We start from the raw sequence: 54,018 nt of genomic DNA, 5'->3' as shown, positions 1-54,018 counted from the left end.
CGCGACGATCTTCACCGTGGCGCCGGCGGATTCGGCGGCCTTGCGCAATGCCGCCAGCGCGGCGGCATCGCTGCCATCGTCGATCAGGATCCCGACGCAGCGGCCTTCCAGGGTCTCGCGCATGCGGCCGATGATGCGTACCTCGGGTGCGGGCGGCATCTGCGCGGGCGGCACCGCCGCCGGCGGCGCGGGCGGCACGCCGTCCATGCCCAGGCCATCGGCCACGCGTTGCGCGAGCGCGGTGTCGATGTGGACCAGGTGGCCGACCATGCGCTCGCGCACCTTGGCCGTCTCCACCTTGGACAGCTCGAACACCAGCGCCGAGGCCAGGTGCGCCTGCTCGGGCGCTTCCAGGCTGGTGAAGAACATGCGCGCCTGGCTGTAGTGGTCGGCGAAGCTTTCCGGGCGCACCCGGCCCTTGGCGCCGTCGTCGGGCTGGGTGGCATGGCTGCGGAAGCCGGCGCGCAAGTCGGCGCGCGGGCTGTCCTCCTGCAGCGAACTGGGCTCGTAGTTGACCCGGCCCTTGGGCACCTGCATCTGCATGTGGCCGTCGCGCTGGTGGTTGGCGAACGGGCAACGCGGCTGGTTGATCGGGATCTGGTGGAAGTTCGGGCCGCCCAGGCGCGACAGCTGGGTGTCCAGATAGGAGAACAGCCGGCCCTGCAGCAAGGGATCGTTGCTGAAATCGATGCCCGGCACGATGTTGGCCGGGCAGTAGGCCACCTGCTCGGTCTCGGCGAAGAAGTTGTCCGGCCAGCGGTCCAGCACCATGCGGCCGATGATCTGTACCGGGACCAGCGCCTCGGGTACGATCTTGGTCGGGTCGAGGTGGTCGAACGGAAACGCGTCGGCCTCCTCCTCGGTGAACAGCTGCACGCCCAGTTCCCATTCGGGGAAATCGCCGGCCTGGATGCTTTCGAACAGGTCGCGCCGGTGGAAGTCGTTGTCGGCCGCCTGCAGCTTCATGGCTTCGTCCCATACCGTCGACTGCAGGCCCAGCCTGGGCCGCCAGTGGAACTTGACGAAGGTGCTCTGGCCTTTCTCGTCGAGGAACCGGAAGCTGTGGATGCCGAAGCCCTCGATCGTGCGCAGCGACCGCGGGATCGTGCGGTCGCTCATCGCCCACATGATCATGTGCATCGATTCGGGGGTCAGCGAGATGAAGTCCCAGAAGGTGTCGTGGGCGCTGGCGGCCTGCGGGAAGGCACGGTCGGGCTCCATCTTCACCGCGTGCACCACGTCCGGGAACTTCATCGCGTCCTGGATGAAGAACACCGGGATGTTGTTGCCGACCAGGTCGAAGTTGCCTTCCTCGGTATAGAACTTCACCGCGAAGCCGCGCACGTCGCGCGGGGTGTCGACCGAGCCGGCGCCGCCGGCCACGGTGGAGAAGCGGGTGAACACGGGCGTGCGCTTGCCCACTTCGGTGAACAGCTTCGCGCGGGTGTACCTGGCCAGCGATTTGTCGAGCTCGAAGTAGCCGTGCGCGGCGCTGCCGCGGGCGTGCACGATCCGCTCCGGGATGCGCTCGTGGTCGAAGTGGGTGATCTTCTCGCGGAGGATGAAGTCCTCCAGCAGGGTGGGCCCGCGCGGCGTGGCGGTCAGCGAGTTCTGGTTGTCGGCGATCACCACGCCCTGGTTGGTGGTGAGCTGCGGGCGTGGTCCCCCGGCCTGCTGGTGCAGCTCGTCGCCGTTGCCGCGGGGCGCGTCGGCGGCATCGACGCCGGAACCAGGGCGCGGCCGGGTACCCGGCGGCTTAGCGGCTGCCTTGGTGGCGACGGGAGCGCGGGCGGGCTTCTTCGGGCTGGCCATGGTCGGTCCTGGTTCTCGGCGTAGGACAGGCCATGGTGGACCCCGGTTCGTTTGTTGCGCGCGCAGGCGGTGCGAAGGTGGAGTGAAGCCCGCGTCAGGCGGCTCGGCGAACGCCTGAATCGCAGCCCCTGGGTGCGCTCCATGCTCAGGTGAGTGGTACTCAATACGTCTCAGCCGTCACGGAATTGTGTGACGCCCAGGAGAGGTCGAGTCGCTTGCCTGCCGTGGGGCTTGGGCCTGCGGTTCGCATGGTGTTCGCTCGCATCCTCATCAGGATTTTCCTATGGAAGATGGGGTGCGGTGCCGATTGCGCCGCTTGCTCTATGCGAGCACCGTGCGTTGCATATGCGTCGTCGAGAGTGCGCGGCGTTGATAGGTATGAGTTTGCCGGAGAGCTGGCAAAGTCGGGTGCGCACCGACCAAGTTGCGCCATCAAATGGAGAAGGACATGAGGGAGCTTGATGTGAACGAAACGATCGAAGTCGCTGGCGGAAGCCTGTACGGTGACGTGGCCTATGTCGTGGGAAAATTCCTCGGCGCGGTCGCAGCGACCAACCAGGAGATTGACAGCTTGGAGAACCCGATGCTCGGCGCCATGCAGTACGGTGCATGATCAAGGAGATCGAGATGAGAACCCTTTCGGAAGAGGAAGCCGTCCAAGTCGCCGGTGGCGGGATTCTTGGTCAGATCGACGAGATCTACCAGTATGCCAAGGAGGCGGCCACCGAGTTCTGGCGCGGATTCAAGGAAGGCGCAGGGCTTGAGGAAGCATGACGCTTCTGGGCGCCCGGGGCCCCGGGCGCCTGTTGCCACGATCGAGCAGTCCCGCCAAGCTACGGGGCGGCACTTGGGTCACCATCGTCGAGGAATGCAGGAGGCGCCTTGAACAGCACTGGCAGAGGTCTCGATTGCGCCGCTGTCGAGGGGTTCTTGCAACGGAACTTTTTCGAAGCCGCCCTGCCCAGGCTCCTGGCTGCATGCATCCCTCTGAGCATCCTCGTCTTTCTGCTCCAGAATGCCGCTGAATCGATACTTGCGTGGCTTGCCATGGAGTTGTCGCTTCCCAGCCGGCTTGGGCAGGTACAGGCCAGTCAGGCGGTAACGCCTTGGCTATCACCGCTACTGCTCGCCCCCCTTATCGAAAATCTGATATGCCTGGCATGGATACGTTTACTCGCGGGTCCGCTGGGTAATGGTCGTTGGATTGTGCCGTCCGTCGTGGCGGGGATTGCGACGGCATTCCACACCATCATTTATCGTGAAGTGGTTTATCTCTCGATATTCATCAACTTCTTCGTTTTCTGCGCTCTCATGCACAACACGAAGAACAAGGTGCACGGATACCTCGCATCCGTTATGGTGCATGCCCTGACAAACCTGCTCGTACTTCTCCAGTTGCGTGGCATCGCTTAGATGCATTGGCGAGCGGTTCGCGGAAGCCTCATGCATCGATGTCGGGTGCGACCCGATGCAGCCTACACCATCGACGGGCTATCTCATACGCGCAGGCGAACGGCGCGCAGCGCTTCGTAGTCTTCTCGGCACTGATGCGCAACCTGGCCGGCCGTGCCATCCAGTGTCAACCATGTGGCGTCGTTGGGCGGCTGGAAGCCGGTCGACTGCCACACCTGCGCATACCAGTGCGGTGCCCAGATCCCGTCGCTGTCGCGCGGTCCCGCCGGCCAGGCCAGCATGCGCGGCGTGAACCCGATCCCCAGCCAGTCGCACAACGCGCGCAGGTGCGACTCGGGCGCGCGCAGGAAATCGCCGGCGTCGATCACCGGCGGCGGCTGCCCGCGCGCGGACAGCTCCTCGTAGAGCGCCACCTGCTGCGGCAGGCCGATGTCCTGCGCGGTGACCTCGGCGCGCGATTTCACGTAGGACGCCACCACCTGGCGCGGGTCGCGGATCAGCAGGACGTTGCGCAGGCCGGCGATCCAGTCGCGCCCCATGTGCGGCAGCAGGTGGTGGGTCATGTGCTTCTGGTACCAGACCGGCGCGCCGCCGGGCGCCGGGCCGAGCAGGGCGTCCACCACCTTGCGCCAGTCGGTTTCGCCGTCGGCGATGACTTCGTCCCGCGCCGGGTGGTCCAGCCCGGTGTGGGCCAGGTAGTGCGCATACAGCGGTTCGTCACTGACCGCGCAGTCGCCGCGGTTTTCCCAGGCGCGCATCATCGCAGTGGAGATGTTTCGCGGGCCGGACCACATGGCCACCCGCAGCGGGGCCGCGGTCGTGTTCATGCACGCGGCCCGCGTGCGGCCACGTCCGCAGCGACCCGCTCCTGGTACAGCGCCTGCAGGCGCCTGACCATGGGGCCGCGCGCGTCCGGCTCGGCGCCGACATCGGACTCGGCTTCCCAGCCGATGCGGCGATGGTCGACCGTGCGCACCGGCACTACGCCGGCGAAGGTGCCGGTGACGAACGCCTCGTCGGCCCCGAACACGTCGGTCAGGCTGAAGGACTTCTCGAACACCGGGATGCCGTTGTCCCGGCACAGGGCGATCACGTTGGCGCGGGTGATGCCGCCCAGGCAGTACTGGCCGGTCGAGGTCCACACCTCGCCCTTGCGGACGATGAAGAAGTGGGTGGAATTGCAGGTGGAGACGAAGCCGTGCGGATCCAGCATCAGCGCCTCGTCGGCGCCGGCGCCGTAGGCCTGGATGCAGGCGGTGATGCAGTTGAGCTTGCTGTGCGAGTTGAGCTTGGGATCCTGCACGTCGGGGAAGCCGCGGCGCACGTGCACCGTATACAAAGACAGTCCGCGCCGGCTGCCGGCCACGGAGGCGACCTTGTACTCGGGGATGATGACGATGGTGGCCGGGCCGACGGTGACGCGCGGGTCCTGGTAGGGCGTGCTCTTCACCCCACGGGTGACCATCAGCCGCACGTGCACGCCGTCCCCGCGCATGCCGTTGGCATCCAGCGTGTCGTAGATGGCGCGGGTCAGGGCGGTTCGGTCCAGGCCGATGTCGAGCATGATCGCCTTGGCGCCTTCGTACAGGCGGTCCAGGTGCGCGTCGAGGAAGACCGGGTGCCCGCCGACCACGCGCAATCCCTCCCACACGCCGTCGCCGAGCACGAAGCCGCTGTCGAACACGGACACCATCGCTTCGCTGCGATGCTTCATCGTGCCGTTGATCGAGATCAGGATGTCGGCGTTGCGCGGGTCGTCGGCCGAATGCTGGGTACCCTGGGTCATGCGTGGTTCCTGCGATCGAGGAGGGCTCGGACCGATGGTAAACCAGTGCCTTCATCCCGCTGGCAGGCGTAAGCGTGCTGCTGGCGTTTGAGCCAAAGCTGCAGCTGCAGCTACAGCGCTGGCTTCGGCCGGGGGCCGCCGTCCTGCCGGGGCATGGCTTACCCCTCGGGCGGACGTCCTGTCCGTACGAGGGGTCGTGGCACATCCGTGTGCCACTTGCGCCATGCCCCGGCAGGACGGCGTCCTCGCGGACATTGCGGGTTGCGGCTTCGAAGGGCTGCGGGAAGTTGGGGGGTGTCGCGATCCTTCTGGCGGGCGTCAGCGCAGCATTCGGGCAAAGGCGCAGCGGCGCTGGAGCGAACGTGCTGGTTCCGGCAGGACGGCGTGCCGGGCAGTGTGAAGTCGCTTCGTTCGATGAGGTTGGAGGCTATCGCCCATTCTGCCGAGCGAATTCATCTGGTCTCCGGAACGGCCGTAGGAGCTATTGCGTGCACAAACGGAGCCACGACCCCGACCCGCCCGAAGACGTGGCAGTGCGCATGTGTTGCGGCAGCGGACAGGGATGTCCGCGTCGGCGCGTCGGCACACGGATGTGCCGCCGCGCCGACCGCAACACATGCGCACTGCCGCGGCTCAGCCCGGAGCTGGCGCCGCCACGCTGTTGCCTTCGACTTTGCGCTTCCGATCGCCGAGCCATCGCGCCGACAGAGTCGCCCGCGAAGGACATGCGACGCGGTTCGTGCGTGTGCCGCCGAGAAAAAGAGAAGCCCCGCATCGCGGGGCTTCTCTCGTGCCAGGAAACCGCCAGGCTCAGACCTCGGCGGCTTCGTCCTTGTACGCGTCCACCGGGATGCACGCGCAGAACACGTTCTTGTCGCCGTGGACGTTGTCCACGCGGGCCACCGGCGGCCAGTACTTCTGCTGCTTCAGCGTGGCCAGCGGAAAGGCCGCCAGCTCGCGCGGGTAGGCGTGGGTCCACTCGCTGCCCGACACTTGCGCGGCAGTGTGCGGGGCATGCTTGAGCGGATTGTCCTCGCGGTCCAGGCGGCCGTCCTCGATCGCCCGGATTTCCTCGCGGATCTGGATCATCGCGTCGATGAAGCGGTCGAGCTCGTGCAGCGACTCGCTCTCGGTCGGTTCGACCATCAGCGTGCCCGGCACCGGGAAGCTCAGCGTCGGCGCGTGGAAGCCGAAGTCGATCAGGCGCTTGGCCACGTCCTCGGCGGTGACGCCGGTGGCCTTCTCCAGCGGACGCACATCGAGGATGCACTCGTGCGCGACCAGGCCGTTGCGGCCGGTGTAGAGGGTCTTGTAGTGCGGCGCGAGCTTCCGGGAGATGTAGTTGGCGTTGAGCAGCGCGACCTGGGTCGCCTTGCGCAGTCCGGCCGCGCCCATCATGGTCACGTACATCCAGCTGATCGGCAGGATCGAGGCCGAGCCGAAGCTGGCGGCGCTGACCATGCCGACCTCGCCGTGGCCGCCGAGCGTCTTGGGCAGGAATGGCGCCAGGTGCGCCTTCACCGCGCACGGGCCCACGCCCGGGCCGCCGCCGCCGTGCGGGATGCAGAAGGTCTTGTGCAGGTTCAGGTGGGAGACGTCCGACCCCCACTTGCCCGGCTTGGCCAGGCCGACCAGGGCATTCATGTTGGCGCCGTCGGTGTACACCTGCCCGCCGTGTTCGTGGACGATCCGGCAGATCTCGACCACGTCCTCCTCGAACACGCCGTGGGTGGAGGGGTAGGTCATCATGATCGCGGCCAGGTTCGCCGAGTGCTTCTCGGCGGCGCGGCGGATGTCCTCCACGTCGACGTTGCCGTTGGCATCGCATTTGGTGACCACGACCTTCATGCCGCACATCTGCGCCGACGCCGGGTTGGTTCCGTGCGCGGATTCGGGGATCAGGCAGATGTCGCGGTGCGCCTCGCCGCGCGAGGCATGGTAGGCACGGATCGCCAGCAGCCCGGCGTACTCGCCCTGCGCGCCGGAATTGGGCTGCAGGCTGACCGCGTCGTAGCCGGTGCACTCGGCCAGCATCGCTTCGAGTTCCTCGATCAGCTGGCGATAGCCCTGGACCTGCTCGGCCGGGGACAGCGGGTGGATCGCGCCGAATTCGGGCCAGGTCACCGGGATCATCTCGGCGGTGGCGTTGAGCTTCATCGTGCACGAGCCCAGCGGGATCATCGTGCGGTCCATCGCCAGGTCCTTGTCCGCCAGGGCGCGCATGTAGCGCAGCAGTTCGTGCTCGCTGTGGTGGGTGTTGAAGACCGGGTGGGTCAGGAACGGGCTGGTGCGGGCCAGGTCCGCCGGCAACGCGTCTGCGGTGGCGGCGTCGAGCGCCTCGACGTCGACCTTCGCGCCGAACAGCGCGCCCAGGGCGACGATGTCGGCGCGGGTGGTGGTCTCGTCCAGGCTGATGCCCAGCGCTTCGCTGTCGATCTCGCGCAGGTTGATCCCGGCCTGGCGCGCCCTGGCCAGGATCGCGCCGGCGTCCACGTCCTTGACGTGCAGGGTGTCGAAGAAGCGCCCGCCCACGTTCACGCCGGCCGCGCGCAGCGCCGCGGCCAGGATCGCGGCCAGCCGATGGGTGCGGCGGGCGATGCGGACCAGGCCCTCGGGGCCGTGGTAGACCGCGTACATCGAGGCCATCACCGCCAGTAGCACCTGCGCGGTGCAGATGTTGGAGGTGGCCTTCTCGCGGCGGATGTGCTGCTCGCGGGTCTGCAGGGTCAGGCGGTAGGCCGGGTTGCCGGCCGCGTCCACCGACACGCCGATCAGGCGGCCGGGCATGGAGCGCTTGTAGGCGTCGCGGCAGGCCATGAACGCCGCGTGCGGGCCGCCGAAGCCGAACGGCACGCCGAAGCGCTGGCTGTTGCCGACCACGATGTCCGCGCCCCATTCGCCGGGTGCGGCGATCAGGGTCAGCGCGAGCAGGTCGGTGGCCACGGCGACCAGGCCGCCGCGCGCATGCACGGCCTCGGCCAGCGCCTTGTGGTCGCCGACGTGGCCGAAGGTGTCCGGGTACTGCAGCAGCACGCCGAAGGACTCGGCCTCCATCGCCTCCTCGGGCGTGCCCACGCGCAAGACAATCCCCAGCGGCTCGGCGCGCGTGCGCAGCACTTCCAGGGTCTGCGGGTGCACGGCGTCGTGGACGAAGAAGGTGTCGGACTTCGACCTGGCCGAGCGCTTGGCCAGGGTCATGGCCTCGGCCGCGGCGGTGGCTTCGTCCAGCAGCGAGGCGTTGGCGATCTCCATGCCGGTCAGGTCGGCGCACATGGTCTGGAAGTTGATCAGCGCTTCCATCCGGCCCTGCGAGATCTCCGCCTGGTACGGGGTGTAGGCGGTGTACCAGGCCGGGTTCTCGAGGATGTTGCGCAGGATCACCTTCGGCGTGTGGGTGCCGTGGTAGCCCTGGCCGATGAAGTTGCGGAACACCTGGTTCTTCAGCGCGAGCGCGCGGATCTTGGCCAGCGCCTCCTCCTCGGTGAGGCTGTCGGGCAGCGCGAGCGGGGCGGGCGACTTGATGCTGGCCGGCACGATCGCATCGGTCAGCGCCTCCAGCGAGGCGTGGCCGACGGTGGCGAGCATGGTTTCGATCTCGGCATCGTTGGGGCCGATGTGGCGGCCGACGAAGGCGTCGTGCTGCTCGAGCTGGCGAAGGCTGTGCCCGCGCAGGGAGGAGGTGTGCTGGGACATGGAGTCGGTCCGGACAGGGGCAGGAAGGCGCCGCGCGGTCGCGCGACGGGGTGCCCCTCTGTCCTTTTGCCTGAGAGTTTGGAAGCTGCGCGGACGAGGTCGCGGCTTCGTGCCCCTTCGGCGCCGGCGCGGCCCTGGCGGGCGGCCGGTCTCTCCAGAGTGTGTGTTCGGCGCGGTGGTATGGGAGCCTGAGCGATTACGGGCGTTTGCGCCTTCGGCAGCGGGTCGCCCCGCTTCTCCCACCGCACGCGGTGTGGGCGGGATTATACGCCGGCCGGTGCCACGCCGGCCGCGGGCGATGGCTTACCATGGCCCGCATTCAGCGCCGTCTCCGGCACCCTCGCGATCGGCGGGGGGCTGGCCGGCCGGCGGGCCAGCCCGGCCCAGGAGCCCCCATGCGCATACCCGCCGTTCCACCCCATCAGGCAGCCGCCTCCCGACCCGGGCACGGCGGGGTTCCGGCCGGGGTGGCGCGGGCGCAGGGTCAGGCGAACCGGGCCGCCCGGGCGCCGGGAGCGCGCCGGTGAACGGTCCCCGCGCCCCGTCGACCCGCCGCCTGGCCCTGCTGCTGGGCGGGCTGGCCATGTTCGGCCCGTTCTCGATCGACACCATCTTCCCGGCCTTCCCGCAGATGGCCGCGCAGTTCGGCGCCGACAAGCTGGCGATGCAGCAGACCATCAGCGTCTACCTGGCCGCCTATGCGCTGATGAGCATCGTCCACGGGCCGCTGTCCGATGCGATCGGCCGGCGCCGGGTGATCCTGGGCGGGCTGTCGGTGTTCATCGTCGCCTCGGTCGGCTGCGCGCTGGCGCCCGACCTGCGGACCCTGCTCGCGTTCCGCGCGCTGCAGGGCCTGTCGGCCGGCGTGGGCCTGATCGTGGGCCGGGCGGTGATCCGCGACGTGCTGCACGGCAGCGATGCGCAGCGGCTGATGAGCCACGTGTCGATGATCTTCGGCATCGCCCCGGCGATCGCGCCGATCATCGGTGGCTGGATGCTCGGCGCCGGGCGCTGGCCGCTGATCTTCTGGTTCCTGGCCGCGTTCTCGGTGCTGCTGCTGGCCAGCACCGCGCTGTGGCTGCCGGAGACCCATCCGCCGGCCTCGCGCATGCCGCTGCGGGCGGGCCGCCTGGCGCGCGATTACCTGGCCATCGCCCTGAACCCGCGCTTCCAGCGCCTGGCCGCGGCCGGCGCGTTCGGCTTCGCCGGCCTGTTCCTGTACATCGCCTCGGCACCGGCGTTCGTGATGGACCTGCTGGGCCTGGGCGAGCAGCAGTTCGCCTGGCTGTTCATCCCGACCATCGGCGGCATGACCCTGGGCGCGTTCCTGTCCGGACGCGTGGCCGGGCGCTGGCAGCCGCCGTACCAGGTCGGGGTCGGCTATGCCTGCATGGGCGTGGCGGCGCTGGCGAACGTGCTCTACAGCGCGCTGGCGCCGGCGCTGTCGGTGCCCTGGGCGGTGCTGCCGATGAGCCTGGCCGCGTTCGGCGTGGCCCTGGTGTTCCCGGTGCTGACCCTGGCGATCCTGGACATGTACCCGCGCCAGCGCGGCTCGGCCTCGTCGCTGCAGGCGTTCACCCAGCTGGTGCTCAATGCGGCCGTGGCCGGCGCGCTGTCGCCGCTGCTGAGCCAGCACGGCCTGCACCTGGCGCTGGGCATGGCCGCCTTCGTCGTCCTGGGCTGGGCGTTCTGGCGCTGGGAGGCGCGCGTGTCGCGCCGCTTCCCGCCACCGCCCTCATCGCCGACACTGGAGCCGGGCGACCAGCTCTGATCTTTTTTTCCTCCGGAGTACCGCATGTCGATCCAGTCCAAGGCCCGTCGCGACGCCCGCAGGCGCAAGGCCGAGCGCGAGCGCAACCGCCGCGGCGATGCGCCGGCGATCGAGCCGCACGCCGAGTTGCGCGACCGCGACGACAACCTCCTGGCCGGGATCGTCCGCCAGTCCGGCGTATGGGTGCTGGGCATGGACGGCCGTATCGTCGGCAGCAGCGACAGCGCCGCGCAGGTGCTCATGCTGATCCGCCGCGCCCAGCGCCTGCACGACGAGAAGGGCGTTCCGGTCAAGCTGGTCTATTCCGATGCCCTGCGCGACGAGGCCGAGCTGGAAGCGGCCGTCCACGGCAAGTCGCTGGCCGACTACGAGAAGCAGCTCGAGGACGAGATGGCCGCGGTGCAGCCGGACGCCGCCTCCGCCACCGTGCAGTGACCGCGCTCGCGTAGGCGCCCCCTGGTCGGCGGACGCCGCTGGATCTACGGGATCGCTGCCCAGGTCGACCGCGTCGGGTCGCCGATGAATCGGCTCCTGCATGAGGAGCGGCTGGCCAGCTCGTGTAGGAGCCCATCCTCATGGGCGACCCGACGCCGCTGGAGAGCCACGACGCCACCGCCCTGCCGACGATGCGGGATTGCCGGTGGATGGGCGCTGCGGTGGAACAGGCGGCCCGCGGCCAAAAGAAGAACGGGCGCCGCGAGGGCGCCCGTGTTGCATCGGTGGAGTGCTGCTCAGCCCTGTCCGGCCGGCGCCTCCGGCGCTTGCGGGGCCGCCGGAGCCTGCGGCGCGGCCGGTGCGGCCGCCGTCGCCTGCCAGCCGCACTGCTTGCCCTGGTTCTGCTGCTTGAGCCACTCCTGCAGCGGGGCGAAGTACTCCAGCACCGCGCCGCCGTCGATCTGCTCGCTGCCGGTCAGCTCCTTCAGCGTGGCCTGCCACGGCTGGCTGGCGCCGCGCGCCAGCATCGCCTGGAACTTCCGGCCCGCCTCCGGGTTGCCGTAGAAGCTGCATTCGTACAGCGGGCCGGTGTGGCCGGACGCTTCGCACAGCGACTTGTAGAACTGGAACTGCAGCACGTGCGAGAGGAAGTAGCGCGTGTACGGGGTATTGCCCGGCACGTGGTACTTGGCGCCCGGGTCGAAGAACTCCTCGCCGCGCGCGCTGGCCGGCGCCACGCCCTGGTACTTCGCCTTCAGGTCCCACCAGGCCTGGTTGTAGCGCTCCGGCGTGATCGAGCCGTCGAACACGCCCCAGCGCCAGCGGTCGATCATCAGGCCGAACGGCAGGAACGAGACCTTGGCCAGGGCCATGCGCATCTGCGCGTTGATCAGCGCCTGCTGGCTCTGCTCCTGCGCGCCGACCAGGCCGATCGACTCCAGGTACTTCGGCGTCATCGCCAGCACGATGGTGTCGCCGATGGCCTCGTGGAAGCCGTCGTTGGCGCCGTTCTGGAACAGCGGCGGCTGCACGTTGTAGGCCAGGTCGTAATAGATGTGGCCCAGCTCGTGGTAGATGGTGGTGAAGTCTTCCTCGTTGGGCTTGATGCACATCTTGGTGCGCACGTCGCCTTCCATGTTCATGTCCCAGGCGCTGGCGTGGCAGACCACGTCGCGGTCCAGCGGCTTGATGAACTGGGTCTTCTGCCAGTAGCTCTCCGGCAGCTTGGGCATGCCCAGCGAGACGTAGAAGTCCTGCGCGCGCTCGGTCATCTGCTTGGCGACCTGCAGCTGCGCCTCGCGTTCGGCCTCGAAGCGCGCCTTGGCGTCGGCGCCCGGGCCGCGCTTGTACAGCGCCGCGCCCAGGTCCTGCTGGTACTGCTTCTCCAGCGCGCCGGTGATGTCCAGGCTGCCGGCGCCGGGGTAGGGCTGCAGCATGTCCCACAGGTTGCCCCAGTCCTGCTGCCACATGTTGCCGGTCAGGTGCGCCGGGATCAGGCCGCCGCCGACCTGGCCCTTCTCCACGCCGTAGGTCTGCTGCAGGCGGTCGCGCGCGAAGCAGTGCAGCTGCTCGTACAGCGGGCGCACCTGCTCCCAGAGGCGGTCGGTCTCGGCCGCGAACTGGTCCGGCGGCATGTCGTAGCCGCTGCGCCACATCGCGCCGGTGTTGGCGTAGCCCATCTCCCTGGCGCCCTCGTTGACCAGCTCGACGAAGCGCGTGTAGTCCTGGCGCATGGGCTTGGCGATGCTGTGCCAGCCCTGCCAGGCGTCGAGCTGGGCGTCGTAGTCGCGGCTGGAGCGCAGCACGTCTTCCAGTTCGCCCAGCTGGCGGCACTGCTTCGCCTCGCCTTCGCCGGTGCAATAGGTACCGGCGCCGTAGTCGCCTTCCATCTTGGCGGCGATGCCCGCCAGCTCGGACAGCTTGGCCGGGTCCTTGGGCGCCGGCATGGCGGTCATCAGCTTGAGCAGCGCCAGGGCGCGCTTGCTGTCCTCGCTCATCGGCTGGCCTTCGAACTTCTTGGCCTCCTCGATCCAGGCATTGAGCTGGGCCAGGGCGCGCTCGTTGGCCTTGGCCGCCACGCGCTGGCTGTCGTCGTTGATGTAGGTCGACGACAGCCACTGCGCCGAGGTCATCTCCGGGAACGCCGCCTTGTACTCGGCGTTGACCCGGGCGACGAACTCGTCGGCGGTCTCGCCGGACGGCGCGGTGGCGGCGGGAGCGGCGGCATCCCCGGGGGTGGCTTCCTTCTTGCAGGCGGACAGCGAGAGCACGCCCGCGGCGATGGCGAGCGGGAGCAGCAGGTGGCGGTGTTTCACGTAGGGTCCCCGGTGGGCTTGCGGTGCGGGCAGGCTAGTGGCTGCACGGCCCGGTCGCAAGGGCAGGTCGCGTCCGCGCGCTCCTGGCCGGCCACCGCCGCTCACGCCGGCGGGGTGCAGCCGGCGAACAGGTCCAGATCCCGCTCGTAGAGCGAGGTTCGGACCTGCATCAGTCCCAGGACGGAAGCGAACAGGTTGTCGTGGTCGGCCGGGCGGCGGGCACGCTCGCGCAGGCAGGCCAGGTCGAGCTTGCGCGCGGCGCTGAAGCCGGCCGAAAACCACATGGCCATCGGCACCCGGACCTGCTGTTCGGGCGCGATCGCCCACGGCATGCCGTGGAGGTACAGGCCTTTTTCGCCGAGCGATTCCCCGTGGTCGGAGAGGTAGATCATGGCGGTGTCGTAATCGTCCATGCGGCCCAGCGCCTGGATGGTACGGGCGAGGAAATGGTCGGTGTAGAGCACCGCGTTGTCGTAGCTGTTCACGATCTGCTGGCGGCTGCAGCCGCCCAGGTCCGGGGTGTCGCAGGTCGGCTGGTAGCGGCGGAACGCCGGCGGATACCGCTGGAAGTAGCTCGGGCCGTGGTTGCCGAGCGGATGCAGCACCAGCACCCGGTCGCCGGGCCGGGCCCGCGCGCGCTCGGCCAGCCGCTCCAGCAGGATCTCGTCCATGCAGCGGCCGTTGGCGCACAGCGCCGGATCGGCGGCATCGTCCAGGCGGTCGATCTCCAGCCCCTCGCACACGCCCTTGCAACCGGACTGGTTGTCCCGCCACAGGGTGGCGATTCCGGCATGCTCGAGCACGTGCAGCAGCGACTGGTGGGCGCGGATGCGTGCCTGGTCGTAGTCGCGCCTGCCCCAGGGCGAGAACATGCAGGGCAGCGAGACTTCGGTCGCGGTGCCGCACGAGCGCATGTCGGGGAAGTTGACCACGCCGATCCGGGCCAGTTCCGGGGTGGTCTGGCGCGCGTAACCGTCCAGGCCCCAGTTCGCCGCTCGCACCGTTTCACCCACGACGATCACCAGCAAGCGCGGCCGGCTGCCAGGATCGCGCACGATGGCGCGGGCGTCGGTGCCCAGCGGCAACCTGGGTGCACGATGGCCCGGGTCGGCCTGACGCAACGCGCGCGGCAGGCCGACCAGTAGGTTGGCTGGAGTCGCCAGGTAGCGGATCTCGCGGTGCGCGCGCAGCAGCGGGGTCAGGTCCTGCGAGGCGAGCAGGACGCCACTGGCGACCATGCCCACGGCGGTGGCCAGCAGCAGTGCCCGCCGCCGCAACGCCTGCGGCAGGCGCCGTCGCAACAGCCGTACCCGCCACAGGACCCAGCCCGGCACCACTGCCAGGGCCAGCGGCCACAGCAGCGAAAGCGTCAGCAGTTCGCCGGCTTCCTTCGGGTCGGTGGCCAGCACGTTGCGCAGCATGTCCACGTCGAAATAGATGTGGTAGCGGTCCATGTAGTGCGCGGCGGCAAGCGCGGCCAGCAGCAGCGTGCCCAGCACGATGCGCGCGTTCCAGCGCCATACCAGCAGGCCCAGCAGCAGGCCATGGACGCCGGCCAGCAGCAGGAACAGCGCCGACGCCAGCCGCAGGCTGCCCGGGTGCACCGCCAGCGCGCTGCGCCAGAAGAGGCCGTTGCAGGCGAGGGTGAAGAACAGCGCGGCCCAGCCGATGAGCGCCTCGGTGCTCAGGGTTGGACGCGCCCGCAGGCGGTTGGCCAGCGCCGGCCAGGCCGGGCGTCGCAGCGGCCAGGTGCTCATGCCTGCACCTGCGGCGTCAGGCGGCCGGGCCGGACCCGGACGAACAGGCAGTACAGGCCGAGCGACACCACCCAGCAGACGGCGAGCGCAGCGACGTCATGGGAGAGGAAGTGCGCGCCGCGCAGTTGCTGTCCGGCGCCGAACAGCGCGCCGGCGGCCAGGCCGATGGCCAGCCCGCGCCAACGCCAGCGCGGCCGCCAGAGCAGCGCGGCGAAGTACAGGGAGACCCATGCGTAGCCTGCGCTGGCGTGGCCGGCCGGATAGCACGCCAGGCGCGGCACGCGGGCGGCGGCCAGCGCGGACGCGCCGGCGTCGTCGCGCGCACCGCCATAGCGTGCCAGGTCCCAGGGACAGGCGACGTCGGTCGCGGCCTTGAGCAGCGAGACGCTGGCGCTGCCCAGCGCGCTGGCGAGCAGCAGGTAGAGCAGGGGCCGGCGCAGGGGCGCCCATCGCGGGCGGCGCAGCGCGGCCAGATTCAGGGCGAGCACCACCAGCCCGGCGAGCAGGCTGAGCCACTTGCCCCCGCGATGGATCACCGCGCTGGTCAACCAGTGCTCGCGCAGAACCCACTGGCCGCCCTCCAGCCCGAACAGCGCGTCGGCCAGCCAGCGGTCGCCGCCGGCGCGCATCAGCAGCACGCTCGCCACCACGGCCGCCGCCAATGGCCACGCCAGGTGCCGGGCCAGGAAACAGGTGGGCAGCGTCGGCCGCGGCGCAGGAAACGGATCGGGCATGGACGACAAGGCGGCACGCGAGGCAGGGAAGGCGCGGCCATGCTGGTGGCGCCGGTGTCGGACTGCGGTCGGAGCGGTGTTGCCACCGGGTTAAGGGGCAGGCGGCGTTCATCGCGGGTGGATCGCGGCGACGGGAGTTTCCGCCAGGCTCCGACGGAATTCCGACGGCCGGAGGACTACCATGGCCCGTCGCCCCCCGGATCCGGCCATGCGGCTGCTGGTCATCGAAGACAACCGTCAACTGGTCGCCAACCTGTTCGAGTACTTCGAGGCGCGCGGCCATGTGCTCGACGCCGCGCCCGACGGCTTGACCGGCCTGCACCTGGCGACCAGCCACGCCTATGACGCGCTGGTGGTCGACTGGATGCTGCCGCGGATGGACGGCGCGGAGATGCTGCGCCGACTGCGCGAGCAGCACCATCTGGAGACGCCGGCGATCATGCTCACCGCCCGCGACGAGTTGCCGGACAAGATCGCCGGGTTCCGTGCCGGCGCCGACGACTACCTGACCAAGCCGTTCGCGCTGCCCGAGCTGGAGATCCGGCTGGAATCGCTGCTGCTGCGCGTGCGCGGACGGCAGCAGAAGAAGGTCCTGGAAGTGGACGGACTGGTGCTGGACCTGGCCACGCTCGAGGTACGGCGCGACGGCCGCGCGCTGCACCTGTACCCAGCCTGCCGCAAGCTGCTGGAGGCACTGATGCGCGCCAGTCCCGGCGCGCTCAGCCGCGGCGAGCTGGAGTTCGCGCTCTGGGGCGATGCTCCGCCGGAGGGCGACCTGCTGCGCTCGCATATCTACGAACTGCGCCGCGTGGTCGACGGGCCGTTCCCGCACAAGCTCATCCACACACTGCCGCGGGTCGGCTACCGGCTCGCGCGGCAGGCGCCGGGCGATGACTGAGCGCCCGCGCAGGCCGGCATCGCTGCGCCGGCGCATGGTCCTGTGGCTGCTCGCATTCACCGCGGTGGTCTCGGTGCTGGTGTTCGCCGTGGGCATCCAGGTCCACGAGCACGCCGAGCACGCGGCATGGCGCTCGCTGCTGGGCTCGGAACTCGCGGCGATCGAGGAGCATGCCGCGCGCGACCCGGGCTACCGCTGGCAGGACTCGGACACCTTGCGGCTGTATCGCCTGGATTCGACCACCGACCTGCCCGGGGAGCTGCGCGGGCTGGCTGACGGCCTGCACGACAACGTCCACGTGGACGGCCGCCTGAGCGCGGTCATGGTGCGACGGAGTGGGCGGTACGGACGGCTGGCGCTGGTGCTGGACATCGAGGACTTCCACGAGATGGAGTCGTTCGCCGAGCGCCTGGCGCTGTTGGGCGGCATCGTCCTGATCGTGGTCACCGGACTGGCGGCCTGGCTCGGCGTGGGCCGGCTGGTGCGGCCGCTCTCGGTGCTGGCCGAGGACATCGCCCACCTGCGTCCCGGCGTGCCGGGGCAGCGGATCGAGGTCGCGCGTGGCGGCAGTTCCGAGCTGTACGTGATCGCCCAGGCACTCAACGACTACCTGGAGCGCAATGCCCGCTTCGTGGAGCGCGAACGGGTGTTCATCACCACCGCCAGCCACGAGCTGCGCACGCCGCTGGCGGTGATCGGCGGGGCCACCGAGCTGGCGCTGGGCAACCCCGCGCTACCCGCGCAGGCACGCGCGCAGATGCAGCGGGTCCTGCGTACCGCGCAGGACGTGGAGCAGCTGATCCAGCTGCTGCTGGTGCTCGCGCGCGAACCGGCGCGGCTGGCGGCGTTGTCCGAGCCGGTCGAACTGGACGCGGTGATCCGGCAGGTGGTCGAAGACCATGCGCACCTGCTGGGCGACAAGCAGCTGGCAGTGGAATTCGAACCGCTGCAGCCATGTACGGTGATGGCGCCGCCGGGCGTGGTCCGCGCGGCGATCGGCAACCTGCTGCGCAACGCGATCGAGAGCAGCGACAGCGGGGTCGTCCGCGTCGGCCTGTCGGCTGCGGGGGTGGCCACGATCGACGATCCCGGCCACGGCATGTCGCCCGAGGAGATCAGCGCGATCCACGCGCGCCTGGCCCGCGGCACGGGCGACGACCGTTCCGAGGGAATCGGCCTGGAACTGATCGCGCGCCTGTGCGAGCACCTGGGCTGGCGCCTGGTGTTCACCGCGCGCCAGCCGCAGGGGACCCGCGTGAGCCTGGACCTGGGGCGCTCGCGCCTTGCGTGAATGACGACGTGCGCGCGGCAGCGAGGGGCGGCCGACCGGGCCGCGCTCAGGCCGGAAGCAGGCCGCGTTCGACCAGCCACTGCCGCGCATCGTCGGCGTCCTGCTCGAACCGCGCCGCCATGCCGCCAGGGCGCTGGCACGGGTCGGCGCGTCGCCACGCGCTGCGGCATTGCCGCTGTCCTGCGCTCAGGCCGGAAGCAGGCCGCGTTCGACCAGCCACTGCCGCGCATCGTCGGCGTCCTGCTCGAACCACGCCCGGGTCGACCCCAGCCGATAGGTGTACCCCCACGCATCCATGTCCGCCATCAGCCGCGCCCGGCCCACGCCCGGCAACGAATCGGCCAGCACGATCTGCAGGTAGCAGGTGGCGTCCTCTTCGGCGACCGAGTCGGTGGCGTCGGTATGCACCGCGGCCCGGCGCTCGGGCGGCAGCACGATCAGGTGGCAGGCCTCGTGCAGCATCGAGTGCACCGGCGTGTCGCCGCGGGCGAAGACCGTGGTGCCGATGATCCCGGCCTCCGGTTCGCCCCAGTAGCTGCCCGGGATCGGGTCGCCGTCGGCGACCGGTTCGAGGGTCAGCCCGTGGCGCGACAGCAGCGAGGCGGCATCGCCCAGGGCGATGTCGCGCAGGCACAGGATCGGGGGGGCGGGGGCGTCCATCGTCCGGGTTGCGCTCGCGCGCGACGGTCGCGTGGCTGGCGGCGCTGCAGGGTGGGTCGCCGGGGCGCGCGGCCCCGGCCAGCCGTCAGCCGTTGCCTTCCGGCAGGGCCACCGAGATGTCGAGCACGTCGTGGTCGCCGTCCTTGATCACGTCGACCTTGACGGCGTCGACGTCGACGTTGACGTACTTCTTGATCACCTCGAGCAGCTCGCGGCGCAGCAGCGGCAGGTAGTCCGGGGCGCCGCGGCTGCTGCGCTCCTGGGCGATGATGATCTGCAGCCGGTTCTTGGCCGTGGCTGCGGTGTCTTTCTTGGCCTTCAGGAAATCGAACAGTCCCATGCTCAACCTCCGAACAGCTTGCTGAAGAAGCCTTTCTTCTCCAGGGTGGTGAATCGCATCGGCCGGTCTTCGCCGAGCAGGCGCGCCACCGCGTCGTCGTAGGCCTGGCCGGCCTCCGATTCGCCTTCCAGGATCACCGGCTCGCCCTTGTTCGATGCGTTGAGCACGTCCGACGACTCGGGGATCACGCCGACCGCCTTCAGTCCGAGCACTTCCTCCACGTCGGCGATGCTGAGCATCTCGCCGGTGGCCACGCGCGCGGGGCTGTAGCGGGTGAGCAGCAGGTGCGAGGGCACGGTCTCGCCGCCCTCGGCCCGGCGGGTCTTGGAGTCGAGCAGGCCGATGATGCGGTCGGAGTCGCGCACCGAGGACACTTCCGGGTTGACCACGACCACCGCCTTGTCGGCGAAGTACATGGCCAGGAACGCGCCCTTCTCGATGCCGGCCGGGGAGTCGCAGACGATGTAGTCGAAGCCGTCGGCCGCCAGGTCCTTGAGCACCTTCTCCACGCCTTCCTTGGTCAGCGCGTCCTTGTCGCGGGTCTGCGAGGCGGCCAGCACGTAGAGGTTGTCGAAGCGCTTGTCCTTGATCAGGGCCTGCTTGAGCGTGGCCTCGCCGTGGACGACGTTGACGAAGTCGTACACCACGCGGCGCTCGCAGCCCATGATCAGGTCCAGGTTGCGCAGGCCGACGTCGAAATCGATCACCGCGGTCTTGTGGCCGCGCTTGGCCAGGCCGATGGCGATGCTCGCGCTGGAGGTGGTCTTGCCGACGCCGCCCTTGCCGGAAGTGACTACGATGATTTCAGCCAATGGATGTCTCCTGGTGCTGCGTGCGGTGGGTGGGCGCGCCAGGCGGCGTTGCCGCCGGCGCGCCGGGGGTCATTCGAGCGCGGCCAGCTTGAGCTGGTCGTTTTCCAGCCAGATCTGCACGGCCTTGCCGCGCAGCTTCTCGGGGATATCGTCCAGCACCTTGTAGTGGCCGGCAATGGCCACCAGCTCGGCGTGGAAGTCGCGGCAGAAGATCCGCGCCTCGGCATTGCCCTGGGCGCCCGCCAGGGCGCGGCCGCGCAGGGTGCCGTAGATGTGGATCGAGCCGTCGGAAATGACTTCGGCGCCGGCGCCGACGGTGGACAGCACGGTCAGGTCGCAGCCTTCGGCGTACAGCTGCTGGCCCGAGCGCACCGGGGTCTTCTGGATGCGGCCGGGGGCGCGCGGCTTTTCCGCCGGCGGGGTACGGGCGGCGGCGCGCGGGGCGGGCGCCGGTTCCGGCGCGGCGCGTGGTGCCGGCGCCGGCGCCGCATCGGCATGTTCGTACTGGGCGCGGAACTTGGCCAGCACCGGCAGCCCGAGCTGTTCGGCCAGGGCGTCGTTGTCGCGGGTGCCGTAAGCCAGCGCCACCGGCAGCACGCCGGCCTCGCGCAGACCGTCGATCAGGGCGCGGGCGGTGGCTTCGTCCGGGGTGCGGGCCAGGCCGCCGAAGTCGACGATCACCGCGGCGCGGCCGAACAGCTTGGGCGCGCGCTGCACGCGCTCGCGCATCTCGCGCACGAGCTGGTCGACGTCGAGGGTGCGGATGCGCAGGTTGGCGATGCCGACCTGGCCGATCTTCAGTTCGCCCGCCTGTTCGTAGTCGTTCGCCGCCACCGCCACGTCAGGTACCCGTCGCACGGCTGTCGCGCGGCTGGCGCTGGCGGGGGCGGCCGACCCAGGGCAGGTCGGGCAGGGCGTCGCCGTAGGTCTCGTGCACCCACGGATAGCTGCACAGGGTCTTGGTCATCATGCTGGCGCGCACGTCCACGTCGGGCATCACGTTCTGCCCGGCCTCGTGGAAGCCGAAGCTGCCATGGAACAGCAGCGCCGGGTCGGCGCCGTGGTCGAGGAACACCTCGCAGCACAGCTGCGGGTAGCGCAGCTCGGCATAGCTCTGCACGTCGGCGTAGAACGCACGGCCGACACCGCCGCCGCGGCGCCGGCTGGCGACCACGATCCGGTCGATGTAGAAGAAGTGCGGGTAGCGGGCCTTGAACCAGGCGAAGTTGCTGCTGTCGTGGTCGCTGCCGCTGCCGAAACCGACCAGGAAGCCGGCCAGGTTGCCGTCGCGCTCGGCGACGCGGAAGTACTCGGCCTGCTCGTAGAACGCGCGCAACCGGGCCGCGTCCAGCGGCAGGATCGCCGAGCCGGCATTGTTGTTGAGCGCCAGGACCGAATCCAGTTCGTGTTCGCGCACGTCGCGGATGACGATGGACATGGGGGTAAAGCCGACTCCAGTAGGACAAAACCGGCCGGCGGCGCGGCCGGGCGGGATTATCGCACGGGGGGGGAAGCCCCCGCGAGCAGGCATGACTTCCGTCCGCCGCGGCCGGGCGGGCGGGCCCGTAAGATGCGGTCATGTTCGGACGCCTCAGCCATACCCGCCTGCTGCGCTACGCCGGCCTGTTCACCTGGGCGATGGTGGGCGTGCCGCTGGTGTACTCGCAGTACGTGCCCGCCGACGGGGGCGAGGAACTGGCCAGCCTGGGCGCGCGGGCGATCTGGCTGTTCGCCTGCTACCTGGGCTTCGGCGCCTGCTACTGGTGGCTGACGCGCGGGCTGGGCCATGCCGCGGGCAGCTGGATGGACCGGCTGCTGCTGCTGGTGCTGACCGTGTTCGCGCTGGCGGTGAGCTACTTCAACGGGTCCGGCCTGGGCAGCATCCTGCTGATGGTAGCCGCCGGGGTGATCCCGTGGCTGCTGCCGGCCGGGTCGGGCGTGGTCCTGCTGCTGCTGAGCCAACTCGCGGTGCTGCCGATCTACTACACCGTGTTCCGGATGCCGCTGTTCGAGGCGTTGATGCAGTCGCTGCTCTACGCCGGCTTCTCGATGTTCATCTACGTGACCAGCCTGGTCGCGCGGCAGCAGGCCCAGGCCCGCGACGAGCAGCGCCGGCTCAATGCCGAACTGCGCGCCACCCGCGCGCTGCTGGCCGAAAGCGCGCGGGTCAACGAGCGCACCCGGATCTCGCGCGAGCTGCACGACCTGCTCGGCCACCACCTGACCGCGCTGAGCCTGAACCTGGAAGTGGCCAGCCACATGACCCAGGGCCGGGCCCAGGAACACGTGCGCCAGGCCAACACCCTGGCCCGGCTGCTGCTGACGGACGTGCGCGAGGCGGTCAGCCAGCTGCGCGATTCCAGCGGCGGCATCGACCTGGCCGCCGCCCTGCGGCCGCTGGCCGACCACGTGCCGTCCCTGGACATCACCCTGGAAGTGGAGTCGCCGCTGGCCATCGACGACCCCGAGCGCGCCCACGTGATGCTGCGCTGTACCCAGGAAATCATCACCAATGCCGTCCGCCACGCCGGCGCGCGCCACCTGCGGATCCGGGTGCGGCGCGAGTCGGGCGCGGTGGTGCTGGAGGCCGTCGACGATGGCCAGGGCGCCGACGGGCTGGTTCCGGGCAACGGCCTGCGCGGCATGCGCGAACGGGTCCAGCAGTGCGGCGGTACCCTCGACATCCAGACCCGGCGCGGCGAAGGTTTCCGCCTGCGCCTGTCCATTCCCGTCTCCACCCCGGCCCACCCGGCCATCGAAGGAGCGCTTCCATGATCCGAGTCTGCCTGGTCGACGACCAGACCCTGGTCCGCCAGGGCATCCGTTCATTGCTGGCGCTCGATGGCGGCATCGAGGTGGTCGCCGAGGCCGGCGACGGCCGCCAGGCGGTCGAGATGATCCCCCAGGTCAAGCCGGACGTGGTCCTGATGGACATGCGCATGCCGGCGATGTCCGGCCTGGAGGCGCTGCAGGTGCTGTCGCGCCAGGAGCAACTGCCGCCGACGATCATCCTCACCACCTTCGACGACGACCAGCTGGTGCTGGCCGGGCTCAAGGCCGGGGCCAAGGGCTACCTGCTCAAGGACGTGTCGCTGGAGCAGCTGGTCGGGGCCATCCGGACCGTGGCCGAGGGAGGATCGCTGGTGCAGCCGGCCGTGACCCAGCGCCTGCTGTCGGGGCTGGAGCACATGCGCAACGACTTCGTCAGCCTCGACCGCCCGGACCCGCTGACCGACCGCGAGACCGAGATCCTGAGGCTGATGGCCAGCGGCTTCTCCAACAAGGAGATCGCCAACTCGCTGGGCGTGGCCGAGGGCACGATCAAGAACCACGTGTCCAACATCCTGTCCAAGCTCGGCGTGCGCGACCGCACCCGCGCGGTGCTGAAGGCCTTCGAGCTGCAGCTGGTCTGAGGGCCAGGATGCCCGGCCCGCCGCAGCGCGGCGGGCGATCGCGGGCGCACGCGGCGGCGCGGCACCCAGGCAGCAGCGGGGTTGTCCCGTCGATCGCCGCGCGTACGCGAGCGTATCCCGGGGCCGAGGCCGTTCAGCGCCTGGCCGGCAAGCGCGGGAACCCGGTGCCTACGCTGCCTGTCCCATGGGGACATCCGGCCACGCCCGGTGTAAGAATTTCGTTCACACCATGGCCGGGTCGCCTGGCCGGCTGCGCGCGGGCGGCGAAGCCTGTTAGGATTCGCGGCTCGCCTTGTCAATTTGCCGTGGATTCGGCCCCGGAGACTCCTGCATGACCCGCATTTACGAGTTCCTGATCGCCTTGGGCATCGTGGCTGTTCTGGCCCTGGTGATCGGCCTTGTCCTGCCTTCGCACCGCCATATTTCCGAGAGCGTCGAAACCAACCGCAAGATGACCATCGTGTACGACACGGTGAACAACCTGCGCCGCTTCAAGGACTGGAACCCGCTGGTCCTGCGCGACCCGCAGATGCAGCTGAACGTCACCGGCCCCGAAGCCGGCGTCGGCGCGCGCCTGGACTACGTGTCCAACGAGGGCCGCATCGGCAAGGGCAGCTGGGAGATCGTCGACAGCGTCCCGAACGAGAAGGTCGTGATCAAGGTCGAGGACCCGGCGCGCGGCGACGACAAGACCGTGCAGTTCCTGCTGGAGCCGACCGGCAAGAACAACCGCAACGTCAAGATCACCCAGACCTATGACGTGGACTACGGCTGGAACCTGCTCGGCCGCTACGCCGGCCTGTACGTCAGCCGCCACGTAGGCGACGACATCAAGCTCGGCCTGGGCCGCATGTCCAACATGCTCGCCTCGGTGCCGAACTTCGACTACCGCGCAGACGGCGTGCCGCTGACCGGCCTGAAGATCGTCGACGTGCCCGCGCTGGACCTGCTGGTGGTCAACGCCGGCAACATCGATCGCAACAACGAGGCAATCAAGCAGTCGATCAAGAACAACCAGGAGTGGATCAAGCGCACCCTGGAAGCGAACCCGGGCCTGGAGGCCGCCGGTCCGGTGCGGATCATCACCACCGACTTCGGCGCCGAGAAGTACGCGTTCGACGTGGCCGTGCCGGTCCGCCGCAAGGTCGCCGAAGCCCCGCAGGCCCCGCTCGCCGGCGAGCCGAAGGACCCGGAGACCGACACCCCGGCCGAGGATGTGGCCGTGCAGCTGGCCGCCGAGGGCGAGCCGCTGAAGGTCACCGTTCCGGCGGGCGCCCCGGTCGAGTACATCCGCACCGAGCCGCGTCGCGCCGCGTTCGCCTCCTACACCGGCTACATGGCCGAGCTGGATGCCGCGCGCAGCTCGCTGCGTGCCTGGGCCGTGACCCACGGCTACGAGGTCACCGACCGTCCGTACGAAATCTGGAAGGCGGGCGTCGACAAGTCGTTCACCGCCGAAGGCACGTACGACATCTACTGGGCGATCAAGTAACCGGTCGCCGGCCCCGGCCGGCGCGGCTACCGGATCCCGCGAACGAGCGCCGCGCAAGCGGCGCTTTTTCGTTTAGGCTCGCGCCAGCGGCGCAGTTGCGCCGTGGAGGAAAGCCGATGGCGTGGCGGGACGGTGGACGAACAGGAGCGTGGCTGGCCGCCGCCGGTGCGGTGCTGGCGGCGCTGGCGGTCGGCCTGTCGGCCTATGCCGCCCATGGCGTCGCCGACGCGCATGCGCGCGGCAACCTGCAGCTCGCGAGCCTGTACGCGTTCGGCCATGGCATCGCGCTGGCCGCGCTGGCGCCGGCCGCCGCGCGGCGCGTGCCGCTGCTCGCGCTGGCAGGCCTTCTGGCCGGTACGTTGCTGTTCGCCGGCAGTCTCGCCTTCGCCGCGCTGCTGGGCTGGCCGACCCGGTTGGCGCCGTTGGGCGGCACCGTGTTGATGGCCAGCTGGCTCCTGTACGCGGTCGGCGTGGCGAGGCGCTGACATGCCGCGCCACGCCCGCGGCTTCGACGTGGAGGCCGCCTACGACCACCTCTCCCGTCGCGACCGCCGGCTCGGCGCATGGATGAAGCGGCTCGGCCCGTTGCCGGCCGAACCGCGCTGGCGCAAGCCCTTCGACCCGGTCGATGCCCTGGCCCGCGCGATCCTGTTCCAGCAACTGTCCGGCAAGGCGGCATCGACCATCGTCGGCCGGGTCGAAGCGGCGATCGGAAGCAGCCGGCTGCACCACGACACGCTCGGTCGCATCGACGATGCCGCATTGCGTGCCTGCGGGGTGTCGGGCAACAAGACCCTCGCGCTGCGCGACCTGGCCGCGCGCGAATCGAGGGGGGAGATTCCCGACCTGCGCCGCATGGCCACCATGCACCAGGACGAGATCGTCGCCGCGCTGGTGCCGGTGCGGGGCATCGGCCGCTGGACGGTGGAGATGATGCTGATGTTCCGCCTCGGACGGCCGGACGTGCTGCCGGTGGACGACCTGGGCGTCCGCAAGGGCGCGCAGAGGGTCGACCGGCTCGAGGCGATGCCGACGCCGAAGGAGCTGGCCGCGCGCGGCGAGAAGTGGGGGCCGTACCGGACCTATGCCAGCCTGTACCTGTGGCGGATCGCCGATTTCTCCGACGGGGCGAAGGCCGCGGTCAACCGCTCGCAGGACTGAGCCCTCAACGGCGCAGCGACATCCGCAGCAGCGCGTCGTCGTGGCGCACGTGGTGGTGGTAGAGCGCCGCCAGCGCGTGCAGTCCGACCAGCCAGTAGCCGGCGGCTGCGATGCCCTCGTGCCAGCCTTCCAGGCGCTCGGCCAGGGCGTGGTTCTCGGCAACCAGCAGCGGCAGCTGCAGGCCGGCGATCGACGGCGCGTGGCCTTCGGCGTTGAGCAGCAGATAACCGATGACCGGCATCGCCAGCAGCAGGCCATACAGCGCGAGCGCGACGGCCGCGGACAGGAACGACTGCCACGCAGGCGGGCGGGGCGTGATCGGCGGGGGCCTGCCGGCCAGGCGCAGGCCCAGGCGCACCCACGTCAGGGCGAAGACCGACAGGCCGAGGAAGTAGTGCGCCGTCTTGATCGCTTCGCGCGAAGCGCTTCCACGCGGGAACAGGCCGCGCAGCTCCATCGTGGCGTAGACCGCGGCCAGCAGCAGCACGGTGAGCCAGTGCAGGACGACCAGGCGGCGAGGAAAGCGGGCAGCCGGAATCGGGGGCATGGTCGTGTCCAGGAGTCGCCTCTGCCGAGTATCGGCCGCAGTACGGCGGTGGGCCTTGATCGTGGTCAAGGGTGCCGGCGGTCATCCCCGTGCGGACGCGGCCGCGACGGACGACCATCTTGCCGACTCAGCGATCGCGGCCGCGGAACCGCCAATGCCAGGGTTCGTAGACGATGCCGTGCGGGTTGCCGCGCGGGTAGCTGAGCGAGAACCCGTGCCTGGCCGCGTGTTGCGACAGCCAGGCGAACGCCGGGGTGGTCTCGAACGATTCCTCGGCCGGCGGTTCGCCCGGCGTGCCGATGTCGAGCGCTTCGCCGCCATGGTGCTCGCTGTAGCCCGGCGCGGCGTTGACCTGCAGGATCTCCGCCACTTCCAGTCCGCGGGCGCGTTTCCGCTCGAAGATGCCGAGCTGGTAGTCGTGGCTGCGGTAGCCGGAGATGGCCTCCAGCGCGATTCCGCCCGCGGCCGCGTCGCGCCGCATCGCCTGCCAGGCGCGCGCCGCGGCCGGGGCCAGCCACAGCGGGCGGCGGTAGCGGTCGAAGCCGGCCAGCAGCAGCCACTCCGGCTCGGCGACCAGCGCCAGTCCGGTGCGGCGCGCGTACGCGCCATCGATGCCCAGCGCCGCCAGCCGGTCTTCCAGGCCGTGCAGCGGCATGTCCCGGGGGGGATGCGCCGGGCCGCGGGCCGGGCCCGGGGCGTCGAGCAGGTCGAGGGCCGCGTCGATGCCCGGTTCGCGGGCCAGTCGCGGCACCAGCGGCCAGAGGCCTTCGTCCAGCACCGCGGCCAGGTAGCGGCCATCGCGCTTGCGTCGCAGCACCTGGCGGGCGCGGGACAGCACGCGCGCGTCGGCGTTGCCGCGCGCGCGCAGCAGCCCGGCCGGCCACAGCTCGATCGCGGCGGTATTGAGCAGGCGGGCCTGGAGCGGGGCGGGGGGCGTGCGCATCGTGGCGGCAGGTTAGCCGCGTCCGGAGTGCATCGCCAGTTCGCGCAGCCGTGCCAGCAGCGCGGCCGGGTCGGCCGGTTCGATCAGCAGGTCGTGCCTGCCGCTGCCCGGCAGCCACAGCTTGCGCCGGCCATCGGTGATGGCGACGAAACTGCGGCGGCGGTTGCGCAGCAGGAACCAGCCGCTGTGGAAGCCGGGGATCGAGAAGCCGTTGGTCTTGAGCGTGGGTTTGAGCTCGGTGCGTTCGTCCAGGTCCACCACCCGCGCCTGGTCCAGCTTCAGTTCCGCCAGCGGCGTGGTGCAGCGGTAGAAGGACGAACGGACCTCCAGCGCGTCGGCGGAGACACGCAGGGCTTGCCGCCGCATGAAGCGCGCCAGCACCCACCACAGCGCGCCGCACAGCAGGACCAGTCCGCCGAGGACCAGCGCCACGGTCAGGGGCACGCTGCCGCCGACCAGGCTGGTCGCGTTGCCGGTCAGTACTGGAATTGCCAGCGTGGCGGCGGTGAGCGCCAGCGGCAGCAGCAGGCAGAGCGTGAACAGCCAGGCGCGTGCGCGGGGGCCCGGGGGCACGAGTTGGAACCGCGGTTCGGCGACTGGACTCATGGCGGAACTCCCGGCGCAATCAGGAAACGGAAGGAGGGAAGCAGCGGTGCCGTCATCGCCGGGGAAGGTACCCCACGCGAAAGTCAGCGCAGCGCCAGCGCGAGGCCGGCGAGCAGGGTGCAGGCCGATGCGGCCACGAGGGCGATGAGCAGTGGCCGTGCGCGCGGACCGAACCGGCGCTCGATCAGGTGGACGATGTGCAGCATGTGCGCTTCTCCGTCAGGCTTCGCGCTTGAACACCGCCAGCAGCGCCATCATCGGGCCGGGCGATACGATCTGGACCAGTTCCCAGCCCAGCTGTCCCTGGCGCACCAGGGCTTCCTGCAGTACTTCCTGCTTGAACGCGCCCATCAGGCTGGGCTTGACCTCGATCACCTGGTATTGCCAGCGCATGCTCACTCCTCCGTTTCCCCGTTGCCGCCCGGCTTCGGCAGCCGGCCTGCCTTGCGCAGCGCGTCGCGCAACACGTACTCGATCTGCGCGTTGAGGCTGCGCAGCTCGTCGTCGGCCCAGCGCTGCGCCGCCGCCAGCACCTCGGCGTTGATCCGCAGCGGATAGGCCTTCTTCTCCGCCATCGCCTAGCGCCTCGTCCCGCCGCGGCGCAGGTGCAGCACCATCGACACCGCCAGTGCGTTGACCGCCACCACCATCGCCACCACCACCACGACCTGCGCGGCCTGTCGGCCGGCGGCGAAGTACAGGCCGACCGCGCCGGCGAGGATGGACAGGGCGATCAGCGCCCAGCGCAAGGCGGTGCCGCGACCGTGCGCGTCGTCCGCGCGGGCATGCCAGGCGGCGATGCCCAGCGCGGGCAACCCGGTCACTGCGACGATCAGCGGCACCAGCGCGTCCATGGCAGGCCGCCTCAGTACAGCGAGCCGGCGTTGAGGACCGGCTGCATGCCACGGTCCCCGCACAGCACCACCAGCAGGTTGCTGACCATCTGCGCCTTGCGCTCCTCGTCCAGCTGGACCACGCCGTTCTTCTGCAGCTCGTGCAGCGCCATCTCGACCATGCCCACTGCGCCGGCGACGATCCGCGTGCGCGCGGCGATCACCGCGTTGGCCTGCTGCCGCTGCAGCATCACCTGGGCGATCTCCGGGGCGTAGGCCAGATGGCTGATGCGCGCCTCGATCACCTCCACGCCGGCCGTGCCCAGGCGCTCGGCGATCTGCGCCTGCAGGTGGTCGGAGATCTCCTGCGGATGGCTGCGCAGCGCGGTCTGGCCCTCGTCGTGCTGGTCGTAGGGGTAACTGGCGGCCATCGCCCGCAGCGCCGACTCGGACTGGATATGGACGAAGTTCTCGTAGTCGTCGACGTTGAACACCGCCTCGGAGGCGTCGACCACCTGCCACACGATCACCGCGGCGATCTCGATCGGGCTGCCGTCCAGGTCGTTGACCTTGAGCTTGCCGCTCTCGAAGTTGCGCACGCGCTGGCTGACCTTGCGCTTGGAGTAGAAGGGGTTGTTCCAGCGCAGGCCGGCTTCCTTGACCGTGCCCACGTACTTGCCGAACAGGCTCAGCACCGCCGCCTGGTTGGGCTGGATCGAGTACAGGCCGGTCAACAGCAGGATCACCAGCAGGACCAGGAGTCCGGAGGCGGCCACCCGCATGCCGCTGCCCGGCGCGCCACCGGCGCCCATGCCGGTGAAGAACAGCCAGGCCGCCGCCGCGCTGGCGAGCAGGGCCACGATGAGGACGGGAATGCCGGGCAGGGAACGGATCGGAAGCTCTTTCATGACGGGTCTCCTAGGTCGCAGGAGAAAGATATCATTGTGATATCAGTTGTCAACGGTCCAGGGAGGGCCCGGGCTGTCGTAGAGCGGGGCTCGCCCCGCTGCGACCACGCCGAGGAAACCGCGAAGAAGCCCGCGCGCAGGGCAGGTGGCGGGTGATCGAGCGGCCGACCCGTGGAGCCGGGCGGGGCGGCGGGGCAGGCCCCGCTCTACACTGTGCGGCCCTCTCTTGCCTCGACGCCGCCCATGGTCCGCATCGGAACCCCGCTGTCCCCCCACGCCACCCGTGTCCTGCTGCTGGGGTCCGGCGAGCTGGGCAAGGAAGTCGCCATCGAGCTGCAGCGGCTGGGGGCGGAGGTGGTCGCCGCCGACCGCTACGCCGACGCGCCGGCGATGCAGGTGGCCCACCGCAGCCACGTGCTGGACATGCTCGACACCTTCGCCCTGCGCGACCTGATCGCGCGCGAGAAGCCGGACCTGATCGTCCCGGAGATCGAGGCGATCCACACCGAGACCCTGGTGCAGCTGGAGACCGACCACGGCCAGAAGGTCATCCCGACCGCGCGCGCCGCGCGCCTGACCATGGATCGCGAGGGCATCCGCCGGCTGGCCGCCGAGACCCTGGGCTTGCCGACCTCGCCCTACCGCTTCGTCGACACGCTCGAGGAGTACCACCAGGCGATCGCGCTGGTCGGCCTGCCGTGCGTGGTCAAGCCGGTGATGTCGTCCTCGGGCAAGGGCCAGAGCACGGTGCGGGTGCCGGAGGAAATCGATGCGGCCTGGGAATACGCGCAGACCGGCGGCCGCGCCGGCGCCGGCCGCTGCATCGTCGAGGGCTTCGTCGACTTCGACTACGAAATCACCCTGCTGACCGTGCGCCACGCCGGCGGCACCTCGTTCTGCGAGCCGATCGGCCACCTGCAGCGCGATGGCGACTACCGCGAGAGCTGGCAGCCGCAGCCGATGTCGGCCACCGCGCTGGAGCGCGCCCAGGCGATCGCCAGGGCGATCACCGACGACCTGGGCGGCTGGGGCCTGTTCGGCGTGGAGCTGTTCGTGAAGGGCGACCAGGTGTGGTTCTCGGAAGTGTCGCCGCGCCCGCACGACACCGGCCTGGTCACCCTGGTGTCGCAGGAGCTGAGCGAGTTCGCGCTGCATGCGCGCGCGATCCTGGGCCTGCCGGTCCCGGTGATCCGCCAGGCCGGCCCGTCCGCCTCCTGTGCGCTGCTGGCGCACGGGCACGGCGTGCCGGTGTTCTCCGGCATCGACGCCGCCCTGCAGATGCCGGACACCCAGTTGCGCCTGTTCGGCAAGCCGCGCGTGGAGGGCCATCGCCGCGTGGGCGTGACCCTGGCCCGCGCCGACGACATCGACGCCGCGCGGGCCATCGCCCGCGACGCGGCCGCGGCGATCGGGATCGAGGTGCGGGTCGACTGAGTCGCGGCCGGCCGCCGTCGCTGCTGTAGGAGCCGATTCATCGGCGACCGGGCGGGTTGGAAAACGAGGCAGCCTCGCGTGCCGGCGGCATCGGGTCGCCGATGAATCGGCTCCTACAAGGCCAGGTCGACCCAGACCAGGTGGTGGTCGCTGCCGTCGGCGATGGCCGCGGCCGGATCGTCCGATGGCGGCCAGAACACGCCGCTGCCGCGCAGTTCGAAACCGGTGGAGGGCAGCACGTAGTCCAGCCGCATCGCGCCGGCCCGGGGGCCGAAGTCGCCGGTGACATGCTCGCCCGCGCCGCGCCGGGCCAGTCCCTGCTCGGCGTAGGCGCGCGCCTTCTGCGCACCGCCTTCCGAGCGCGGCGTGGCCATGCGCAGCACGCGCGGGTGCTCGAGCAGCTCGACGATGGCGTCATGGTGGCCGTCGCCATCGACCGGATCGTTGTTGAGGTCGCCGGCGATGACGAAGCGCGCGTCGGCCGGCAGGCCGCCGCAGCGGCCCGCGTCGTCGCACAGCCACGCCGCGTTGCCGGGCGAGAGGTATTCGCGCCACAGGCGGATCTCGTCGGCGTTGCGCGCGCCGTTGCGATCCTCCGGACCATCGAACACCGGCGGGGTCGGGTGCGACACCAGGAAGTGCACGGTGCCGCCCGGCGTGCGCACCGGCACGTCCCAATGGGATTTCGACGACAGCCGCAACTGCTCCCAGACCGCATCGTCGTGCCAGGGCTTGCCGGTCTCCGGGTCGAGCGGACGGCGCGCTCCGGGCATCGCCGCCCAGCGCAGCCTCTGGAACGTGCGTACCTGGCCGGCATCGATCGGATACTTCGACAGCACCAGCATGCCGTACTGGCCCGGGTGCAGGCCGTAACCCCAGGCATCGTTGCCGCGGTCGCGACCGTCGCCGCCCACCGTGCCGTTGCGGTCCAGGTCCAGCCCGCTGGGTACGCCGGTGTTCACCGCGGCGAAATAGCGGTACGGATAGTGCAGCGCCGCGCCGCCGCCGGGCTGCGGCTGCGCGAGGTAGTCGCGCTGGAACAGGTCGGCCGCCTCGCCCGCCGGGTCGTAGTCGAATTCGTTGAGCAGGACCAGGTCCGGGCGCACCTGCTGCAGCACCGCGGCGATCTTGCGCGCGCCCCGGTCGCCGGCCTGCAGCCGCCGCACCACCCCACCGTCGGCATCGTCGTAGAGGGAGGTGTTGTAGGTGGCCACGCGCAGGGTGGACGGAGCCTGGCCGGGGCTGTCGGCATCGTGGCTGGCGCAGGCGGAGAGCATCAGGACGACGGCCGGGATCAGGAGACGGGCGACAGTGTGCATGGGCGCGATTCTGGCATGCGCCGATGACGGCGCGGCGGCGCTGGTCGCGGGCGCCGGCTCACCGGCGACCCGGCGCCGTCGGCACAGGCGGCTCTCTCATGACTCCGATGCCTGCGTCGCCCATGAAGATGGGCTCCTACAGGCGGAACCGCCGCCACTGCCTGCCGTCGAATGCTTCCAGCGGCTGGAAGCGGCGCTTGTAGTCCATCTTGCCGTGGCCGTCGATCCAGTAGCCCAGGTACAGATGGTCGAGCCCTTCGCGCCGGGCCCATTCGATCTGGCGCAGGATCGCCAGCGTGCCCAGGCCGCGTTGCGCCAGTTCCGGCTCGAAGAACGTATACACCGCCGACAGCCCCCGACCGACGCGGTCCGTCACCGCCACCGCCAGCAGCCGGCCCGGGCCGTGGTCGCCGGCCAGCCGCATCTCCACGAAGCGCGTGTCGGACCAGCTGCCGACCAGGAACTGGTCGAACTCGACGGTGCCGTGGCCATCCATGCCGCCATCGCGATGGCGTGCGGCCAGGTAGCGCTGGTACAGCTCGAAATGCTCGGCGGTGCGCCGCGCCGGCGCGATCCGCGTCTGGATGTCGGCATTGCGTGCCAGGCAGCGGCGCTGGCTGCGGTCGGGCTCGAAGGCAGCCACCGGGATGCGCACGGCCACGCAGGCGCGGCATTGCGCGCAGTGCGGCCGGTAGACCAGGTCGCCGGAGCGGCGGAATCCCCAGTCCAGTGCCTGCGGGTAGATGTCCGGCAGGCGCGGGTCGCGCGGATCGAGCACGAGGTCGCGCGCGCTGCGTTCGGGCCAGTAGCCGCAGGCATGGCCACCGGTCTGGAACAGGCGCAGGTCGTCGGTCGGGGTGGAGTCGTTGCCCATGGCGGTGCCGTCGGATGGCCGCAGCATACCCCCGTGCCCGGCGCAGGGGTACGCGCGTGTACATCGCCGGCCGCCGGCTGAACGACGCCGCAGGCCGGTCAACCGGCGCGGCGCGGCGGCGTTCTCCTTGCGTGGCCAACGAGGTCCACGACCTTTGGAGATCCCCGTGAAGAAGACCCCACTCCTGCTTGCCGCCGCGTTGCTGGCTGCGACCACTGGCGCCGCGCTCGCCCAGGCCGATGCTCCCGCCGCCGCGGCCAAGGCGCGCGCGCCGCTGGACACCAACCAGGATGGCGTGATCGATCGCACCGAGGCCGCCGCGCATCCGCGCCTGGCCGCGCGGTTCGACACCCTGGACAAGAACAAGGACGGCAAGCTGGCCGGCGACGAAATGCCGCGCCGCGGCCAGCGCGGTCCGGGCGGCCATCCCTTCGCCGAACTGGACAAGGACAAGGATGGCCGCGTCAGCAAGGCCGAAGCCGCCGCCGACCCGAAGTTCGCCGAGCGCTTCGCGAAGATGGACGCCAACCAGGACGGCTTCGTCGACAAGGCCGACCGCGAGCTGGCCGGCAAGCAGCACCGCGACGAATGGTTCAAGGCCGCCGACAGCAACAACGACGGCAGCCTGAGCAAGGCCGAGTACGACGTCGCGCATGCCAAGCGCGACGGGCACGGCCGCAAGCACGGCAGCTGGGGCCGCGGCGGGGCGCCGGCGAAGGACGCAGCCGGGCAGTGAGCGTCGTTGCAGCGTGGAGCCGGGCTTGCCCGGCTTTGCGCGGCGGGAGATCCGCGGAGAGCAGCGGGGCAAGCCCCGCTCTACGGATGCGCCGCAGTCCGGCGTGCGATCGCGGCGTCATGACGTAGAGCCGGGCTTGCCCGGCTTGGCGTGGCGCAAGATCCGCAAAGAGCAGCGGGGCGAGCCCCGCTCTACGCGCGCAGCGGCGTGCGTCAGCCCGCCGGAGGTGGCGAGATCCGCACGCGGACCTCGTCCTCTTCCTCGTCGCCGGCGCCATCTCCATCGGCAGGCCGCGGCGCGCGATCCGGCGTCGCCGCCGGTGCCGGCAGTGCCTGCGGCGGGGCGGGTGGTCCGCGGTGACGACCCAGCCAGATGAACATCGCCACCGCGGCGATGAGCAGCAGCAGGCCGATGCGCACGCGCCAGGCCCAGCGGTTGGCGCCGCCTTCCTCGAAGCGCGACGGCAGTGCCTGGGTCGCCGGGGTCGGCAGCCCGGAATAGGAACGGGTGGTCGCCAGCAGGCCCGCCTCGCGCAGCAGTTCGCGCGCACGCGGCTGGTCCTCCGGCTTGCGCACCCACACCGCCGGCTGCTGGTTGGCGGGCACCGGTTCGGAATAGCTGAACTGGCCGCGGCGCTTGCTGCGGTACGAACGCGGGTGGCTGATGTAGGTGCCGATGCCCGCCTCCTCGAGCAGGCGCGCGACGCCTTCGACGGTTTCCAGGCGCTGGCTGGTGAAGATCTGCCGCATCGGTCAGTCCTGCGCCGGGACGGCGCGCGCGCTGGCCGGGTCGGGCACCACGCGGATCAGGCCCTCCTGGGCGGTGCTGGCGACCAGCCGGCCCTGGCGGTCGAACACCTGGCCGCGCGCCAGCCCGCGCGAGCCCTGCGTGCTGGGGCTGTCGAGCGAATACAGCAGCCACTCGTCGGCGCGGAACGGACGATGGAACCACAGGGCGTGGTCGAGCGAGGCCATCTGCACGTTGGGCGTGTAGTAGCTGATCCCGTGCGGGAACGTCGCCGTGCCCAGCAGGTGGAAATCGGAGGCGTAGGCCAGCAGCGCCTGGTGCAGTTCGGCGGGGATGTCGCCCACGTTCTCGCGCAGGCGGAACCAGACCTGCTGGTAGGGCGGGCGCTTGGGCGGATTGAGTTCGTCGCGCGGGTACACGTGGCGGAACTCGAACGGACCGCCGCGCGAGAGCCAGCGCTGCACCTTGGTCGGCAGCGTGGCCATCACCTCCGGCGGCACCGGCGCCGCCGGCGCGATGTCTTCGGGCTGCGGCACCTCGGGCATCTTCAGCTGGTGTTCGGCGCCGGGTTCGTCGTCCTGGAACGAGGCGGCGCAGAAGAAGATCACCTTGCCGTGCTGGATCGCGGTGATCCGGCGCACCGAGAAGCTGCCGCCGTCGCGGGTGCGGTCGACGTCGTAGACGATCGGATGTTCGATGTCGCCGGCGCGCAGGAAGTAGGCGTGCAGCGAATGGGCATGGCGGCCGTTGTCGATGGTCGCCTGGGCGGCGGCCAGCGCCTGCCCCAGCACCTGCCCGCCGAACACGTACTTGGTGCCGATGTCGCGGCTCTGGCCGCGGAACAGGTTGTCCTCCAGCCGCTCCAGCGCGAGCAGGTCGATCAGTTCGGAAACCACGGGGCCGAGGGCGGGAGGCACGGGCACAGCCTGTTGCGGGAAAGGCCGCGATTATACCGGCGCGCCCTGTTCGTTCCGGGGGAAGCCGTGGTCGGCCCGGACGCCGTTCACCGGCGGCCGGGGTGTGGCGGCGCGCGCTACCCGGGGGGGCGCTGCAGCGGCACCGCCGCCAGCACCCGCTCCCACGGGAATCGCGGGCCCGGGTCGAGCTTGCGCTGCACGAGCAGCGACGGATCATCGCTGGCCGGCACCTGTTCACGGTCCAGGTCCTCGTGGCCGGCGATGTGGCGCAGCGCCGGCAGCTCGTCGGCCAGGTGGTTCAGCAAGGCGACCAGCGCCTGGATCTGCGCGTCGGTGTAAGGCTCATCCATCGCCTGGTGCCGCGAGTCCAGCCAGTGCGGGAAGCGCCCGGTGTTGACCAGTTCGATGCCGATCGCGCGCCGGTTCATGCCGCGCACGTGGTGGGCGATGCGGTCGTCGGGCACGTAGCGCAGCACCGTGCCGTCGCGATCGATGTAGTAATGGCCGCTGTTGCCGGTGCCGCTGTCGTAGAGCACGCGCTCGCCGTACTCGCGCGCGGCGGCCAGGTCGGGGAGTTCGGTGCAGTGGATGACGACCAGGTCCACCTGCGCCAGCGGCCGCGGATCCAGCTGCGCCACGTAGGGCAGCGGCGCGTCGACGATGGCGGGTGCGAACGGAGTCGGCATGGTCGCGGTGGATAGGGCAGGGCTGTCGTGAGCCGGGATGCTAGCATCCGCGCCATGTCGACCACCGCCGCACGCCCCGCACCGGACAGTCCCCTCGGCAAGCTGATGGCGGCCCTGCCGCGTGCCGGCACGGTGGAATGGATCGGCGTGCGACCCGCACGCGACACCGCCATGGTCGCGGTCGAATCGGCCCAGGCCAGCACCGGCGGCGGGCTGACCGGCGACCGCTACAAGGGCGGCAATGGCAAGCGCGGCATCACCCTGATCCAGGCCGAACACCTGCCGGTGATCGCGGCGCTGGCCGGGCACGAGCATGTCGCGCCGGACACCTTGCGCCGCAACCTGGTGGTGTCGGGGATTCCTTTGGTGGCACTCAAGGGCCGCCGCTTCCGCGTCGGCGGGCTGGTGCTGGAAGGCACCGAATCCTGCGACCCGTGCTCGCGCATGGAAGACGCGCTGGGCCCGGGCGGCTACAACGCCATGCGCGGCCACGGCGGCCTGTGCGCGCGCATCGTCGAAGGCGGCATCGTGCGCGTGGGCGATGCGGTGGAAGCGCTGTGAGCCGAGGCCACTGCATCCTCTCGCACGGGTTCGAAAGCGGTCCGGACGCGACCAAGGTCACCGCTCTGGCCGACGCCGCCGAACGGCTGGGCTGGACCACCGAACGCCCGGATTACACCGACCTGGATGCGCGCCGCGAGATCAGCCCGGTCGGCGACGTGCCGGCGCGACTGCGGCGCCTGGTCGACATCGCGGCAGGCGCGGTCGCCCGCGGCGGCCCGGTCGTGCTGGGCGGTTCCAGCCTGGGCGCGTACATCTCGGCGATCGCATCCTTGCAGGTGCCCACGCGCGCGCTGTTCCTGATGGTGCCGCCGCTGGCCATGGGCCCGATGCCGGCGCTGGACGCCGCCCGCGTGCCCACCAGCGTGGTCCACGCCTGGCATGACGAGCTGATCCCGGCGACCGGCGTGATCGAGTGGGCGCGCGCGCGCTCGGCCCGGTTGCTCCTGCTCGACGACAGCCATCGCCTGGCCGCCCACGTGGACACCACCGCGCGCGCCTTCGCCGAGCTGCTGCAGTCGCTCTGATCCGTGATCGGCCGGAGGCGGCCTCCGCCGAACGGACGCGGTTGGCCGCCGCCGACCCTGTCCGCGCGGTGACCCGTGCCGGCGCGCGGGGTGGCGCCGCCGGTCCCGATGCCCGACCATTCCCCTCCGTCCTCCTCGCCCGACGGCCGGCCACCGGCCCGGCGGCCCCTGTCCGCGAGTCCGCTGCCCCATGAAGTTCTTCGTTTCCTGCGCCAAGGGCCTGGAATACCTGCTCGCCGACGAACTGGTCGCGCTGGGTGCGGCCAAGGCGACGGCGACGATCGCCGGGGCCAACCCCGAGGGCACCCTCGCCGACGCGCAGCGCGCCGTGCTGTGGTCACGCCTGGCCAGCCGCGTGCTGTGGCCGTTGGCCGAGTTCGACTGCCCCGACGAGCAGGCGCTGTACGCCGGCGCCGCGGCGGTGCCCTGGCACGAGCACCTGCGCGAAGGCGATACGTTGGCCGTGGATGCGCACGTGTCCGGCACCGCGATCACCCATGCGCGCTTCGCCGCGCAGCGGGTCAAGGACGCGGTGGTCGACGTGTTCCGCGCGCAGGGCCTGGAACGCCCGTCGGTGGATGTCGAGGCGCCGGGGCTGCGGCTGAACCTGTCGCTGCGCAAGGGCCGGGCCACGCTGTCGGTGGACCTGGGCGGCGGCCCGCTGCACAGGCGTGGCTGGCGCGCCGAACAGCGCGAGGCGCCGCTGAAGGAAAACCTGGCCGCCGCCGTGCTGCTGCGCGGCGGCTGGCCGGCGCTGTACCACGAGGGCGGCGCCTTGCTCGATCCGATGTGCGGCAGCGGCACGCTGCTGATCGAAGGCGCGCTGATGGCCGCCGACGTGGCGCCCGGCCTGGGCCGGATGCAGGCCGCTGTCGCCGCGGCGTCCGGCGTGCCGTCGGCAGCCGCAGCGGTCGATGCGGGCCCTTGGGCGCAGTCGTTGGCCGCGATCGCGCCGGCCGCTTCCGCCGAGCCCGCATCCACTCCGCCCACGCGCTGGACCGGCTTCGATGCCGCCGGCTGGAATGCGCTGCTGGCCGAAGCGCGCACGCGCGCGCAGGCGGGCCTGGCCGCGTTGCGTCCGGTCTTCCATGGCAGCGACAACGATCGCCACGCCATCGCTGCTGCGCGTGGCAACGCGCGCGCCGCCGGCGTGGAGGCGGCGATCGTGTTCGAGGTCCGCGACATCGACGCCTTGCCGGCGTCGCCGCATCCGCGCGGACTGGCGGTGTGCAATCCGCCCTACGACCAGCGCCTGGCGGCCGACAGCGGGCTCTATCGGCGGCTCGGCGACGCGCTGCGCCGCACGGTGCCCGGCTGGCGCGCCAGCCTGCTCTGCGGCGATGCCGGGCTGGCGCATGCCACCGGCCTGCGCGCGGCGAAGAAGTACCAGCTGTTCAACGGTGCGCTGGAGTGCGCGCTGATCGTCTGCGATCCGGTCTGCCCGCCGCAGCGCGAAGCCATCGCGCCGCGCGAACTGCCGGAGGGCGCGAAGATGGTCGCCAACCGGATCGAGCGCAACCTGCGCAAGCTGAAGAGTTGGCGCAGCGGCGAGGGCGTGACCTGTTTCCGCGCCTATGACGCCGACATTCCCGAATATGCCGCAGCCGTGGACGTCTATGCCGAGGATGGCGGCGAGCAGCGCACCTTCCTGCACGTGCAGGAGTACGCGCCACCGGCGGAGATCCCGGAGGACGACGTGCGCCGCCGTCGCCGGGAACTGCTCGCCGCCGCGCGCGAGGCGTTCAAGGTGCCGGCCGAGCGGGTGGCGATGAAGACCCGGGAGCGCGGCAAGGGCGGCTCGAAGTACGGGAAATTCCAGCTGCAGGGCCAGCGCTTCGTCGTGCGCGAGAACGGCGCCCGGCTGTGGGTGAACCTGTTCGATTACCTGGATACCGGCCTGTTCCTCGACCACCGCCCGCTGCGTCGGCGGATGGCGAAGGAGGCCCGCGGCAAGCGCTTCCTCAACCTGTTCTGCTACACCGGCGTGGCCAGCGTGCAGGCGGCGGTGGCCGGCGCGGCCAGCACCACCAGCGTCGACCTGTCGGCGACCTACCTGCAGTGGTGCGCGGACAACCTGGCGCTCAACGGACTGGGCGGCACCTCGCACCAGCTCGTGCAGGGCGACGTGCTGGCCTGGCTGGAAGCGGAGCGGCATCGCTACGACGTGATCTTCTGCGACCCGCCGACGTTCTCCAACTCGGCCCGCGCCGACGACTTCGATATCCAGCGCGAGCACGTGCGCCTGCTGCAGCTGGCGATGGCGCGGCTGGTGCCCGACGGCGTGCTGTACTTCTCCAACAACTTCCGCCGTTTCCGCCTCGACGGCGATGCGATCGCCGCGTTCGCCGACGTCGAGGAGATCAGTGCGTCGACCATTCCGCCGGATTTCGGGCGCAATCCGCGCATCCACCGCGCCTGGCGCCTGCAGCATCCGCTGCGCTGAAACGGCAGGGCGCGGCGATCACGGCCCGGGCGGGCGGCCGCGTTCGGCGGCCGGCGTCTCGTGCCAGGCCTGGAACGCCTGCAGCGCCCGCGCCGGCAACGGGCGGCTGTAAAGGAATCCCTGCGCCATCGGGATCCCGGCCTCGCGCAACACCTGCGCCTGCGCCGGTGTCTCCACGCCCTCGGCGATCACCTGCAGGTCGGTGGCGGCCAGCAGCGCGGCCAGGCCTGCCAGCCATTCCGGTCGCGGCTGGTCCGGACGGATGTCGGCGACCAGGCGGCGGTCGATCTTGACGATGTGGAACTTGCAGCGCGAGAGCACCGCCAGGTTGGCGCTGTCGAGCATCACGTCGTCCAGGGCGAAGCGCACGCCGCTGCGCGCCGCCTCCTCCATCTCGTTCATGCCGATGCCGTCGGGGATGCCGCGCTCGGTGACCTCCAGCACCAGCTGGTTGCGCAGGGTCTGGTCGTAGCCGGTCTTCTGCGCGGCGTACTCGATCCCGCCGCGGCCGAGCAGCGCGGGCGGTATGTTGATGCCGATGAACAGGTGCGGGCGCGCGAGCAGCCACGGTCCCAGCTCGCGGGCCACCGTTTCGATCGTGTGGTAGGTCAGCAGGCCGCCCAGCGCGGTTTCTTCGGCCAGCGGGATGAACTCCTGGGGCCCGACCACCCGGCCCAGCCGCCGCCAGCGCAGCAACGCCTCGCATCCGACGCAACGGCCATCGGCGACCGAGACCACCGGCTGGTACTCGAGGAAGAACTCGTTGCGCTCCAGCCCGGCCTGGATATCCGCTGCAGTGACCATGGGATGCCTCCTGCCTGCCCCAGAATAGCAGCGGGGCAGGCGGAGCGCGCCGGCGGTGCCGGCGCCCGGTCAGTCGCCGACCAGCAGGACGAACGGACCCAGCCGCGAGTTCATCAGCAGCGCCAGGCTGCGGTCGCGGTCGGCCGCCAGCTGCGCCGCCGGGGTCGCCAGGTCGGGCGGGAAGGCGCGGTACTGCACGTCGTCCGGCAGCACGTTGCGCACGACATACCCCATCAGCACGTTGACGATCTCGCCCAGTCCATCCAGGGCCAGTTCTTCGTCGCAGCGCTCGGGCCCGATCTTGAGGAAGGCGCAGGCCATCGCCTGCATCGTTTCCGGCCCGCAGGCCATGCCGATGAACATCGGCTGCTCGCCGTCGATGCGCACGTGCGCGGTGTGCGGCCAGACCTGCAGGTCCTCGGGCGCCAGCACGCCGGCCGCCTGGCACTGGCTGTCGAGCATGCGCGGGAACAGGCGTCCGCTCAGGGCGATGGCGCCGTTGGCCAGCTCGGCCAGCGCATGGTCGGCCACGCCGACCTCCAGCGCGTGCTGGGCCGCGTCCTGTTCGGCGCGGTGCGCGGCCAGTTCCGACTCCAGCCGCTCCAGGTCGACCACGCCCTGTTCGAGCAGCACTTCGCCGAACAGCTTGCGCCCGGCCTTCTGCGCGATCAGCAGGCCGGCCACCTGCGCCGGCTCGAGCAGGCCCATCTCCATGGCGATGTCGCCGAAGCGGCGGTCATCGGCGCGCTGGCGGTCGTTGATGCGGCGCGCCTGCGCCTCGGTAAGCAGGCCCTGGCGCACGGCCAGCTCGCCCAGCAGCGGGTTGGAGGCGCGCTGCGCCTCGATCGCGGCCAGCAGTTGCTGCGGCGTGATCACGCCGCGTTCCATCAGGAACTGGCCCAGGAATTTGACAGCCATCGGTGGTCCCCTTGCGATAGTCCGGATGATAGCCCGCGATCAGGCGAGCGCGTCGCGCAGGACGCGTTCCATCGCTTCGGGGTCGATGGGCTTCTGCAGGTAGGAGCGCGCGCCCATCTTCAGGCATTCCTCGATGTCGTTCTGCGCCCCCAGCGAGCTGAGGATCACCACGCGCGCATCGGGGTCGGCCTGCAGGATCGCGGCCAATGCGCGACGTCCGTCACACTCGGGCATCACCAGGTCCAGCAGGACCAGGTCCGGCTTGAGCGTGGCGTAGAGCTCGGACGCCTCCAGGCCGTTGCGGGCTTCGCCGGCCACCTGGAAGCCTGATTCCTCCAGCTGGGAAGCGGCCAGCATGCGCAACGCGCGCGAATCGTCGCAGAGCAGCACGGTCGGACGTGCGGTCATCGGTGTGTCCCCTGGTTTTTGATCGGCAGTGGGCCGCAACGGGGCCCTGTACCCATAGCGGCCTGGCCACGGTTTTCTGTAGGAGCCCATCCTCATGGGCGACCCGGCGCCGTCGGCACGGGCCACTCGCTCGTCTTCCGGAGGCCCGGTCGCCCATGAGGATGGGCTCCTACAACGGGCGGTCCAGCAGGACGATCACCGCATGCAGGGCCAGGCCGATCAGGCCGCCGACCAGGGTGCCGTTGAAGCGGATGTATTGCAGGTCGCGGCCCACGCTCAGCTCCAGCTGCTCGACCAGGTGGCGCTCGTCCCAGGCCTTCACGGTCTGGGCGATGTAGTCGGTGACCCCGCCGCGCAGGCGCAGCGCCAGCTTCTCCGCACCGCCCATCACGTGCTGGTTGATCGCCTCGCGCAGCTCGCCGTCGCGCCCCAGTGCCTGACCGAGCCCGGCCAGCGACTGCTCCAGGTGGCGCGAGAGCACGCCGTCCTCGCGTTCCAGGTCGCGGCGCAGGCTGGCATGGACCTGGTCCCACAGCCCGCGCACATACTCGCGCACGCTCTCGTGGCCGATCAGGTTCTGCTTGATCGCCTCGACCCGGTCGGCCAGCGCGGGATCTTCGCGCAGCCGCCGCACGTAGTCCTGCAGCCATTGCTCGTAGTCGCGGCGCAGCGGATGGCCGGGCTGGGACAGGATCTCGTTGAGCTCGTCCAGCAGCGCGCGGGCGATGCGATCGGCCAGGTTGTCGGCGATGCCTTCCACCGGCTTGACGAAGTCCACCGTGCCGACCAGGCGCGGCCACTCCTTGCGCGCGTGCTTGACCAGCAGCCCCGAGGCGCGCTGCTTGACCGCCTCGTCGTCCAGGTACGCGCCGAGCCGGCGCAGGGCCTCGTCCAGCAGCGCCTGGTGGCGGCCGTCGGCGGTGAGCAGGCCGAGCACGTCGCCGGCGGTGGCGGCCGCGTTCCAGCCTTGCAGCCGCGCGATCACGAAGGCCTGGATGCTTTCGCGCACGGCGCGCTCGTCGAGCAGGTCCAGCGCCTGCAGCGCCCAGCCGCGGGCCAGCTGGGCGAGCCGGCGCGATTGCTCGGGGCGCGACAGCCAATCCCCCAGCTTCGCCGCCGGGTCGAACACCTCCAGCCGCGCCAGCAGGGTCTGCGGCTCCAGGAAGTGGTCGCGCACGAACGCCGCCAGGCTGTCGGCGATGCGGGCCTTGCTGCGCGGGATGATCGCGGTGTGCGGGATCGGCAGGCCGAGCGGGTGGCGGAACAGGGCCACCACCGCGAACCAGTCGGCCAGCGCGCCGACCGTGGCCGCCTCGCAGAACGCCGACACCCAGGCCCAGGCGCCCTGGTTGCCCATCGCGTGGCTGAGCACGAAGCCGGCCAGCATCGCCAGCAGCATCGCCAGGGCGATGGCCTTCATGCGGCGCAGCTGCGCGCGGCGCGGATCGTCGGTCATGCCACTCCACTGCACGGTTCGGACGCGAACGCGGGGAGTGTAGCGGCGGGGACATGCGCGACGCATGAAGCGGGGCGCCAAAGCCGTGGTCGCCGAATGGACCGGTCCGCCGGGACGTGCCGGGCGCGCGCGATCGCGGGGTCCTTCGTACGGTGCAGGCAGGAACCTGGCGGACTCGTTGCCGGACCCGAGTCCTTCGATGCCCGGCCATCCTCCAGCAGGCCACGCCGCTGCGCGGGCATGGCGGGGAGGGTTGCATGTCGCGGAGGAGCCGACTGCAACGAGTCCGCCCGGCAGCTTCGCGCCGCGGCGCCTCAGCGCATGGTCGGCATCGTGAACTCGGCGCCGGCCGCGCCTTCGGGCCAGCGTGCGGTCATGGTCTTCAGCCGCGTGTAGAAGCGCACCCCGTCCGGACCGTGCATGTGCAGCGGGCCGAACAGCGAGCGCTTCCAGCCGCCGAAGCTGTGGAAGGCCATCGGCACGGGGATCGGCACGTTGATCCCGACCATGCCCGCCTGCACCTGCCGCGCGAACTCGCGTGCGGCACCGCCGCTGCGGGTGAACACCGCCGTGCCGTTGCCGTACTCGTGGCCGTCGACCAGCGCCAGCGCCGCCTCGAAGTCCGGCACGCGCACCACGCACAGCACCGGGCCGAAGATCTCCTCGCGATGGATGCGCATGGCCGGCGTCACCCGGTCGAACAGGCTGCCGCCCAGGAAGAAACCGTCGCCGCGCGTGCAGGCATGGGCGCGGCCGTCGACCACCAGTTCGGCGCCCTCGGCCACGCCCAGGTCGATGTAGCCGCGGACGCGATCGCGGTGCGCCGCGTCGACCAGCGGACCCATGTCCAGGTCTTCGATGCCCGGGCCGATGCGCAGCGCGGCGACCTTGTCCGCCAGCGCGGCGACCAGCGCATCGGCGGGCGCATCGCCCACGCAAACGGCCACCGAGATCGCCATGCAACGCTCGCCGGCCGAGCCGTAGCCGGCGCCGAGCAGCGCCTCGGCGGCTAGGCCGATGTCGGCATCGGCCAGCACCACCGCATGGTTCTTGGCGCCACCCAGCGCCTGCACGCGCTTGCCGCCGGCGCTGCCGCGCTCGTACAGGTAGCGGGCCACCGGCGTGGACCCGACGAAGCTCAGCGCCTGCACGCGCGCGTCGTCCAGCAGCGCATCGACCGCCTCGCGGCCGCCATGGACGACGTTGAACACGCCGTCGGGCAGCCCCGCTTCCTGCAGCAGCGCGGCCAGGTGCAGTGCCGCGGAGGGCACCTTCTCCGATGGCTTGAGCACGAAGCTGTTGCCGCAGGCCAGCGCCACCGGTGCCATCCACAGCGGGACCATCACCGGGAAATTGAACGGCGTGACGCCGGCGACCACGCCCAGCGGCGCCCGCTCGCTCCAGCTGTCCACGCCTCGCCCCACCTGCGCCGAGTACTCGCCCTTGAGCAGGTGCGGGATGCCGCTGGCGAACTCCACCACTTCCAGGCCGCGGGTGACTTCGCCGCGCGCGTCGGCCAGGGTCTTGCCGTGCTCGGAGGTGATCGTCCGGGCCAGCGCGTCGGCATCGCGCTCGATCAGCGACCGCAGCCGGAACATCACCCGCGCACGCTGCAGCGGCGGCGTCGCCGCCCAGTCGGGAAACGCCGCCTGCGCCGCGGCCACGGCCGCCTGCACGTCATCGGCGCCGGCCAGCGGCACGCGCGCGCTGACCTGGCCGCTGGCGGGGTCGAACACGTCGCCGTACCTGGCGCTGTTGCCGGGCTGTTCGCGGCCGCCGATATGGTGCTGGAGCTGTCGGGTCATCGCTGCTGGTCCCTCCGGAGTCGCGCTCTTCTTGTAGGAGCCCATCTTCATGGGCGACATCCACCCAGGACATGTGGGCATCGCCCGTGCCCGCGCGCGGGACGCCGCCGACGACCGGCTCCTACAACGACAGCGCCTCGGCGGCCGGGGTGAAGGGCAGGTTCAGGGCGTCGGCCACGGCGCGGTAGGTGAGCTTGCCGGCATGCACGTTGAGCCCGTTGCGCAGGTTCACGTCATCCAGCAATGCCTGGACCGCGCCCTTGTCGGCCAGGGCCAGCGCATGGGGCAGGGTGGCGTTGGTCAGGGCGAAGGTGGAGGTGCGGGCGACGCCGCCGGGCATGTTGGCCACGCAGTAGTGGATGATCCCGTCGACCTCGTAGGTCGGCTCCTGGTGCGTGGTCGGCCGGCTGGTCTCGAAGCAGCCGCCCTGGTCGATCGCCACGTCCACCAGGACCGAGCCGGGACGCATCAGCTTGAGGTGGCCGCGCGACAGCAGCTTCGGCGCGGCTGCGCCGGGGATCAGCACCGCACCGACGACCAGGTCGGTATAGGGCAGGCGGTCCTCGATCGCATCGCGGGTCGAGTAGATCGTGGTCAGGCGTTCGCCGTACAGCTCGTCGACGTACTTCAGGCGGTCCAGCGAGCGGTCCAGCACGGTGACGTGCGCGCCCAGGCCCATCGCCATGCGTGCGGCGTTGAGGCCGACGGTGCCGGCGCCGATCACCATCACCTCGGCCGGCTTCACCCCCGGCACGCCGCCGAGCAGGATGCCCGAACCGCCCTGCGCTTTCTCCAGTGCGTGCGCGCCGGCCTGGATCGACATGCGCCCGGCGACCTCGCTCATCGGTGCCAGCAGCGGCAGCCCGCCGCGGTCGTCGGTGACTGTTTCGTAGGCGATGGCGGTGCAGCCGGAGGCCAGCAGGGCGCGCGTCTGTTCCGGGTCGGGGGCCAGGTGCAGGTAGGCGTAGAGCAGCTGGCCCGGGCGCAGCATCGCGCACTCGGCCGGCTGCGGCTCCTTGACCTTGATGATCATCTCCGTGCGCCCGTAGACCTCCGCGGCGCTGTCCACGATCTGCGCGCCGGCGGCCTCGAAGGCTTCGTTGGCCAGGCCGATGCCGACGCCGGCATCGCGTTCGACCAGCACCTGGTGGCCGCGCGCGGACAGCTCGCGGGCGCCGCTGGCGGTGAGGCCGACGCGGTACTCGTGGTTCTTTATTTCCTTGGGGACGCCGATCAGCATGGTGGATCTCCGGGGATGGGTGTCTGCGGAGGGGGCGTGTCTTGTGGCTGGAGTTGCCGGGTTCGGGTCTGGCCGTGCCTGCCCTTTTGCAGGAGTCGTTCCATCGGTGACCCACGCAACTGGTACGGTCGGGTTCCCCGTGGCCTCGACGGCCTCGGGTCGCCGATGGATCGGCTCCTACAGGTGCGGCGTGGGCAGGGGCGTCGTCGTCACAGGGAGTCGAGTACCTCGCCGAGCATGGAGAAGATGTCGTCGATGTGGCGTCGTTCGACGATCAGCGGCGGCGACAGCGCCACCGTGTCGCCGGTGGTGCGCACCAGCAGGCCCTTGCGGAACGCGCGCTCCAGCACCTGGTAGCCGCGCGCGCCGGGCCTGCCGTCTTCCGGCGCCAGTTCCACCGCGCCGATCAGGCCGAAGTTGCGGATGTCGACCACGTGCGGCTTGCCGCGCAGCGCGTGCAGGCCGTCCTCCCAGTACTGTTCCAGCCCGCGGGCGCGGGTGAGCAGGCCTTCTTCCTCGTAGGTGTCCAGCGCCGCCAGCGCGGCGGCGCAGGCCAGCGGGTGCCCGGTGTAGGTGTAGCCGTGGAACAGGTCGATCGCGTTGTCCGGGCCCTGCATGAAGGCGTCGTGGATGTCGGTCGCGACGAACACCGCGCCCATCGGCACGCAGCCGGAGGTCAGGCCCTTGGCGGTGGTCATCATGTCCGGGGTGACGCCGAAGCGCTGCGCGGCGAACGGCTCGCCGACGCGGCCGAAGCCGGTGATCACCTCGTCGAAGATCAGCACGATGCCGTGGCGGCTGCAGATCTCACGGATGCGCTGCAGGTACCCCGGCGGCGGCAGGATCACCCCGGCCGAGCCTGCGATCGGCTCGACGATCACCGCCGCGATCGTGCTGGCGTCGTGCAACTGCACCAGCCGTTCCAGGTCCTCGGCCAGTTCCACGCCATGCGGCGGCAGCCCGCGCGAGAACGCGTTGCGGCCGATGTCCAGGGTGTGGCGCAGGTGGTCCACGCCCGGCAGGCCGGTGCCGAACCACTTGCGGTTGTTGGGCAGGCCGCCGACCGAGATGCCGCCGAAGCCGACCCCGTGGTAGGCCTTCTCGCGGCCGATCAGGCGCACGCGCTGGCCTTCGCCGCGGGCGCGGTGGTAGGCCAGGGCGATCTTCAGCGCGGTGTCGACCGACTCGGAGCCGGAGTTGGTGTAGAACACGTGGTCCAGCGGGCGCGGCGCGATCGCCTTCAGCCGTTCGGCCAGGACGAACGGCAGGGGCGAGCCCATCTGGAAGTTCGGGGCGAAGTCGAGCGTGGCGACCTGCCGGGCCACCGCCTCGACGATCCGCGGCCGCGCATGGCCGGCGTTGCAGCACCACAGGCCGGCGGTGCCGTCCAGGATCTGGCGGCCGTCGACATCGCGGTAGTACATGCCTTCGGCCGAGGCCAGCAGGCGCGGGGTGTCGCGGAACTGGCGGTTGGCGGTGAACGGCATCCAGAACGCGTCCATGGCCGCCGGCGCCGAGCGGTTCTGCGCGGCGTAGTGGTCGGCCAGGGCGTTGCGGCGGGCGTCGTCTAGCGGGTTCATGGGCGCTCCGGGGCAGGGGGTACCGGCGGCCAAGGGGGTAGGCGCCGTTTTAAAAATTCAACGCTGTGGCCGAGTCTACGCCAAAAATTGACCCGGACGGGGCGGCATGTAAAGTATCCGATGACACGCCGGGACCCCCGGCCGGGAGCGACCCAAGGGATGGACATCGGCGCACGCCTGCAGCGGGTACGCACCGCCCGCAACCTCAGCCAGCGCGAGCTGGCCCGCCGCGTGGGCGTCACCAACAGCACCATCTCGCTGATCGAGCAGAACAAGGTCAGCCCGTCGGTCAGCTCGCTGAAGAAGGTGCTCGACGGCATCCCGATCTCGCTGGCCGACTTCTTCACCCTGGACCTGGACCCGGGCCCGCCGGAGCAGCCGTTCTACGCCGCCGACGAGCTGCCCGACGTGGGCAACAACGACATCCACTACTACCTGGTCGGCCAGCACCGACCGCAGCGGCAGATGTGCATCCTGCGCGAGGTCATGCCGCCGGGCAGCGACACCGGTGCGGCGATGATCGAACACGAGGGCGAGGAGGGCGGCGTGGTCATCACCGGGCAGGTCGAGGTGACCGTCGGCACCCAGGTGCGCGTGCTCGGCCCCGGCGAGGCCTACTACTTCGAAAGCCGCGTGCCGCACCGCTTCCGCAACGTCGGCGACACCGAGGCGGTGATCGTCAGCGCGAACACGCCGGCGACGTTCTGATGGGTGGCCGTCGGGCGTTCCGGCTTGGCGGGCCCGCGCGGCTGCGATTGCGAACGACCAGGAGATTCCCATGACCACCCCAAACACCCGCGCCGACTGGCAGGCCATGGCCGACGGCCTCACGCTGCGCACGCAGGCCTTCATCGACGGCCGGTACGTCGATGCCGCCGATGGCAGGACCTTCGACTGCATCAGCCCCATCGACGGCCGCGTGCTGGGACAGGTCGCCGCCGGCGGGCAGGCCGACATCGACCGCGCGGTGCGCGCGGCGCGGCGCAGCTTCGAGGCCGGTGGCTGGTCGCAGGCCAGGCCGGTCAAGCGCAAGAGAACCCTGCAGAAGCTGGTCGCGCTGATCGAGCGGCACGCCGACGAACTGGCGCTGCTGGAAACGCTGGACATGGGCAAGCCGATCGACGACGCGCGCAACGTCGACATCGCCGCCACCATCCGCTGCTTCGACTGGACCGCCGAGGCGCTGGACAAGGTCTATGGCGAGGTGGCGCCCACCGGCCAGGACGAGCTGGGGCTGGTCACGCGCGAGCCGCTGGGCGTGGTCGGCGCCATCGTTCCGTGGAACTTTCCGTTGCTGATGGCCGCGTGGAAGCTGGCGCCGGCGCTGGCGATGGGCAACTCGGTGGTGCTCAAGCCGTCGGAGAAGTCGCCGCTGAGCGTGCTGCGCCTGGCTGAACTGGTCGCCGAGGCCGGCATCCCCGATGGCGTGTTCAACGTCGTGCCCGGGTTCGGCAAGGAAGCGGGCGAGCCGCTGGCCCTGCACATGGACGTGGACGGGCTGGTCTTCACCGGATCGACCGCGGTGGGCAAGCGCCTGCTGCAGTGCGCCGGCCTGTCCAACATGAAGCGTGCGTACATGGAGTGCGGCGGCAAGAGTCCCAACGTCGTCTTCGCCGACGCGCCGGACCTGGCCAAGGCCGCCGAGGCTGCGGCGTCGGGCATCTTCTACAACCAGGGCGAAGTCTGCACCGCCGCCTCGCGCCTGCTGGTGGAGCGCGGCATCCAGGAGGAGTTCGTCGCGCGGGTGGTCGAGGCGGGCAGGAAGATGCAGCCGCGCCATCCGCTGGAGCCCGGCGCGCCGATGGGCGCGATGGTCGACGAAGGCCAGACCCGGCGCGTGCTCGATTACATCGGCAAGGGCCAGGCCGAAGGCGCGCGGCTCGCGCTGGGTGGCAACCGCCTGCAGACCGTGGACGGCGGTTGCTACATCGAGCCGACCGTGTTCGACGACGTGCGTCCGGAACACGCGATATCGCGCGAGGAGATCTTCGGCCCGGTGCTGGCGGTGATCCCGTTCGACGACGAAGCGCAGGCCCTGCGCATCGCCAACGACACCGAGTACGGCCTGGCCGCCGGCGTGTGGACCGCGAACCTGGCGCGCGCGCACCGCATGGCCCGCGGCCTGCGCGCCGGCAGCGTCTGGGTCAACTACTGGGACGGCGGCGACATGACCGCGCCGTTCGGCGGCTACAAGCAGTCCGGCAACGGCCGCGACAAGTCGCTGCACGCCTTCGACAAGTACACCGAAATGAAGGCGACCTGGATCAATATCGGGGAGTGAGCGTCGGCTTCCGGCGACCGCGGTCAGGCCGCCTCGCGCTCGATCGCGCCGCCGCGCAGCTGGCCGAGCAGCGCCTGGCGGCAGGCCAGGCTGCGCATGCGGCGCAGCGTCTCGGCCAGCACCTCCAGGTCCTGGTGCCAGCCCAGCTCGTCGCTGAGCGCGTGCAGGCGGCGGGACACGGCGGGGTCCGAGCCGAGCGAGCTGATCTTCAGCGCCGCCAGCGCGTCCACCTGCATCCGCAGCCGCCGTACCCGGCGACGCCAGCGGTGCAGGTTCTGCGGCAGCGGCTGCTTCTTCGCCCGCCGCGCCGCCTTGTCGGCGCGCCTGCTCTGCCGGACCAGGCCCGCGCGGATGTCCGCGCTGGCAAGCGTGTCCCAAGGCAGGGACTGCAGCTGTTTAGCCGCCCGCCGGATGGCGCGGACGCGGCTGGCGAAGCCGGGGTCGGCGGCCAGTTCGCGCCGGGCCAGGCGATCAGCGCGCGCGTCCAGGGTGGCCTCGGCCTCGCTCCAGCGCGGGTCCTGCGTGCGCCTGGCGAGCTTGCCGGCGGTACGCGCGACCGAATAGGCGTCGCGCAGCATGCCCAGGCTGTCGCCGGTACGCCGCAGCAATGCGTCGGAAGACTCGACCTCCAGCTCGGCATCGACCAGCGCCAGCAGCGAGCGGGCGCGGCGGATCGCCTTGCGTGCTTCGTGCACCCGCGCATGCACGTCGCCGCTGCCGGCCAGCGCCGCGGTCGCGGCCTGGCATTCCTGCTGGAGGAGTCGGCCTAGCCTGCTTCCATGGGAGGAGGAAGGCATACGTGACCTGCAGGAGGTGGGCCCGGGCTGGGGATGGTAGCACCGGGCCGGCGCGTCGCCGCGGGGCCAGGCTGCGGTCGGGCAGGCGGCAAGGGCCACCCGGCGGCGGGGGCGCGACCGGGGTTCGCCGGCGGCCATCCCGCCCGCCGCGTGCGGCCCGTCGGGCGGCCGTGTGGACGGGGGGAGATATGGCATGCTCCGCGCACGATCACGACGGAGGGTGCGGCAATGGCCAAGGGCCTGGACAAGAAGAAAGAGACCAAGAAGAAGCCCGCCAAGACGCTGAAGGAAAAGCGCGCGGAAAAGAGCGAGAAGAAGGCCGCTCGGCACTGAGGTCGGCGGCACGGGCGAGGACGGGTGTGGCCCGCCGCGGGTTCCGGACTGCGCGATCCGCCGGGGGCAGTGTCCAGGCCGCTACGGTGAAGGCCCCCGCCGGAGCGGGGGCCTGGTCACGCTCGGACTATTCCTCTTCCTCGTCCGGCCGTCCCTGCTGGCGCGGATTCCATTCCTGCTCGTGGTCCTGCTGCCGCTGCTGCTGTTCCTCGTTCCACCTGGTCGCCATCTGCGTTCTCCCGCCGGCACCATGCCGGGGATCGACAGGCTCTGCCCGCGGGCGTAAGTCGGATGTGCAAATGTCGTGTGGTGGCCGTAATTTTCCCGCGCCCCGGTGACGGGGGCGGGTTTCGTCGTTCGTTTCGCGGGCAACCAGGCGGGGCGGGCGGTGGAGACGCCGCAAGCGGCCGCGCCCCCATTAGAATCGCTGCGTTTCCACCGTTGCGACCTCCGGATGACCCCCATGCCCATTCTCCTGCGCGGCAGCATCGTCGCGCTCGTCACGCCCATGCACGAGGACGGCAGCGTCGACTACGACGCGCTGCGCCGGCTGGTCGACTGGCACGTGGCCGAGGGCACCGACTGCATCGGCGTGGTCGGCACCACCGGCGAATCGCCGACCGTGGACGTGGCCGAGCATTGCGAGATCATCCGCGTGGCGGTGGAGCAGGCGGCCGGGCGGGTGCCGGTGATGGCCGGCTGCGGCGGCAACTCCACCGCCGAGGCGATCGCGCTGGCGAAGTACGCGCGACAGGTCGGCGCCAGCAGCCAGCTGCAGGTGGTGCCGTACTACAACAAGCCCGGGCAGGAAGGCCAGTACCGCCACTTCAAGGCCATCGCCGAAGCCACCGGTGACCTGCCGATCGTGCTCTACAACGTGCCGGGCCGCACCGTGGCCGACCTGCAGCACGCCACCGTGCTGCGGCTGGCGCAGGTGCCCGGCATCGTCGGCATCAAGGAGGCCACGGGCAACCTGGAGCGCGCGCAGTGGCTGGTCCGCGAGGCGCCGGAGGGGTTCGCGATCTATTCCGGCGACGACGCCACCGCGGTCGCGCTGATGCTCTGCGGTGGCCATGGCAACGTCAGCGTCACCGCCAACGTCGCGCCGCGACTGATGCACGAGCTGTGCATGGCCGCGCTCGCCGGCGACGTCGCCACCGCCATGGCGATCCAGCAGCGGCTGCTGCCGGTGCACCGGCAGCTGTTCGTCGAGGCCAACCCGATCCCGGTGAAGTGGGCGATGTCGCGCCTGGGGCATTGCGGTGGCACCCTGCGCCTGCCGATGACCGAACTGGAGCCGGGCAACCAGGCGCTGGTGGAGGCCGCGTTGCGCGAAGCGGGGCTGCTGGACCCGTGACCGCCGGCGGCCAGCGCGGGCCATGACCGGTCCGGCCGGACTGCTCAACCTCGGGCCGCTGGCGCAGTTGCGCGCCGGCCGCCTGCCCGAGCGGATCGTGCGCCTGCTGGCCGGCCTGTGGGTCTATGGACTGGCCGCCGCGCTGATGATCGAGGGCGCGCTGGGTGCGGCGCCGTGGGACGTGTTCCACCTGGGCGTGGCCGGCCGCGTGCCGCTGTCGTTCGGCACGGTGATGGTGATCACCTCGGTCGCGGTGCTCCTGGCCTGGCTTCCGCTGCGGCAGATGCCGGGCCTGGGCACGTTGGCCAACACGTTGCTGCTGGGCCCCTTCGCCGACATCCACCTGGCGTGGCTGCCGACGCCGGACGGACTGTGGCCGCGCACGCTGTTCATGCTCGGCGGCGTGGTCGCCTGTGCCTTCGCCACCGCGCTGTATGTCGGCGCGCAGCTGGGGCCGGGGCCGCGGGACGGGCTGATGACCGGACTGACCCGGCGTAGCGGCTGGCCGCTGCGCCGCGTGCGCACCCTGATCGAACTGGGCGCGTTGGCGGTGGGCGTGCTGCTCGGCGGTACCGTGGGCGTGGGAACGGTGGTGTTCGCGTTCGGCGTGGGACCGCTGACCCAGTGGTTCCTGCGGTGGCTGGTCGTGCGCCTGGGTCCGCAGCCGTCCGTAGACACCGGGCCGGGTGCTGCAGGCTGACATCGGCCGGGCAGTCGGACCGGCCCATGCATCGGGCCCGGCGACCCGGCGATCTCGTGCGGATGCCGGTCGATGCCCAGGGGATTGGGCCGGGATAGACTCCGGACAAGGGAGACGGAGGAGGGGGCTGATGGAATCGACACGCATCGGGATGCGGGCATCGATCGTCATCGCCCCCCTCTTCCTCCTGCTGCTGGTGTCCGGCCCGCTCGCCGCGCAGGAGATCGAGCCGCGCTCCTACTCCAACGTGCCGGTCGGGGTGAACTTCCTGGTCGCCGGTGCGGTGCAGACCCGCGGCGGGCTGAGCTTCGACTCGTCCGTGCCGATCGACGACGACGACCTGAAAACCACCAGCCTGGTGCTGGGCTATGCGCATGCGTTCCCGCTGTGGGGCCGCTCGGCCAAGTTCGATGCGGGCGTGCCCTACATGCGGCTCAGCGGCACCGCCGACTACCTGGGCGCGCCGGTGGAGCGC

The 54,018-nt window shown here is 70.9% G+C and carries 55 protein-coding genes and 1 riboswitch (2 of these 56 cut by a window edge); of the genes, 22 read left to right on the top strand and 33 right to left on the bottom strand.

Features of this window, described 5'->3' with window-relative positions:
* Positions 1-1,812 carry the 5' portion of a catalase gene (locus CSC66_RS13050; RefSeq protein WP_162377828.1) on the bottom strand. The gene continues 339 nt to the left of window position 1, outside the view, so the window shows 1,812 of its 2,151 coding nt (coding positions 1-1,812); the start codon lies at positions 1,810-1,812; its stop codon lies off the left edge, out of view.
* Between the two features lie 448 nt (positions 1,813-2,260).
* Between CSC66_RS13050 and CSC66_RS13045 the strand changes: the two genes are divergently transcribed.
* From CSC66_RS13045 to CSC66_RS13035, 3 genes are all read left to right on the top strand, one after another.
* Positions 2,261-2,425 carry a hypothetical protein gene (locus tag CSC66_RS13045; protein ID WP_162377827.1) on the top strand — a complete coding sequence of 55 codons (165 nt, stop codon included), beginning with the start codon at positions 2,261-2,263 and terminating at the stop codon, positions 2,423-2,425.
* On the top strand, positions 2,422-2,586 hold the full coding sequence (locus CSC66_RS13040) for a hypothetical protein (RefSeq protein WP_162377826.1): 165 nt from the start codon (positions 2,422-2,424) through the stop codon (positions 2,584-2,586). Before CSC66_RS13045 ends, CSC66_RS13040 begins: the two co-directional genes overlap by 4 nt.
* 108 nt (positions 2,587-2,694) lie before the next feature.
* Entirely contained in the window at positions 2,695-3,225 is a 531-nt protein-coding gene (locus tag CSC66_RS13035) for a hypothetical protein (protein ID WP_162377825.1), read from the top strand.
* Positions 3,226-3,308: 83 nt separating this feature from the next.
* Here CSC66_RS13035 and CSC66_RS13030 read toward each other — a convergent pair whose 3' ends face one another.
* The 3 genes from CSC66_RS13030 to gcvP all read right to left on the bottom strand — a co-directional run bounded on the left by CSC66_RS13030 (position 3,309) and on the right by gcvP (position 8,704).
* Positions 3,309-4,052: a sulfotransferase gene (locus CSC66_RS13030; protein ID WP_162377824.1), complete on the bottom strand. Its 744-nt coding sequence runs from the start codon at positions 4,050-4,052 to the stop codon at positions 3,309-3,311.
* Entirely contained in the window at positions 4,049-5,011 is a 963-nt protein-coding gene (locus CSC66_RS13025) for an aminotransferase class IV (RefSeq protein ID WP_162377823.1), read from the bottom strand. Before CSC66_RS13025 ends, CSC66_RS13030 begins: the two co-directional genes overlap by 4 nt.
* 810 nt (positions 5,012-5,821) lie before the next feature.
* Positions 5,822-8,704: an aminomethyl-transferring glycine dehydrogenase gene (gcvP, locus tag CSC66_RS13020; protein ID WP_162377822.1), complete on the bottom strand. Its 2,883-nt coding sequence runs from the start codon at positions 8,702-8,704 to the stop codon at positions 5,822-5,824.
* 48 nt (positions 8,705-8,752) lie between these two features.
* Positions 8,753-8,872: riboswitch (glycine riboswitch) on the bottom strand.
* A gap of 388 nt (positions 8,873-9,260) precedes the next feature.
* On the opposite strand from gcvP, the gene CSC66_RS13015 reads away from it, so the two are divergent.
* Together CSC66_RS13015 and CSC66_RS13010 are read left to right on the top strand one after the other, a co-directional pair.
* Positions 9,261-10,475 carry a multidrug effflux MFS transporter gene (locus tag CSC66_RS13015; protein ID WP_162377847.1) on the top strand — a complete coding sequence of 405 codons (1,215 nt, stop codon included), beginning with the start codon at positions 9,261-9,263 and terminating at the stop codon, positions 10,473-10,475.
* A 24-nt stretch (positions 10,476-10,499) separates the two neighbouring features.
* Positions 10,500-10,910 (top strand): hypothetical protein, encoded by a 411-nt coding sequence (locus tag CSC66_RS13010; protein ID WP_162377821.1) that lies wholly within the window; start codon positions 10,500-10,502, stop codon positions 10,908-10,910.
* Positions 10,911-11,206: 296 nt separating this feature from the next.
* Here CSC66_RS13010 and CSC66_RS13005 read toward each other — a convergent pair whose 3' ends face one another.
* The 3 genes from CSC66_RS13005 to CSC66_RS12995 form a co-directional block, all read right to left on the bottom strand.
* Positions 11,207-13,225, bottom strand: a complete 2,019-nt coding sequence (locus tag CSC66_RS13005) for a M2 family metallopeptidase (RefSeq protein ID WP_162377820.1) — start codon at positions 13,223-13,225, stop codon at positions 11,207-11,209.
* Between the two features lie 101 nt (positions 13,226-13,326).
* Positions 13,327-14,982: a phosphoethanolamine transferase gene (locus CSC66_RS13000; RefSeq protein ID WP_162377819.1), complete on the bottom strand. Its 1,656-nt coding sequence runs from the start codon at positions 14,980-14,982 to the stop codon at positions 13,327-13,329.
* The gene (locus CSC66_RS12995) at positions 14,979-15,725 is read right to left on the bottom strand and encodes a phosphatase PAP2 family protein (RefSeq protein ID WP_379655872.1); all 747 of its coding nucleotides are present in this window, start codon (positions 15,723-15,725) and stop codon (positions 14,979-14,981) included. Before CSC66_RS12995 ends, CSC66_RS13000 begins: the two co-directional genes overlap by 4 nt.
* A 199-nt stretch (positions 15,726-15,924) precedes the next feature.
* On the opposite strand from CSC66_RS12995, the gene CSC66_RS12990 reads away from it, so the two are divergent.
* Positions 15,925-16,614 carry a response regulator transcription factor gene (locus CSC66_RS12990; RefSeq protein ID WP_162377846.1) on the top strand — a complete coding sequence of 230 codons (690 nt, stop codon included), beginning with the start codon at positions 15,925-15,927 and terminating at the stop codon, positions 16,612-16,614.
* A complete protein-coding gene (locus CSC66_RS12985) occupies positions 16,607-17,905 on the top strand; it encodes a sensor histidine kinase (RefSeq protein WP_162377817.1) in 1,299 nt (432 codons plus the stop codon). The genes CSC66_RS12990 and CSC66_RS12985 overlap by 8 nt, the downstream gene beginning before the upstream one ends.
* 186 nt (positions 17,906-18,091) lie before the next feature.
* Here the strand turns inward: CSC66_RS12985 and CSC66_RS12980 are convergent, their stop codons facing one another.
* The 5 genes from CSC66_RS12980 to CSC66_RS12960 all read right to left on the bottom strand — a co-directional run bounded on the left by CSC66_RS12980 (position 18,092) and on the right by CSC66_RS12960 (position 21,155).
* Positions 18,092-18,565 (bottom strand): hypothetical protein, encoded by a 474-nt coding sequence (locus tag CSC66_RS12980; RefSeq protein WP_162377816.1) that lies wholly within the window; start codon positions 18,563-18,565, stop codon positions 18,092-18,094.
* Positions 18,566-18,650: 85 nt separating this feature from the next.
* Entirely contained in the window at positions 18,651-18,905 is a 255-nt protein-coding gene (minE, locus tag CSC66_RS12975) for a cell division topological specificity factor MinE (protein WP_162377815.1), read from the bottom strand.
* 2 nt (positions 18,906-18,907) lie between these two features.
* Positions 18,908-19,717, bottom strand: a complete 810-nt coding sequence (minD, locus tag CSC66_RS12970) for a septum site-determining protein MinD (protein WP_162377814.1) — start codon at positions 19,715-19,717, stop codon at positions 18,908-18,910.
* A 69-nt stretch (positions 19,718-19,786) separates the two neighbouring features.
* Positions 19,787-20,575, bottom strand: a complete 789-nt coding sequence (gene minC / locus CSC66_RS12965) for a septum site-determining protein MinC (protein WP_379655873.1) — start codon at positions 20,573-20,575, stop codon at positions 19,787-19,789.
* Positions 20,559-21,155 carry a GNAT family N-acetyltransferase gene (locus CSC66_RS12960; protein ID WP_162377813.1) on the bottom strand — a complete coding sequence of 199 codons (597 nt, stop codon included), beginning with the start codon at positions 21,153-21,155 and terminating at the stop codon, positions 20,559-20,561. Before CSC66_RS12960 ends, minC begins: the two co-directional genes overlap by 17 nt.
* A gap of 140 nt (positions 21,156-21,295) precedes the next feature.
* Here CSC66_RS12960 and CSC66_RS12955 point away from each other — a divergent pair, with 140 nt between their 5' ends.
* The 5 genes from CSC66_RS12955 (at position 21,296) to CSC66_RS12935 (ending at position 25,783) form a co-directional block, all read left to right on the top strand.
* Positions 21,296-22,492, top strand: a complete 1,197-nt coding sequence (locus tag CSC66_RS12955; RefSeq protein WP_162377812.1) for a sensor histidine kinase — start codon at positions 21,296-21,298, stop codon at positions 22,490-22,492.
* Positions 22,489-23,130 (top strand): response regulator, encoded by a 642-nt coding sequence (locus CSC66_RS12950; RefSeq protein ID WP_162377811.1) that lies wholly within the window; start codon positions 22,489-22,491, stop codon positions 23,128-23,130. The genes CSC66_RS12955 and CSC66_RS12950 overlap by 4 nt, the downstream gene beginning before the upstream one ends.
* 331 nt (positions 23,131-23,461) lie before the next feature.
* Complete coding sequence (locus CSC66_RS12945) at positions 23,462-24,622, top strand: polyketide cyclase (RefSeq protein WP_162377810.1); 1,161 nt, start codon at positions 23,462-23,464, stop codon at positions 24,620-24,622.
* Between the two features lie 116 nt (positions 24,623-24,738).
* Entirely contained in the window at positions 24,739-25,107 is a 369-nt protein-coding gene (locus CSC66_RS12940; protein ID WP_162377809.1) for a DUF423 domain-containing protein, read from the top strand.
* A gap of 1 nt (position 25,108) precedes the next feature.
* Positions 25,109-25,783, top strand: a complete 675-nt coding sequence (locus tag CSC66_RS12935) for a DNA-3-methyladenine glycosylase family protein (protein WP_162377808.1) — start codon at positions 25,109-25,111, stop codon at positions 25,781-25,783.
* Between the two features lie 4 nt (positions 25,784-25,787).
* Here the strand turns inward: CSC66_RS12935 and CSC66_RS12930 are convergent, their stop codons facing one another.
* The 8 genes from CSC66_RS12930 to CSC66_RS12900 form a co-directional block, all read right to left on the bottom strand.
* Complete coding sequence (locus tag CSC66_RS12930; RefSeq protein WP_162377807.1) at positions 25,788-26,330, bottom strand: cytochrome b; 543 nt, start codon at positions 26,328-26,330, stop codon at positions 25,788-25,790.
* Positions 26,331-26,457: 127 nt separating this feature from the next.
* Positions 26,458-27,273, bottom strand: a complete 816-nt coding sequence (locus CSC66_RS12925; protein WP_162377806.1) for a M15 family metallopeptidase — start codon at positions 27,271-27,273, stop codon at positions 26,458-26,460.
* Positions 27,274-27,285: 12 nt separating this feature from the next.
* Positions 27,286-27,879, bottom strand: coding sequence for a PH domain-containing protein (locus CSC66_RS12920; protein ID WP_162377805.1), 594 nt, complete (start codon positions 27,877-27,879; stop codon positions 27,286-27,288).
* Between the two features lie 83 nt (positions 27,880-27,962).
* A complete protein-coding gene (locus CSC66_RS17710) occupies positions 27,963-28,085 on the bottom strand; it encodes a hypothetical protein (protein ID WP_274381869.1) in 123 nt (40 codons plus the stop codon).
* Positions 28,086-28,098: 13 nt separating this feature from the next.
* Positions 28,099-28,272 carry a DUF4177 domain-containing protein gene (locus CSC66_RS12915; RefSeq protein ID WP_374319420.1) on the bottom strand — a complete coding sequence of 58 codons (174 nt, stop codon included), beginning with the start codon at positions 28,270-28,272 and terminating at the stop codon, positions 28,099-28,101.
* Positions 28,273-28,274: 2 nt separating this feature from the next.
* On the bottom strand, positions 28,275-28,454 hold the full coding sequence (locus CSC66_RS12910) for a type II toxin-antitoxin system antitoxin (protein ID WP_162377803.1): 180 nt from the start codon (positions 28,452-28,454) through the stop codon (positions 28,275-28,277).
* A gap of 3 nt (positions 28,455-28,457) precedes the next feature.
* Positions 28,458-28,733, bottom strand: a complete 276-nt coding sequence (locus CSC66_RS12905; RefSeq protein WP_162377802.1) for a hypothetical protein — start codon at positions 28,731-28,733, stop codon at positions 28,458-28,460.
* 11 nt (positions 28,734-28,744) lie between these two features.
* Positions 28,745-29,620 (bottom strand): SPFH domain-containing protein, encoded by an 876-nt coding sequence (locus tag CSC66_RS12900; protein WP_162377801.1) that lies wholly within the window; start codon positions 29,618-29,620, stop codon positions 28,745-28,747.
* 243 nt (positions 29,621-29,863) lie between these two features.
* Here CSC66_RS12900 and purT point away from each other — a divergent pair, with 243 nt between their 5' ends.
* Complete coding sequence (gene purT / locus CSC66_RS12895) at positions 29,864-31,054, top strand: formate-dependent phosphoribosylglycinamide formyltransferase (protein ID WP_162377800.1); 1,191 nt, start codon at positions 29,864-29,866, stop codon at positions 31,052-31,054.
* Between the two features lie 113 nt (positions 31,055-31,167).
* Here the strand turns inward: purT and CSC66_RS12890 are convergent, their stop codons facing one another.
* Both CSC66_RS12890 and CSC66_RS12885 read right to left on the bottom strand, forming a co-directional pair.
* A complete protein-coding gene (locus CSC66_RS12890) occupies positions 31,168-32,373 on the bottom strand; it encodes an endonuclease/exonuclease/phosphatase family protein (protein ID WP_162377799.1) in 1,206 nt (401 codons plus the stop codon).
* Between the two features lie 136 nt (positions 32,374-32,509).
* A complete protein-coding gene (locus tag CSC66_RS12885; RefSeq protein ID WP_162377844.1) occupies positions 32,510-33,247 on the bottom strand; it encodes an arginyltransferase in 738 nt (245 codons plus the stop codon).
* 166 nt (positions 33,248-33,413) lie between these two features.
* On the opposite strand from CSC66_RS12885, the gene CSC66_RS12880 reads away from it, so the two are divergent.
* Positions 33,414-33,983 carry an EF-hand domain-containing protein gene (locus CSC66_RS12880; protein ID WP_162377798.1) on the top strand — a complete coding sequence of 190 codons (570 nt, stop codon included), beginning with the start codon at positions 33,414-33,416 and terminating at the stop codon, positions 33,981-33,983.
* Between the two features lie 212 nt (positions 33,984-34,195).
* Here CSC66_RS12880 and CSC66_RS12875 read toward each other — a convergent pair whose 3' ends face one another.
* The 3 genes from CSC66_RS12875 to CSC66_RS12865 form a co-directional block, all read right to left on the bottom strand.
* Positions 34,196-34,732, bottom strand: coding sequence for a DUF2007 domain-containing protein (locus CSC66_RS12875; RefSeq protein ID WP_162377797.1), 537 nt, complete (start codon positions 34,730-34,732; stop codon positions 34,196-34,198).
* A gap of 3 nt (positions 34,733-34,735) precedes the next feature.
* Entirely contained in the window at positions 34,736-35,647 is a 912-nt protein-coding gene (gene tesB / locus CSC66_RS12870; protein ID WP_374319406.1) for an acyl-CoA thioesterase II, read from the bottom strand.
* A gap of 116 nt (positions 35,648-35,763) precedes the next feature.
* Positions 35,764-36,333, bottom strand: coding sequence for an N-acetylmuramoyl-L-alanine amidase (locus tag CSC66_RS12865; RefSeq protein ID WP_162377795.1), 570 nt, complete (start codon positions 36,331-36,333; stop codon positions 35,764-35,766).
* Between the two features lie 54 nt (positions 36,334-36,387).
* On the opposite strand from CSC66_RS12865, the gene CSC66_RS12860 reads away from it, so the two are divergent.
* The 3 genes from CSC66_RS12860 to rlmKL all read left to right on the top strand — a co-directional run bounded on the left by CSC66_RS12860 (position 36,388) and on the right by rlmKL (position 39,864).
* Complete coding sequence (locus CSC66_RS12860) at positions 36,388-36,894, top strand: MOSC domain-containing protein (RefSeq protein WP_238394392.1); 507 nt, start codon at positions 36,388-36,390, stop codon at positions 36,892-36,894.
* Positions 36,891-37,421, top strand: a complete 531-nt coding sequence (locus CSC66_RS12855; RefSeq protein ID WP_162377794.1) for a hypothetical protein — start codon at positions 36,891-36,893, stop codon at positions 37,419-37,421. The genes CSC66_RS12860 and CSC66_RS12855 overlap by 4 nt, the downstream gene beginning before the upstream one ends.
* 190 nt (positions 37,422-37,611) lie before the next feature.
* The gene (rlmKL, locus tag CSC66_RS12850) at positions 37,612-39,864 is read left to right on the top strand and encodes a bifunctional 23S rRNA (guanine(2069)-N(7))-methyltransferase RlmK/23S rRNA (guanine(2445)-N(2))-methyltransferase RlmL (protein ID WP_162377793.1); all 2,253 of its coding nucleotides are present in this window, start codon (positions 37,612-37,614) and stop codon (positions 39,862-39,864) included.
* Between the two features lie 18 nt (positions 39,865-39,882).
* Here the strand turns inward: rlmKL and CSC66_RS12845 are convergent, their stop codons facing one another.
* The 7 genes from CSC66_RS12845 to aptA form a co-directional block, all read right to left on the bottom strand.
* Complete coding sequence (locus CSC66_RS12845; RefSeq protein ID WP_162377792.1) at positions 39,883-40,668, bottom strand: EAL domain-containing protein; 786 nt, start codon at positions 40,666-40,668, stop codon at positions 39,883-39,885.
* A 69-nt stretch (positions 40,669-40,737) separates the two neighbouring features.
* On the bottom strand, positions 40,738-41,586 hold the full coding sequence (locus CSC66_RS12840; RefSeq protein WP_162377791.1) for a cyclic di-GMP-binding domain-containing protein, MshE-related: 849 nt from the start codon (positions 41,584-41,586) through the stop codon (positions 40,738-40,740).
* A 39-nt stretch (positions 41,587-41,625) separates the two neighbouring features.
* Positions 41,626-41,994, bottom strand: a complete 369-nt coding sequence (locus tag CSC66_RS12835) for a response regulator (protein WP_162377790.1) — start codon at positions 41,992-41,994, stop codon at positions 41,626-41,628.
* A 169-nt stretch (positions 41,995-42,163) separates the two neighbouring features.
* Positions 42,164-43,450: a DUF445 domain-containing protein gene (locus CSC66_RS12830; protein WP_202935647.1), complete on the bottom strand. Its 1,287-nt coding sequence runs from the start codon at positions 43,448-43,450 to the stop codon at positions 42,164-42,166.
* A 314-nt stretch (positions 43,451-43,764) separates the two neighbouring features.
* Positions 43,765-45,255 carry a CoA-acylating methylmalonate-semialdehyde dehydrogenase gene (locus CSC66_RS12825; RefSeq protein ID WP_162377789.1) on the bottom strand — a complete coding sequence of 497 codons (1,491 nt, stop codon included), beginning with the start codon at positions 45,253-45,255 and terminating at the stop codon, positions 43,765-43,767.
* A 121-nt stretch (positions 45,256-45,376) separates the two neighbouring features.
* The gene (gene ald / locus CSC66_RS12820) at positions 45,377-46,495 is read right to left on the bottom strand and encodes an alanine dehydrogenase (RefSeq protein ID WP_162377788.1); all 1,119 of its coding nucleotides are present in this window, start codon (positions 46,493-46,495) and stop codon (positions 45,377-45,379) included.
* A 209-nt stretch (positions 46,496-46,704) separates the two neighbouring features.
* Positions 46,705-48,075 carry an omega-aminotransferase AptA gene (aptA, locus tag CSC66_RS12815; protein ID WP_162377787.1) on the bottom strand — a complete coding sequence of 457 codons (1,371 nt, stop codon included), beginning with the start codon at positions 48,073-48,075 and terminating at the stop codon, positions 46,705-46,707.
* Between the two features lie 159 nt (positions 48,076-48,234).
* Here aptA and CSC66_RS12810 point away from each other — a divergent pair, with 159 nt between their 5' ends.
* Both CSC66_RS12810 and CSC66_RS12805 read left to right on the top strand, forming a co-directional pair.
* Positions 48,235-48,783 carry a cupin domain-containing protein gene (locus CSC66_RS12810; protein WP_162377786.1) on the top strand — a complete coding sequence of 183 codons (549 nt, stop codon included), beginning with the start codon at positions 48,235-48,237 and terminating at the stop codon, positions 48,781-48,783.
* A gap of 70 nt (positions 48,784-48,853) precedes the next feature.
* Positions 48,854-50,356, top strand: coding sequence for an aldehyde dehydrogenase (locus tag CSC66_RS12805; RefSeq protein WP_162377785.1), 1,503 nt, complete (start codon positions 48,854-48,856; stop codon positions 50,354-50,356).
* A 23-nt stretch (positions 50,357-50,379) separates the two neighbouring features.
* Here CSC66_RS12805 and CSC66_RS12800 read toward each other — a convergent pair whose 3' ends face one another.
* Positions 50,380-51,153, bottom strand: coding sequence for a CHAD domain-containing protein (locus CSC66_RS12800; protein WP_162377784.1), 774 nt, complete (start codon positions 51,151-51,153; stop codon positions 50,380-50,382).
* 796 nt (positions 51,154-51,949) lie between these two features.
* Between CSC66_RS12800 and dapA the strand changes: the two genes are divergently transcribed.
* The 3 genes from dapA to CSC66_RS12785 form a co-directional block, all read left to right on the top strand.
* Positions 51,950-52,843, top strand: coding sequence for a 4-hydroxy-tetrahydrodipicolinate synthase (gene dapA, locus CSC66_RS12795; protein WP_202935646.1), 894 nt, complete (start codon positions 51,950-51,952; stop codon positions 52,841-52,843).
* A gap of 22 nt (positions 52,844-52,865) precedes the next feature.
* Positions 52,866-53,543, top strand: a complete 678-nt coding sequence (yczE, locus tag CSC66_RS12790) for a membrane protein YczE (RefSeq protein WP_162377782.1) — start codon at positions 52,866-52,868, stop codon at positions 53,541-53,543.
* Positions 53,544-53,673: 130 nt separating this feature from the next.
* Positions 53,674-54,018 carry the start of a transporter gene (locus tag CSC66_RS12785; protein WP_202935645.1) on the top strand. The gene runs 588 nt beyond the window's last position, so the window shows 345 of its 933 coding nt (coding positions 1-345); it begins with the start codon at positions 53,674-53,676; its stop codon lies off the right edge, out of view.

This window comes from Pseudoxanthomonas kaohsiungensis, assembly GCF_010211765.1.
In the GTDB taxonomy this organism is placed as follows: Bacteria; Pseudomonadota; Gammaproteobacteria; order Xanthomonadales; family Xanthomonadaceae; genus Pseudoxanthomonas; species Pseudoxanthomonas kaohsiungensis.
This window is presented reverse-complemented; position numbering and strand designations above follow the sequence as displayed.

Excerpts from the sequence above, each read along its gene's own strand:
- CSC66_RS13045 (WP_162377827.1), top strand. The coding sequence starts at position 2,261 with ATGAGGGAGCTTGATGTGAACGAAACGATCGAAGTCGCTGGCGGAAGC.
- CSC66_RS13040 (WP_162377826.1), top strand. The coding sequence starts at position 2,422 with ATGATCAAGGAGATCGAGATGAGAACCCTTTCGGAAGAGGAAGCCGTC.
- CSC66_RS13030 (WP_162377824.1), bottom strand. The coding sequence starts at position 4,052 with ATGAACACGACCGCGGCCCCGCTGCGGGTGGCCATGTGGTCCGGCCCG.
- CSC66_RS13025 (WP_162377823.1), bottom strand. The coding sequence starts at position 5,011 with ATGACCCAGGGTACCCAGCATTCGGCCGACGACCCGCGCAACGCCGAC.
- gcvP (WP_162377822.1), bottom strand. The coding sequence starts at position 8,704 with ATGTCCCAGCACACCTCCTCCCTGCGCGGGCACAGCCTTCGCCAGCTC.
- CSC66_RS13010 (WP_162377821.1), top strand. The coding sequence starts at position 10,500 with ATGTCGATCCAGTCCAAGGCCCGTCGCGACGCCCGCAGGCGCAAGGCC.
- CSC66_RS13000 (WP_162377819.1), bottom strand. The coding sequence starts at position 14,982 with ATGAGCACCTGGCCGCTGCGACGCCCGGCCTGGCCGGCGCTGGCCAAC.
- CSC66_RS12990 (WP_162377846.1), top strand. The coding sequence starts at position 15,925 with ATGCGGCTGCTGGTCATCGAAGACAACCGTCAACTGGTCGCCAACCTG.
- CSC66_RS12985 (WP_162377817.1), top strand. The coding sequence starts at position 16,607 with ATGACTGAGCGCCCGCGCAGGCCGGCATCGCTGCGCCGGCGCATGGTC.
- CSC66_RS12980 (WP_162377816.1), bottom strand. The coding sequence starts at position 18,565 with ATGGACGCCCCCGCCCCCCCGATCCTGTGCCTGCGCGACATCGCCCTG.
- minE (WP_162377815.1), bottom strand. The coding sequence starts at position 18,905 with ATGGGACTGTTCGATTTCCTGAAGGCCAAGAAAGACACCGCAGCCACG.
- CSC66_RS12960 (WP_162377813.1), bottom strand. The coding sequence starts at position 21,155 with ATGTCCATCGTCATCCGCGACGTGCGCGAACACGAACTGGATTCGGTC.
- CSC66_RS12955 (WP_162377812.1), top strand. The coding sequence starts at position 21,296 with ATGTTCGGACGCCTCAGCCATACCCGCCTGCTGCGCTACGCCGGCCTG.
- CSC66_RS12950 (WP_162377811.1), top strand. The coding sequence starts at position 22,489 with ATGATCCGAGTCTGCCTGGTCGACGACCAGACCCTGGTCCGCCAGGGC.
- CSC66_RS12945 (WP_162377810.1), top strand. The coding sequence starts at position 23,462 with ATGACCCGCATTTACGAGTTCCTGATCGCCTTGGGCATCGTGGCTGTT.
- CSC66_RS12940 (WP_162377809.1), top strand. The coding sequence starts at position 24,739 with ATGGCGTGGCGGGACGGTGGACGAACAGGAGCGTGGCTGGCCGCCGCC.
- CSC66_RS12935 (WP_162377808.1), top strand. The coding sequence starts at position 25,109 with ATGCCGCGCCACGCCCGCGGCTTCGACGTGGAGGCCGCCTACGACCAC.
- CSC66_RS12930 (WP_162377807.1), bottom strand. The coding sequence starts at position 26,330 with ATGCCCCCGATTCCGGCTGCCCGCTTTCCTCGCCGCCTGGTCGTCCTG.
- CSC66_RS12925 (WP_162377806.1), bottom strand. The coding sequence starts at position 27,273 with ATGCGCACGCCCCCCGCCCCGCTCCAGGCCCGCCTGCTCAATACCGCC.
- CSC66_RS12920 (WP_162377805.1), bottom strand. The coding sequence starts at position 27,879 with ATGAGTCCAGTCGCCGAACCGCGGTTCCAACTCGTGCCCCCGGGCCCC.
- CSC66_RS17710 (WP_274381869.1), bottom strand. The coding sequence starts at position 28,085 with ATGCTGCACATCGTCCACCTGATCGAGCGCCGGTTCGGTCCGCGCGCA.
- CSC66_RS12915 (WP_374319420.1), bottom strand. The coding sequence starts at position 28,272 with ATGCGCTGGCAATACCAGGTGATCGAGGTCAAGCCCAGCCTGATGGGC.
- CSC66_RS12910 (WP_162377803.1), bottom strand. The coding sequence starts at position 28,454 with ATGGCGGAGAAGAAGGCCTATCCGCTGCGGATCAACGCCGAGGTGCTG.
- CSC66_RS12905 (WP_162377802.1), bottom strand. The coding sequence starts at position 28,733 with ATGGACGCGCTGGTGCCGCTGATCGTCGCAGTGACCGGGTTGCCCGCG.
- CSC66_RS12900 (WP_162377801.1), bottom strand. The coding sequence starts at position 29,620 with ATGAAAGAGCTTCCGATCCGTTCCCTGCCCGGCATTCCCGTCCTCATC.
- purT (WP_162377800.1), top strand. The coding sequence starts at position 29,864 with ATGGTCCGCATCGGAACCCCGCTGTCCCCCCACGCCACCCGTGTCCTG.
- CSC66_RS12890 (WP_162377799.1), bottom strand. The coding sequence starts at position 32,373 with ATGCACACTGTCGCCCGTCTCCTGATCCCGGCCGTCGTCCTGATGCTC.
- CSC66_RS12885 (WP_162377844.1), bottom strand. The coding sequence starts at position 33,247 with ATGGGCAACGACTCCACCCCGACCGACGACCTGCGCCTGTTCCAGACC.
- CSC66_RS12875 (WP_162377797.1), bottom strand. The coding sequence starts at position 34,732 with ATGCGGCAGATCTTCACCAGCCAGCGCCTGGAAACCGTCGAAGGCGTC.
- CSC66_RS12865 (WP_162377795.1), bottom strand. The coding sequence starts at position 36,333 with ATGCCGACTCCGTTCGCACCCGCCATCGTCGACGCGCCGCTGCCCTAC.
- CSC66_RS12860 (WP_238394392.1), top strand. The coding sequence starts at position 36,388 with ATGTCGACCACCGCCGCACGCCCCGCACCGGACAGTCCCCTCGGCAAG.
- rlmKL (WP_162377793.1), top strand. The coding sequence starts at position 37,612 with ATGAAGTTCTTCGTTTCCTGCGCCAAGGGCCTGGAATACCTGCTCGCC.
- CSC66_RS12845 (WP_162377792.1), bottom strand. The coding sequence starts at position 40,668 with ATGGTCACTGCAGCGGATATCCAGGCCGGGCTGGAGCGCAACGAGTTC.
- CSC66_RS12840 (WP_162377791.1), bottom strand. The coding sequence starts at position 41,586 with ATGGCTGTCAAATTCCTGGGCCAGTTCCTGATGGAACGCGGCGTGATC.
- CSC66_RS12835 (WP_162377790.1), bottom strand. The coding sequence starts at position 41,994 with ATGACCGCACGTCCGACCGTGCTGCTCTGCGACGATTCGCGCGCGTTG.
- CSC66_RS12830 (WP_202935647.1), bottom strand. The coding sequence starts at position 43,450 with ATGACCGACGATCCGCGCCGCGCGCAGCTGCGCCGCATGAAGGCCATC.
- CSC66_RS12825 (WP_162377789.1), bottom strand. The coding sequence starts at position 45,255 with ATGACCCGACAGCTCCAGCACCATATCGGCGGCCGCGAACAGCCCGGC.
- ald (WP_162377788.1), bottom strand. The coding sequence starts at position 46,495 with ATGCTGATCGGCGTCCCCAAGGAAATAAAGAACCACGAGTACCGCGTC.
- aptA (WP_162377787.1), bottom strand. The coding sequence starts at position 48,075 with ATGAACCCGCTAGACGACGCCCGCCGCAACGCCCTGGCCGACCACTAC.
- CSC66_RS12810 (WP_162377786.1), top strand. The coding sequence starts at position 48,235 with ATGGACATCGGCGCACGCCTGCAGCGGGTACGCACCGCCCGCAACCTC.
- CSC66_RS12805 (WP_162377785.1), top strand. The coding sequence starts at position 48,854 with ATGACCACCCCAAACACCCGCGCCGACTGGCAGGCCATGGCCGACGGC.
- CSC66_RS12800 (WP_162377784.1), bottom strand. The coding sequence starts at position 51,153 with ATGCCTTCCTCCTCCCATGGAAGCAGGCTAGGCCGACTCCTCCAGCAG.
- dapA (WP_202935646.1), top strand. The coding sequence starts at position 51,950 with ATGCCCATTCTCCTGCGCGGCAGCATCGTCGCGCTCGTCACGCCCATG.
- yczE (WP_162377782.1), top strand. The coding sequence starts at position 52,866 with ATGACCGGTCCGGCCGGACTGCTCAACCTCGGGCCGCTGGCGCAGTTG.